The 56,621-nt window shown below is 67.9% G+C and carries 52 protein-coding genes (2 of these 52 only partly in view); 16 read left to right on the top strand and 36 right to left on the bottom strand.

What is annotated here, in order from left to right; genetic code table 11:
- On the top strand, positions 1–1,753 hold the 3' portion of the coding sequence (locus PLC66_RS01035; protein ID WP_324537009.1) for a penicillin-binding protein 1A. Its footprint begins 671 nt before the window's first position; 1,753 of the gene's 2,424 nt are visible here — the last part of the coding sequence; its start codon lies beyond the left edge, outside the window; it ends in the stop codon at positions 1,751–1,753.
- 22 nt (positions 1,754–1,775) lie between these two features.
- Here PLC66_RS01035 and cyaY read toward each other — a convergent pair whose 3' ends face one another.
- The gene (gene cyaY, locus PLC66_RS01030; protein ID WP_324537007.1) at positions 1,776–2,102 is read right to left on the bottom strand and encodes an iron donor protein CyaY; all 327 of its coding nucleotides are present in this window, start codon (positions 2,100–2,102) and stop codon (positions 1,776–1,778) included.
- Between the two features lie 57 nt (positions 2,103–2,159).
- On the opposite strand from cyaY, the gene lptM reads away from it, so the two are divergent.
- Positions 2,160–2,348, top strand: a complete 189-nt coding sequence (gene lptM / locus PLC66_RS01025; protein WP_324537005.1) for an LPS translocon maturation chaperone LptM — start codon at positions 2,160–2,162, stop codon at positions 2,346–2,348.
- A complete protein-coding gene (gene lysA, locus PLC66_RS01020) occupies positions 2,345–3,643 on the top strand; it encodes a diaminopimelate decarboxylase (RefSeq protein WP_324537003.1) in 1,299 nt (432 codons plus the stop codon). Before lptM ends, lysA begins: the two co-directional genes overlap by 4 nt.
- 48 nt (positions 3,644–3,691) lie before the next feature.
- On the opposite strand, the gene PLC66_RS01015 is transcribed toward lysA, so the two are convergent.
- On the bottom strand, positions 3,692–4,042 hold the full coding sequence (locus tag PLC66_RS01015; RefSeq protein ID WP_324537001.1) for a hypothetical protein: 351 nt from the start codon (positions 4,040–4,042) through the stop codon (positions 3,692–3,694).
- 144 nt (positions 4,043–4,186) lie between these two features.
- Here PLC66_RS01015 and dacB point away from each other — a divergent pair, with 144 nt between their 5' ends.
- The gene (gene dacB / locus PLC66_RS01010) at positions 4,187–5,641 is read left to right on the top strand and encodes a D-alanyl-D-alanine carboxypeptidase/D-alanyl-D-alanine endopeptidase (protein ID WP_324536999.1); all 1,455 of its coding nucleotides are present in this window, start codon (positions 4,187–4,189) and stop codon (positions 5,639–5,641) included.
- On the opposite strand, the gene PLC66_RS01005 is transcribed toward dacB, so the two are convergent.
- From PLC66_RS01005 to PLC66_RS00960, 10 genes are all read right to left on the bottom strand, one after another.
- Positions 5,642–6,055 (bottom strand): DUF4870 family protein, encoded by a 414-nt coding sequence (locus PLC66_RS01005; RefSeq protein WP_324536998.1) that lies wholly within the window; start codon positions 6,053–6,055, stop codon positions 5,642–5,644.
- Between the two features lie 117 nt (positions 6,056–6,172).
- Positions 6,173–7,663 carry a 4-hydroxy-3-polyprenylbenzoate decarboxylase gene (ubiD, locus tag PLC66_RS01000; RefSeq protein WP_324536996.1) on the bottom strand — a complete coding sequence of 497 codons (1,491 nt, stop codon included), beginning with the start codon at positions 7,661–7,663 and terminating at the stop codon, positions 6,173–6,175.
- A 102-nt stretch (positions 7,664–7,765) separates the two neighbouring features.
- Positions 7,766–8,590, bottom strand: coding sequence for an orotidine-5'-phosphate decarboxylase (pyrF, locus tag PLC66_RS00995; protein WP_324536994.1), 825 nt, complete (start codon positions 8,588–8,590; stop codon positions 7,766–7,768).
- Positions 8,591–8,696: 106 nt separating this feature from the next.
- The gene (gene ubiA / locus PLC66_RS00990) at positions 8,697–9,578 is read right to left on the bottom strand and encodes a 4-hydroxybenzoate octaprenyltransferase (protein WP_324536992.1); all 882 of its coding nucleotides are present in this window, start codon (positions 9,576–9,578) and stop codon (positions 8,697–8,699) included.
- A complete protein-coding gene (locus tag PLC66_RS00985; protein WP_324536990.1) occupies positions 9,575–10,144 on the bottom strand; it encodes a chorismate--pyruvate lyase family protein in 570 nt (189 codons plus the stop codon). The genes ubiA and PLC66_RS00985 overlap by 4 nt, the downstream gene beginning before the upstream one ends.
- A gap of 70 nt (positions 10,145–10,214) precedes the next feature.
- Positions 10,215–12,293: an ATP-dependent DNA helicase RecG gene (recG, locus tag PLC66_RS00980; RefSeq protein ID WP_324537085.1), complete on the bottom strand. Its 2,079-nt coding sequence runs from the start codon at positions 12,291–12,293 to the stop codon at positions 10,215–10,217.
- Positions 12,290–12,670, bottom strand: coding sequence for a RidA family protein (locus PLC66_RS00975; protein ID WP_324536989.1), 381 nt, complete (start codon positions 12,668–12,670; stop codon positions 12,290–12,292). Before PLC66_RS00975 ends, recG begins: the two co-directional genes overlap by 4 nt.
- Before the next feature lie 106 nt (positions 12,671–12,776).
- Positions 12,777–13,220, bottom strand: coding sequence for a flagellar assembly protein FliW (gene fliW, locus PLC66_RS00970; RefSeq protein ID WP_324536987.1), 444 nt, complete (start codon positions 13,218–13,220; stop codon positions 12,777–12,779).
- 63 nt (positions 13,221–13,283) lie between these two features.
- Positions 13,284–13,904, bottom strand: coding sequence for an SPOR domain-containing protein (locus PLC66_RS00965; RefSeq protein WP_324536984.1), 621 nt, complete (start codon positions 13,902–13,904; stop codon positions 13,284–13,286).
- 5 nt (positions 13,905–13,909) lie between these two features.
- The gene (locus PLC66_RS00960; RefSeq protein ID WP_324536982.1) at positions 13,910–14,503 is read right to left on the bottom strand and encodes a DUF2802 domain-containing protein; all 594 of its coding nucleotides are present in this window, start codon (positions 14,501–14,503) and stop codon (positions 13,910–13,912) included.
- 150 nt (positions 14,504–14,653) lie between these two features.
- Here PLC66_RS00960 and PLC66_RS00955 point away from each other — a divergent pair, with 150 nt between their 5' ends.
- Positions 14,654–15,436 (top strand): YdcF family protein, encoded by a 783-nt coding sequence (locus tag PLC66_RS00955; RefSeq protein ID WP_324536980.1) that lies wholly within the window; start codon positions 14,654–14,656, stop codon positions 15,434–15,436.
- A 3-nt stretch (positions 15,437–15,439) separates the two neighbouring features.
- Here the strand turns inward: PLC66_RS00955 and PLC66_RS00950 are convergent, their stop codons facing one another.
- The 17 genes from PLC66_RS00950 to PLC66_RS00870 all read right to left on the bottom strand — a co-directional run bounded on the left by PLC66_RS00950 (position 15,440) and on the right by PLC66_RS00870 (position 39,476).
- Positions 15,440–16,240 carry an enoyl-CoA hydratase/isomerase family protein gene (locus PLC66_RS00950; RefSeq protein WP_324536978.1) on the bottom strand — a complete coding sequence of 267 codons (801 nt, stop codon included), beginning with the start codon at positions 16,238–16,240 and terminating at the stop codon, positions 15,440–15,442.
- Between the two features lie 111 nt (positions 16,241–16,351).
- Positions 16,352–17,575 (bottom strand): NADH:ubiquinone reductase (Na(+)-transporting) subunit F, encoded by a 1,224-nt coding sequence (nqrF, locus tag PLC66_RS00945; protein ID WP_324536976.1) that lies wholly within the window; start codon positions 17,573–17,575, stop codon positions 16,352–16,354.
- Positions 17,576–17,590: 15 nt separating this feature from the next.
- Positions 17,591–18,199 (bottom strand): NADH:ubiquinone reductase (Na(+)-transporting) subunit E, encoded by a 609-nt coding sequence (nqrE, locus tag PLC66_RS00940; RefSeq protein WP_324536974.1) that lies wholly within the window; start codon positions 18,197–18,199, stop codon positions 17,591–17,593.
- On the bottom strand, positions 18,199–18,864 hold the full coding sequence (locus tag PLC66_RS00935; protein ID WP_324536972.1) for an NADH:ubiquinone reductase (Na(+)-transporting) subunit D: 666 nt from the start codon (positions 18,862–18,864) through the stop codon (positions 18,199–18,201). The genes nqrE and PLC66_RS00935 overlap by 1 nt, the downstream gene beginning before the upstream one ends.
- A 2-nt stretch (positions 18,865–18,866) precedes the next feature.
- Positions 18,867–19,655, bottom strand: coding sequence for a Na(+)-translocating NADH-quinone reductase subunit C (locus PLC66_RS00930; RefSeq protein WP_324536970.1), 789 nt, complete (start codon positions 19,653–19,655; stop codon positions 18,867–18,869).
- Positions 19,645–20,859 carry an NADH:ubiquinone reductase (Na(+)-transporting) subunit B gene (locus tag PLC66_RS00925; protein ID WP_324536968.1) on the bottom strand — a complete coding sequence of 405 codons (1,215 nt, stop codon included), beginning with the start codon at positions 20,857–20,859 and terminating at the stop codon, positions 19,645–19,647. Before PLC66_RS00925 ends, PLC66_RS00930 begins: the two co-directional genes overlap by 11 nt.
- Positions 20,860–20,861: 2 nt before the next feature.
- Positions 20,862–22,214, bottom strand: coding sequence for a Na(+)-translocating NADH-quinone reductase subunit A (locus PLC66_RS00920; RefSeq protein WP_324536966.1), 1,353 nt, complete (start codon positions 22,212–22,214; stop codon positions 20,862–20,864).
- 206 nt (positions 22,215–22,420) lie between these two features.
- Positions 22,421–23,620: an acetyl-CoA C-acyltransferase gene (locus PLC66_RS00915; RefSeq protein WP_324536964.1), complete on the bottom strand. Its 1,200-nt coding sequence runs from the start codon at positions 23,618–23,620 to the stop codon at positions 22,421–22,423.
- Between the two features lie 39 nt (positions 23,621–23,659).
- Positions 23,660–26,062, bottom strand: a complete 2,403-nt coding sequence (locus tag PLC66_RS00910; protein ID WP_324536962.1) for a 3-hydroxyacyl-CoA dehydrogenase/enoyl-CoA hydratase family protein — start codon at positions 26,060–26,062, stop codon at positions 23,660–23,662.
- A 32-nt stretch (positions 26,063–26,094) separates the two neighbouring features.
- Entirely contained in the window at positions 26,095–28,077 is a 1,983-nt protein-coding gene (locus PLC66_RS00905; RefSeq protein ID WP_324536960.1) for a 3-hydroxyacyl-CoA dehydrogenase NAD-binding domain-containing protein, read from the bottom strand.
- A complete protein-coding gene (locus PLC66_RS00900; protein WP_324536958.1) occupies positions 28,077–29,357 on the bottom strand; it encodes an acetyl-CoA C-acetyltransferase in 1,281 nt (426 codons plus the stop codon). Before PLC66_RS00900 ends, PLC66_RS00905 begins: the two co-directional genes overlap by 1 nt.
- Positions 29,354–31,840: an acyl-CoA dehydrogenase gene (locus PLC66_RS00895; RefSeq protein WP_324536956.1), complete on the bottom strand. Its 2,487-nt coding sequence runs from the start codon at positions 31,838–31,840 to the stop codon at positions 29,354–29,356. The genes PLC66_RS00900 and PLC66_RS00895 overlap by 4 nt, the downstream gene beginning before the upstream one ends.
- Before the next feature lie 78 nt (positions 31,841–31,918).
- Positions 31,919–32,632, bottom strand: coding sequence for a TetR/AcrR family transcriptional regulator (locus PLC66_RS00890; protein ID WP_324536954.1), 714 nt, complete (start codon positions 32,630–32,632; stop codon positions 31,919–31,921).
- Between the two features lie 91 nt (positions 32,633–32,723).
- Positions 32,724–35,063, bottom strand: a complete 2,340-nt coding sequence (locus tag PLC66_RS00885; RefSeq protein WP_324537083.1) for an efflux RND transporter permease subunit — start codon at positions 35,061–35,063, stop codon at positions 32,724–32,726.
- Entirely contained in the window at positions 35,063–36,037 is a 975-nt protein-coding gene (locus tag PLC66_RS00880) for a WD40/YVTN/BNR-like repeat-containing protein (RefSeq protein WP_324536952.1), read from the bottom strand. Before PLC66_RS00880 ends, PLC66_RS00885 begins: the two co-directional genes overlap by 1 nt.
- A gap of 16 nt (positions 36,038–36,053) precedes the next feature.
- Positions 36,054–37,385, bottom strand: coding sequence for a DUF1329 domain-containing protein (locus tag PLC66_RS00875; RefSeq protein ID WP_324536950.1), 1,332 nt, complete (start codon positions 37,383–37,385; stop codon positions 36,054–36,056).
- A gap of 30 nt (positions 37,386–37,415) precedes the next feature.
- Complete coding sequence (locus PLC66_RS00870; protein WP_324536948.1) at positions 37,416–39,476, bottom strand: DUF1302 domain-containing protein; 2,061 nt, start codon at positions 39,474–39,476, stop codon at positions 37,416–37,418.
- Between the two features lie 309 nt (positions 39,477–39,785).
- On the opposite strand from PLC66_RS00870, the gene PLC66_RS00865 reads away from it, so the two are divergent.
- Positions 39,786–41,591, top strand: coding sequence for an ABCB family ABC transporter ATP-binding protein/permease (locus PLC66_RS00865; RefSeq protein ID WP_324536946.1), 1,806 nt, complete (start codon positions 39,786–39,788; stop codon positions 41,589–41,591).
- Positions 41,592–41,698: 107 nt separating this feature from the next.
- Positions 41,699–42,709 carry an asparaginase gene (locus PLC66_RS00860; protein WP_324536945.1) on the top strand — a complete coding sequence of 337 codons (1,011 nt, stop codon included), beginning with the start codon at positions 41,699–41,701 and terminating at the stop codon, positions 42,707–42,709.
- A gap of 10 nt (positions 42,710–42,719) precedes the next feature.
- On the opposite strand, the gene cysB is transcribed toward PLC66_RS00860, so the two are convergent.
- A complete protein-coding gene (gene cysB / locus PLC66_RS00855) occupies positions 42,720–43,661 on the bottom strand; it encodes an HTH-type transcriptional regulator CysB (protein ID WP_324536943.1) in 942 nt (313 codons plus the stop codon).
- Between the two features lie 116 nt (positions 43,662–43,777).
- On the opposite strand from cysB, the gene PLC66_RS00850 reads away from it, so the two are divergent.
- From PLC66_RS00850 to PLC66_RS00810, 9 genes are all read left to right on the top strand, one after another.
- Positions 43,778–45,466, top strand: coding sequence for a nitrite/sulfite reductase (locus PLC66_RS00850; RefSeq protein WP_324536941.1), 1,689 nt, complete (start codon positions 43,778–43,780; stop codon positions 45,464–45,466).
- Entirely contained in the window at positions 45,459–46,019 is a 561-nt protein-coding gene (locus tag PLC66_RS00845) for a DUF934 domain-containing protein (RefSeq protein WP_324536940.1), read from the top strand. The genes PLC66_RS00850 and PLC66_RS00845 overlap by 8 nt, the downstream gene beginning before the upstream one ends.
- Complete coding sequence (locus tag PLC66_RS00840) at positions 46,019–46,789, top strand: phosphoadenylyl-sulfate reductase (protein ID WP_324536938.1); 771 nt, start codon at positions 46,019–46,021, stop codon at positions 46,787–46,789. Before PLC66_RS00845 ends, PLC66_RS00840 begins: the two co-directional genes overlap by 1 nt.
- 4 nt (positions 46,790–46,793) lie before the next feature.
- A complete protein-coding gene (locus PLC66_RS00835; RefSeq protein WP_324536936.1) occupies positions 46,794–46,946 on the top strand; it encodes a hypothetical protein in 153 nt (50 codons plus the stop codon).
- Positions 46,947–46,953: 7 nt separating this feature from the next.
- A complete protein-coding gene (cysD, locus tag PLC66_RS00830; RefSeq protein ID WP_324536934.1) occupies positions 46,954–47,868 on the top strand; it encodes a sulfate adenylyltransferase subunit CysD in 915 nt (304 codons plus the stop codon).
- Positions 47,869–47,906: 38 nt separating this feature from the next.
- On the top strand, positions 47,907–49,187 hold the full coding sequence (gene cysN / locus PLC66_RS00825; protein WP_324536932.1) for a sulfate adenylyltransferase subunit CysN: 1,281 nt from the start codon (positions 47,907–47,909) through the stop codon (positions 49,185–49,187).
- 90 nt (positions 49,188–49,277) lie between these two features.
- Positions 49,278–49,685, top strand: a complete 408-nt coding sequence (locus PLC66_RS00820) for an RNA-binding S4 domain-containing protein (RefSeq protein WP_324536930.1) — start codon at positions 49,278–49,280, stop codon at positions 49,683–49,685.
- Between the two features lie 146 nt (positions 49,686–49,831).
- Positions 49,832–51,376, top strand: a complete 1,545-nt coding sequence (locus tag PLC66_RS00815) for an NfeD family protein (protein WP_503012161.1) — start codon at positions 49,832–49,834, stop codon at positions 51,374–51,376.
- Positions 51,376–52,140: a slipin family protein gene (locus PLC66_RS00810; RefSeq protein WP_324536926.1), complete on the top strand. Its 765-nt coding sequence runs from the start codon at positions 51,376–51,378 to the stop codon at positions 52,138–52,140. The genes PLC66_RS00815 and PLC66_RS00810 overlap by 1 nt, the downstream gene beginning before the upstream one ends.
- A 23-nt stretch (positions 52,141–52,163) precedes the next feature.
- Here the strand turns inward: PLC66_RS00810 and PLC66_RS00805 are convergent, their stop codons facing one another.
- The 6 genes in view from PLC66_RS00805 to PLC66_RS00780 are tightly spaced (at most 4 nt apart) and all read right to left on the bottom strand, a layout consistent with a single transcriptional unit that may run on beyond the window.
- Positions 52,164–52,628 carry a type II secretion system protein gene (locus PLC66_RS00805; RefSeq protein WP_324536924.1) on the bottom strand — a complete coding sequence of 155 codons (465 nt, stop codon included), beginning with the start codon at positions 52,626–52,628 and terminating at the stop codon, positions 52,164–52,166.
- Between the two features lie 4 nt (positions 52,629–52,632).
- Positions 52,633–53,025, bottom strand: coding sequence for a type II secretion system protein (locus PLC66_RS00800; RefSeq protein ID WP_324536921.1), 393 nt, complete (start codon positions 53,023–53,025; stop codon positions 52,633–52,635).
- A gap of 4 nt (positions 53,026–53,029) precedes the next feature.
- Entirely contained in the window at positions 53,030–53,506 is a 477-nt protein-coding gene (locus PLC66_RS00795) for a prepilin-type N-terminal cleavage/methylation domain-containing protein (RefSeq protein ID WP_324536919.1), read from the bottom strand.
- Positions 53,503–55,743 carry a secretin GspD/PilQ domain-containing protein gene (locus PLC66_RS00790; RefSeq protein WP_324536917.1) on the bottom strand — a complete coding sequence of 747 codons (2,241 nt, stop codon included), beginning with the start codon at positions 55,741–55,743 and terminating at the stop codon, positions 53,503–53,505. Before PLC66_RS00790 ends, PLC66_RS00795 begins: the two co-directional genes overlap by 4 nt.
- A gap of 4 nt (positions 55,744–55,747) precedes the next feature.
- Positions 55,748–56,263, bottom strand: a complete 516-nt coding sequence (locus PLC66_RS00785) for a hypothetical protein (RefSeq protein ID WP_324536915.1) — start codon at positions 56,261–56,263, stop codon at positions 55,748–55,750.
- Positions 56,260–56,621 carry the 3' portion of a hypothetical protein gene (locus PLC66_RS00780; RefSeq protein ID WP_324536913.1) on the bottom strand. 193 nt of this gene lie beyond the right edge of the window, so 362 of the gene's 555 nt are visible here — the last part of the coding sequence; the start codon falls outside the window, past its right edge; it ends in the stop codon at positions 56,260–56,262. The genes PLC66_RS00785 and PLC66_RS00780 overlap by 4 nt, the downstream gene beginning before the upstream one ends.

Raw genomic sequence — 56,621 nt, 5'->3', positions numbered from 1 at the left:
CGTGCTGCGCCGCATGCTCGAGGTCGGCTACATCGACAGCGCCCAGTACGAGGACGCGCTCGCCTTCGCCACGCCCAAACAGAGCCAGCGCGACATGGCCGCCGCGCGCAAGCCGCAGGACATCTTCGTGCCCGGCGACTATGTCGCCGAGATGGCGCGCCAGATCGCGGTCGAACAGTTCGGCGAACAGGCCTACGAACTGGGCATCCGCATCGTCACCACGGTCACGCGCAAGGACCAGGAGGCCGCCTATGCCGCACTGCGCCGCGGCGTGCTCGATTACGACCGGCGCCACGGCTATCGCGGCCCGGAAGCCTTCGTCGACCTTCCGGCGGGCGAGGTGGATGCCGAGCGCCTCGACGAACTGCTGGGCGACACCAGCGATCATGGCGACCTGCTCGCCGCGCTGGTGCTCAAGGCCACGCCGAAGCAGGTCGTCGTCTATCGTCGCGGCCAGGAAATCACCATCGCCGGCAAGGGCCTGAGCTTCGTCGCGCCGATGCTGGCCGACAAGGCGCCGCAAAGCAGGCGCATTCGCCCCGGCGCCATCGTGCGCCTGCGCGAGACGGCCAAGGACGGCTGGGAAATCGCCCAGTTGCCGGAGGTTCAGTCCGCGCTGGTGTCGATCGACTCGCACACCGGCGCGGTGCGCGCGCTGGTCGGCGGTTTCGACTTCAACCGCAACAAGTTCAATCACGTCACCCAGGCGGTACGCCAGCCGGGCTCGAGCTTCAAGCCCTTCATCTTCTCCGCTGCGCTCGATCGCAATTTCGGCCCCGGCAACGTGATGACCGACGAGCCGCTCTACTACCCGGCCGGCGTGACCGGCAGCAAGGCCTGGGAGCCGAAGAATTACGACGGCCGCTACGCCGGCCCGATGACCCTGCGCGAGGCGCTGGCGCGATCGCGGAACATGATCGCAATCCGGCTGCTCGAGGAGATCACGCCGGAATATGCACGCGACTACATCACCCGCTTCGGCTTCGACGCGGCGCGCAACCCCGCCTACCTGACGATGGCGCTCGGTGCCGGTGCCGCCACGCCCTGGGAGATGGCGGCCGGCTATGCAGTGTTCGCCAACGGCGGCTATCGCATCGAGCCGTACATCGTGAAGGAGATCTACGACGGCGCGGGCCGCCTGATCGCGCGCACCGACCCGCCGGTCGCGGGCCAGAGCGCCCCGCGCGTCATCGATGCACGCAACGCCTGGCTGATGGATTCGATGATGCGTGACGTGGTCCAGAGCGGCACCGCAACGCGGGCTCGCAGCCTCAAGCGCAACGACCTCGCCGGCAAGACCGGCACCACCAACGACTACCTGGACGCCTGGTTCTGCGGCTACCACCCCGACCTCGTGGCCGTGGCCTGGGTGGGTCACAGCCAGCCGCGCAACCTGGGCCGCGGCGAAACGGGCGGCGCTGCAGCACTGCCGATCTGGATCAACTACATGGCCAGCGCCCTCGAGGGCGTACCCGAGACGCAGCTGCCGCGCCCGGGCGGATTGACCCTGGTGGACAACGGCCTGCGCAGCCGCCAGGACTACCACTACGCCGAGTACGAGCCGCCCGCGCCGCCACCTGCGCCCGACTGGCTGCAACAGATGTTCGCCGCGGACAGCTTCCCCGCGATGGAAGCGCCCAGCGAGGCGATTCCGCCCGGCCCGGCACCTGCCGCGCGCCTTCCGCCGATGCCTGCCCCCGCGCAGGCGCCGGCCCCGGTCGAAGACCGCATTCCGGTGCCGATCCGGCGCTGAGGCGCGGCCACACTCGCAGCGCTCAGGCCGGCGGCGCCAACCTCACCGGCTCGCCGGCCTGCTCGCTGCACAGCGCGGCCAGCATTGCCCACAGTTCCGCGCCATCGCGGGCACTGATCCAGCGCCCTTCCTGTGGCCGAAAATGGAAGCCGCCCGATTTGGCGGCCACCCAGATCTCGCGTGCGGCGGTATGGCGGTTGAGGATCATCTTGCTGCCGTTGTCGAACTCGAGCTCGAGCACACCACCGGGCTTGGGCTCGATATCGATGTCCACGCCGCAGTCCTCGAGCGCCGTCTCGATACGGGCCAGTTCGGCCTCGGCAAGCGCGTTGAAAGCAGACTCTTCCATATTGTTCCCTTCTGTTAGCATTCCCGTTTTTCGCGAATGACGGCAACGCAAGCCCCGATGCGAACCACGACCCGAATCACGCTCACTGCCCTGGCGCTCAGCTGCTCGCTGCTTTCGGCCTGCGGCATCAAGGGCCCGCTGTATCTTCCCGCGCCCGGCACCACGGCACCGCCGCCGGCGGGCGCTGATCATAGCAAACCCGTCATCCCGCCGGACCTGCTCTCCAACACCCCGCCGATCGAATGAACGCCTCTACCCCCGCCCGCCCCCCGCTTTCCCAGGATGCCCACTGGCCGGTCCCGACCCTGCACGCACGCGAAGGCGCGCTGTGGCTCGAGGACGTCGCGCTCGCCGACATCGCCAGCCGATTCGGCACACCGACTTATGTTTACTCGCGGGCGGCGCTCGAGGCGGCCTTCAAGGCCTGGCAACAGGCTCTGACCGGGCGCCGGGCGCTGGTCTGCTACGCGGTGAAGGCCAACTCGAACCTGGGCATCCTGTCGGTCTTTGCCCGCCTGGGTGCGGGCTTCGACATCGTCTCCGGCGGCGAACTGGCGCGCGTCCTGGCCGCCGGCGGGCGCGCCGACCAGGTGGTGTTCTCGGGGGTGGGCAAGTCGCGTGCAGAGATGCGCCAGGCGCTCGACGCCGGCATCCGCTGCTTCAATGTCGAATCGGCGGCCGAACTCGAACGCCTCAATGCCGTCGCCGGCGAAGGCGGTCGCAAGGCGCCGATCGCCCTGCGCGTCAATCCGGACGTGGACCCGAAGACGCACCCCTATATTTCCACCGGCCTGAAGGGCAACAAGTTCGGCGTGGCCTTTGCCGATGCCCTGGCGCTCTATCGGCAAGCAGCAGCCCTGCCCAACCTGCGCATCACCGGCATCGCCTGCCACATCGGCTCCCAACTGCTCGACCCCGCACCGATGGCGGAAGCCGCACAGAAGGTGCTCGGGCTCGTCGACCTCCTCGCGGCCGAAGGCATCGCCCTCGAACACATCGACCTCGGCGGCGGCCTCGGCATCCGCTACCGCGACGAGACGCCGCCTGCGGTGGCCGATTATCTTGCCCCGCTGCTGAAGGTCTTCGCCGGTCGCCACGAGGAGCTCTGCTTTGAGCCTGGTCGCTCACTGGTCGGCAATGCCGGCCTGTTGCTGACCCGCGTCGAGTACCTGAAGCCGGGCGAAACGAAGAACTTCGCCATCGTCGACGCCGCGATGAACGACCTCGCCCGCCCCGCCCTGTACGACGCGTGGCACGACGTGGTGGCGGTCACGCCCCATGACGGCGAGGAGGAGGTCTATGAAGTCGTCGGCCCGATCTGCGAGAGCGGCGACTTCCTCGCCCATGGGCGCAGCCTGAAGGTGTGCGAGGGCGATCTGCTCGCCATCCTGTCGGCCGGCGCCTACGGCATGACGATGAGCTCGAACTACAACACCCGTCCGCGCGCGGCCGAAGTCATCGTCGATCGCGACCAGATCCACCCGGTGCGTGAGCGCGAGACCGTTGCCGAACTGTTCGCTTCGGAGCACACCCTGCCCTGAAGCCGGCAAGCGCCGGGCGCACAAGCCCCGGCGCGGCGCCATGCTGCCTCACGCCTCTTCGGGCACGCGCGCGTAGCCGGCGTCGTAAGCCTCGTAGAGCGCACGCCCGAAGGCCTTCCAGGCCGGCCCGCCATGCGTGTGCAGACCGGTCTCGGCGCTCTGGCGCATGTTGATCAGCATCAGTTCGGACAGCGCGAACAGTTCTCCAGTGAGCTTTTCCTGGCGGATCGGGCTGCGCAACAGCTTCATCATGCAGCCGGACGTGCAGCTCAGCGCCTGCTGTGCGAGCTCGCGCAGACGCGCCCCATCCTGCCAGTCGAGCCCGATGGCGATGCCTCGTTTGACGATCTCGCGCTCGAGCTCGTCCGCCGTGCGCGCGTAATGCCCAAATCCGCTCATAATCCCTGTCCTTCGCGGTGCCGCGCTGGCAACAGCATGCACACCAGATGCTGCATTGCATGAATTCCTTTGCGGAACGCCTTCTATGCTAATCCAGTCCGAGCCGGACTTGTCTGCAATTCACGCGTTTTCGTGACCCTTATCATGACTATTAGACTCACTTTTGCGCGCATAAGCCGCAGCCTGATGCTCGCCGGCGCGCTTATCGCATCGCAACATTCCGGCGCAAGCGAGGGGCTGCCGCCGGCACTGCAACTGGCCCTCGACACGGCGCGCATCCCGACCGAGGCGGTGTCGGTGTGGGTGCAAGCGGTCGATGCCGTGCAGCCGACGCTGGCGCTCAATGCCGACCGGCCGATGAACCCGGCCTCGGTGATGAAGCTCGTCACCGCCTTTGCCGCCCTCGAGCGCCTCGGCCCGGCGCACAGCTGGCGCACCCAGGTGGCGGCAAGCGGCATGCTGCAACACGGCGTCCTGCACGGCGACCTCTACCTGGTCGGCGGCGCGGATCCCGTACTCGGCTACGACCGCATGTGGAAGCTGCTGCGCCGCCTGCGCGCGCTTGGCATCGAGCGCATCGAAGGCGACATCGTGCTCGACGCCTCCGCGCTGCAGCTGCCGCCGCACGACCCCGACGCCTTCGACGGCCGCGGCCTGCGCCCCTACAACAGCGGGCCGCACGGCCTGCTGATGCACTACAACACCCTGCTGCTGGGCCTCTATCCGGGAAAGGCGGCCAACGAACCGGTCACGCTGGCCGCCGAACCGCCACTCGCCGGCGTCGTCATCGATAACCGCATCCTGACCTCGAATGCGCCCTGCGGCACCTGGTACAGCGACCTGCAGGCCAGCATCGAGGGCGGTCGGCGACTGGTGCTGAGCGGCAGCCTGCCCGCCGCCTGCGGCCCGCGCACCTGGAGTGCGGCCCCCCTGCCACCGGCCGAATTCGGCATCGCGCTCGTCGCCGGGCTATGGAGCGAGGTCGGTGGCCGGCTGAGCGGCGCGGTACGCGAAGGCCGGCTACCAGCGAGCGGCACCGAGATCCTGTTCGGCGATGATTCGCCGCCGCTGGCCGATGTCGTGCGCGACATGAACAAGTGGTCGAGCAACGTCATCGCGCGCCAGTTGCTCGCCACGCTCGGCGCGCTCAGCCCTGCGCGAACCCAGGACACGCCCCACATGGTCGCCGGCGGCGCGCGCGTGGCCGCGGAGCAGCTCGCGGCAGCGGGCATCGACACCCAGGGGCTGGTGATCGACAACGGCTCCGGCCTGTCGCGCATCGAGCGCATCCGCGCCGACAGCCTCGGCCAGTTGCTGCTCGCCGTCTGGCGCCGCCCGTGGATGCCCGAGTACCTTGCCGCCCTGCCGGTGGCCGGCCTTGACGGCACGGCGCGGCGTCGGCTGGCGGACAGCCCGGCCACCGGCCAGGCGCACATCAAGACCGGCACGCTCAATGGCGTACGCGCGATCGGCGGCTACCTGCTCGACCGCCATGGCCGCCGCCATGCAGTGGTGATGATGGTCAATCACCCCGAGGCGCACAACAGCGCCGCGGCGCAGGACGCCTTGCTCGAGTGGGTGTGGGCCGGCGCGCAGTGATCAGTCCATCGGCAGCGTGCGCCGCTGCGTCAGCACCCACCAGCCGCGCACCACGCGGTACAGGATCCACAGCCCGGCGATCAGGATGAGGAGCAGCGCGAAGGGGACGCCGATCACGGTCAGCATCAGCAGCACCGCCACCGCCACCCACATCACCGCGAACCAGAAGGTGCGGATCTGCCAGCGGAAATGGCTCTCGAGCCAGGTGCCACGCACCGCGGCCTGGTTCCAGTAGTTGATGATCACCGCCGCGATCGACGGCAGGCTGGCGATGAAGCTGAAGATGATGAAGGCCGTGCCGGCCAACGCCGAGAACACCGCGAAGGCGTGCAGGGCGTAGACCAGATGGGTCACGGTGACCATGTTCTCGGACGGCTGGCCGGCGGCCAGCGGGGCCGGATAGGGACTGTTCATCGAGGCTCCTCGGGGCGCAGGGCAAGGCGCCCGCGCCGGGTTGGTGGACGAGGCCCGGACCATGCCGCGAATCCGCGGCCGGCGCAACAACAAGACGTAAGCTGGCCGAGTTGCCGCCTACAGTCCGAGCTCGCTCCACATCGCATCCACCTTCGCCTTCACCGCCGCGTCCATCACGATCGGCGTCCCCCACTCGCGGCTGGTCTCGCCCGGCCACTTGTTGGTCGCATCCAGCCCCATCTTGCTGCCCAGGCCGGCGACCGGGCTGGCGAAATCGAGATAGTCGATCGGCGTGTTGTCGACCAGGGTGGTGTCGCGGCTGGCGTCCATGCGCGTGGTGAGCGCCCAGATCACTTCCTTCCAGTCGCGGATGTTCACATCGTCATCGACCACGATGATGAACTTGGTGTACATGAACTGGCGCAGGAAGCTCCAGATGCCAAACATCACGCGCTTGGCGTGGCCGGGGTACTGCTTCCTGATGCTGACCACCGCCAGCCGGTAGGAGCAGCCCTCGGGCGGCAGGTAGAAATCGACGATCTCGGTGAACTGCTTCTGCAGCAGCGGCACGAAGACTTCGTTCAAGGCCACGCCCAGCATCGCCGGCTCGTCGGGCGGCTTGCCGGTATAGGTGCTGTGGTAGATCGGATCGCGGCGCATGGTGACGCGCTCGATGGTGAACACCGGGAAGTCGGAGACCTCGTTGTAATAGCCGGTGTGGTCACCGTAGGGCCCTTCCGGCGCCATGTCATCGGGGTGGATCACGCCTTCGAGCACGATCTCGCTCGAAGCCGGCACCTGCAGCTCGTTGCCGAGACACTTCACCAGCTCGGTCTTGGCGCCACGCAACAGGCCGGCGAACTGGTATTCCGAGATCGTGTCCGGCACCGGCGTCACCGCACCGAGGATGGTCGCCGGGTCGCAGCCCAGCACCACCGAGACCGGGAAAGGCTCGCCCGGATGCGCGCGCTGGTGCTCGAGAAAATCCAGCGCCCCGCCGCGGTGCGCCAACCAGCGCATGATCACGCGGTTGCGGCCGATCACCTGCTGGCGATAGATGCCCAGGTTCTGGCGCTTCTTGTGCGGCCCGCGCGTCACCACCAGGCCCCAGGTGATCAGCGGCGCGGCGTCGCCCGGCCAGCAGTGCTGGATCGGCAGCTTCGCCAGATCCACCTCGTCGCCCTGCCACACCAGCTGCTGGCAGGGCGCGGAACGCACTTCCCTGGGCGCCATGTTGAGCACCTGCTTCAGCACCGGCAGCTTTTCCCAGGCGTCCTTGAGGCCCTTGGGCGGTTCGGGCTCCTTGAGGTAGGCGAGCAGCTTGCCGACTTCCCTCAGGGGCGTGCTCCAGTTGCCGTCGGCGACGTCCTCGCCCATGCCCATCGCGACCCGCTGCGGGGTACCGAACAGGTTGGCGAGCACCGGGATGGATTGCGGCACGCCCCTGGTCACCGGCTTCTCGAACAGCAGGGCGGGCCCGCCCGCGCGCAACACGCGGTCGGCGATCTCGGTCATTTCGAGATGGGTGTCGACGGGGACGGTGATGCGCTTCAATTCGCCGCGCGCCTCGAGCTGGGTGATGAAGTCGCGCAGGTCGTCGTATTTCATTCAGGCGTCTCGTGGTGGATGCGTGTCATGGGCGGGCGGGGCATGGGCAAGCATTGACGCGCCCGCCGGCGCGAAGTTGCAGTCGCCTGGGAATGGGCATGCTCAACGCTGGGCGTTGATCGCATCGCGCGTCTCAAGCGCCACCCTTCGCGCAGCCTCGGCGAAATCCTCGCCGCGGCTGGCGTAGAGGATGGCGCGCGAGGAATTGATCATCAGCCCCGCCCCCTGCGCCGTGCGCCCCGCCGCCAGCGTCGCGGCGATATCGCCGCCCTGGGCGCCGATGCCGGGCACCAGCAGCGGCATGTCGCCGGTGAGTTCGCGCACGCGCGCGATCTCGGCGGGGAAGGTGGCGCCGACCACCAGGCCGCAGTTGCCGCTGGCGTTCCAGTCCTCGGCGACGGTGCGCGCGACGTGTTCGTAGAGCTTCATGCGGCCCCTGGGCGTGTCGACGTCGAGGAACTGCAGGTCCGAGCCGCCCGGGTTGGAGGTGCGGCAGAGCAGGATCACGCCCTTGTCGGGCCAGGCCAGATAGGGATCGACCGAGTCGCGCCCCATGTAGGGATTGACCGTGATCGCGTCGGCCTTGAAGCGCTCGAAGGCCTCGATGGCGTACTGCTCGGCGGTGCTGCCGATGTCGCCGCGCTTGGCGTCGAGGATCACCGGGGTGTCGGGATGCGCCGCGTGGATGTGCGCGATCACCGCCTCGAGCTGGTCCTCGGCGCGGTGGGCCGCGAAGTAGGCGATCTGCGGCTTGAAGCAGCACACGAGCTCGGCGGTGGCATCGACGATGGCCTTGCAGAACGCGAAGATGGCGTCGGGCCTGCCCTGCAGGTGGGCAGGGAAACGGGCGGGATCGGGGTCGAGGCCGACGCAGAGCAGGCTGTTGCGCTGTTGCCAGGCGGCCTCGAGGGCGGTCATGAAGTGCATGGGCGAAATCCCTGAATGAACGATTCTTGAAAGGCGGCCGCGGGGGGCGGCAGCGGGCACACGCACCGACGGCAATCGGCCCGGCGGCCGAACCTGCCCGGCCCGCTCAGCCCGCGCGCAGCAGCTGGTCGACGAAGACGCCGGCAAACACGACCGCGCCCAGCCAGTTGTTGTGACGGAAAGCCTTGAAGCAGTCTGCGCGCTCGCGGGCGCGAATCAGCGTGAAGTGATAGCCGGCGATGCCCGCGGCGGCGGCAAGGCCGAAGTAGTAGGCCGGCCCTGCCCCAGTCAGCGCCCCCACCACGGCGAGCAGGCCGATCGCGGCCGCATAGCACAGCATGATGGCGGCGACGTCGAAGCGGCCGAAGGTGATCGCCGAGGTCTTGATGCCGATCTTGAGGTCGTCCGGGCGGTCGACCATCGCGTACTCGGTGTCGTAGGCCACCGCCCAGAACACATTGGCGAGCAGCATCAGCCAGGCGACGCCCGGCACCTCGCCCGTGACCGCGGCGAAGCCCATCGGAATGCCGAAGCCGAAGGCGATGCCGAGGTAGGCCTGCGGGATGGCGAAGAAGCGCTTGGTGAAGGGGTAGCTGGCGGCGAGGAACAGCGCCGGCACCGAAAGCCAGATCACCAGCGGCTCGAGGGGAAGGATCAGCACGAAGGACAGCAGCGACAGGCCGGCGGCCAGCAACAGGGCCTCGCGCGGGCTCACGGACTTCGTCGCCAGCGGGCGATGCTTCGTGCGTTCGACGTGGCCGTCGAAGTCGCGATCGGCGTAGTCGTTGATCACACAGCCGGCCGAGCGCATCAGGAAGGTGCCGAGCACGAAGATCACCAGGATGTGCAGCGGGGGCCAGCCCCCGGCCGCCAGCCACAGCGCCCACAGCGTGGGCCACAGCAGCAGCAGGGTGCCGATCGGCTTGTCGATGCGCATCAGGCGCACGTAGTGGGGCAGCTTGTCGGCGAAAGGCATGGAATGGGTCATCGGGGCAGGTCGTAGATTGCGGGAAGGAAGAATTCGCTCACCATCAGCGCACGGCCGTGCAGCCGGAACAGCGAGCGTCGGCCCCACAGGTCGTGGCCGAGGGCGGATTCGGGGGCGCAGGTGGCTAGCACCGAACGCGCCCGATGATAGCGCGCATCGCGCCGATCGAGCCGGGTGCAGGTGAGCGCCGAGCGGGCGATGGCGGGGTCGGCGAACAGGGCCGCGCCCAGCGGGCGGGCGCCGAGTCCGCGGAACAGGTTCCAGGCACCGCGTACATTGCGCCGGGGCAGCAGAGAGCGCGCAAACACGACAGGGCGTCCATCGGCAAACAGCAGCACCTCGCGCACCCACACCCGCTCGCCCGGGCGCAGGCTGAGCACGGCCGCCTCGTCACGCAGGGCCTGGTCCAGGCTCTGGAACAGCACGCGCACCGCAAACTGCCCGCAGCGCGCGGTGATGCGCGCGGTGAGCGAGGCCGGATCGGTGAGCCAGGGCTGCAGCGCCGGCGGCACGGTGGCGCGCGGCGGGGTGGGGTGCCAGGTTTCGTGGTGGAGTCGGGTACGCATGGGCGGGAGGACGAATTGAGGCCGGCATTCTACCAACCCCTGGGCCGGGGGCCGCGCTGACGACCGCACTTCAGGCCTGCAGCAGCCCTTCGCGACCGCCCAGCCAGCGCCGCATCAGCGCGTCGGCCGCGGCGGGCTGATGCGCCAGCAGGTCTTCGGCCAGTTCGCGCGCGGGCGCGATCAGGTCGACGTCCGCCTCGAGACTTGCATAGCGCAGCAGGGGCACGCCGCTCTGGCGCGCGCCCACGAACTCGCCCGGGCCGCGGATGCGCAGGTCGGCACGCGCGATCTCGAAGCCGTCGGTGTTCTCGTAGATCACCTTCAGGCGCTCGCGACCGGTCTGCGACAGGGGCTGGGCGTAGATCAGGATGCACACCGACTCGGCCGTACCCCGCCCGACCCGGCCGCGCAACTGGTGCAGCTGGGCGAGACCGAAGCGCTCTGCGTGCTCGATCACCATCAGGCTGGCATTGGGCACATCCACCCCGACCTCGATCACCGTGGTGGCCACCAGCACGTCGAGTTCCCCGGCGGCGAAGGCGGACATCGTGGCCGACTTGGCGTCGTTCCTGAGCCGGCCGTGCACCAGTCCGACGCGCAATTCGGGCAGTGCGGCGACCAGGGTGTCGAAGGTGTCCTGCGCGGTCTGCAGTTGCAGCGCCTCCGACTCCTCGATCAGCGGGCACACCCAGTAGGCCTGGCGCCCGGCGAGACAGGCGTCGCGCACGCGGCCAACCACCTCGCCGCGACGGGCGTCGGACACCAGGCGGGTGCGAATCGGCGTGCGCCCGGGCGGGAGTTCGTCGAGCACCGATACGTCGAGATCTGCGTAGTGCGTCATCGCCAGCGTGCGCGGGATCGGCGTGGCGGACATCATCAGCATGTGCGGGCGCAGCCCGTCGGCGCCCTTCTCGCGCAGCGCAAGGCGTTGGCGCACGCCGAAGCGATGCTGCTCGTCGACCACCGCGAGCGCCAGTCGCGGCAGCGTCACCGGGTCCTCGATCAGCGCATGCGTGCCGACGGCGAGCAGCACCTCGCCATCGTGCAGGCGGGCGAGCTCGGCCGCGCGTTCGCGCTTGCGCCGCCCGCCCGACAGCCAGGCCACCTCGACGCCGAGCGGCGCCAGCCAGGCCGACAGTTTGCGATGGTGCTGCTCGGCCAGGATCTCGGTCGGCGCCATCATCGCCGCCTGCCAGCCATTCTCGGCCGCCTGCAGCATCGCCAGCGCCGCCACCAGGGTTTTGCCGCTGCCGACATCACCCTGCAACAGGCGCTGCATCGGATGTGGCGCGGCCAGATCGGCGGCGATCTCCGCCGTGGCCCGCTGCTGCGCAGCGGTGGGCCGGAAAGGCAGCGCATCCAGCAAGGCACGGGTCAGTGCCCCGCGTGCGCGCAGCGGCATGGCGGCGCGGGCGCGGCGTGCGAGGTAGGCGCGGCGCAAGGAGAGCTGCTGCACCAGCAGCTCCTCGAACTTGATCCGCCGCCAGGCCGGATGCTCGCGTTGCTCGAGCGCCCAGGGGTCGGCATCGGGCGTCGGCCGGTGGAGCGCCTGCAAGGCCTCGGCAAATCCGGGCAGGCCGAGGCGGGCGAGCCAGGCCGGCGGCAGCAGCTCGTCCATCGGCTCGGTGTCGAGCGCGCGCTCGATCAGCTTGCGCAAGGTCGCCTGACCGACGCCGGCCGTGGTCGGATAGACCGGCGTCAGGGCTGTGGGCAGCCCCTCGCCCGGCGCCACCACGCGCACGCGCGGATGGACCATCTCGTCGCCGAAGAAGCCGCCACGCACCTCACCGAACAGGCGCACGCGGCGGCCCACGGCGAGCTGCGTCTGCTGCGAAGGGTAGAAGTTGAGCCAGCGCGCGACCAGGATGCCAGCGCCGTCGCTGACCCGCGCCACCAGCTGCCGGCGCGGGCGCAACACGACCTCGCAGGCGAGTACCTCGCCCTCGATCTGGGCCGGGAAACCCGGTCGCACGGAGGCGATCGGGGTCAGCCGCGTCTCGTCCTCATAGCGCAGCGGCAGATGCACCAGCAGGTCGCGCGGACCATGCAGATCGAGCTTCGCCAGCCGTCCCGCGAGCTGGCTGCCGACGCCGCTCCAGCCGCGGGTGGACTGCCCCGCCGCCACTCGGGTCTGTACGCAAACGCTCAGTCGAGCACCAGCACCAGATCGGCCTCGACCAGCGCGCCGCGCGGTAGCTCGCGCACGCCGACGGTCGCACGCGCGGGATAGGGCTCGGCGAAGTGACGCTTCATGACGTCGTTGACGACGCCGAAATTGCTCAGATCGGTCATGTAGATCGTGATCTTGACCACATCGTTGAAGCTGCCCCCGGCGGCGGCGGCGACGGCCTTGAGATTGTCGAAGACCTGCAGGGCCTGGGCCTCGACCCCCTCGGCCATCTCCATGGTGGTGGGATGGAGCCCGATCTGTCCGGACAGGAAGACCTGGTTGCCGACCTTGACGGCCTGCGAATAGGGGCCGATGGCGGCGGGGGCATTGGGCGTTGAAATGATCTGGCGGGCCATGGACGGACTCTCCGGAGTTGGTGGAGGCGGCATTGTAACCGCCCGCGCCTGCAGCGACGGCCGCGCGGGGCAGGCGCCTCGGCGACCGCCCACGGCAATCGGTGACTCAGGTCTGCGCGCGCAGGGTGATCTCGCAGCCGAGGCGGTTGATCACCTTCTGCAGACCGCGCCGCGCACCGGCATTGATCACCAGCGGCGCCATGAAGTTGGCGCGCAGCCCGGTGGACGCCGGGCTCGTCTCCTCGCCCGTTTCCTTGCGCACGATGACGGCTACGGCAGCGTCCTGAGCCGACTCCAGCTGCAGCAGCGCAACCTCGTCGTCGCTGAGGATGAACTCGAAGTTGATGCCGAGCTGCTCGGGCCCCGTCACCGAGAAGGCGACGTCGGGCTCATCCAGGCTCTGCAGCAGGAGGACGTCGGGCTCGCGCCCTTCCTCGTGCACCAGCGCAAAGCGGCGGCAGTGCTCGAAGCCGGGCAAGCCGGCAGGAAAGTCGATGATCTTGTCGTCGGCGATGTCGGCATTGCCGAACACGGGGCTCTTGATCTGCATGGTCCACTCCTGGTTGGGTGATCGTGACGAAAACTCGAGCTCTGCGGTGCTGCAGGCGCGCCTCTAGCGCTTGGTCCGTGGTGGCAGCAGGATGCCCGCGGGTTCGCCGCTGCGCCGAAGGGCTGCCTGGGCCTGCTCGGCGGCGCGACGGTCCGGAAAGGGGCCCAGCACCACGCGACTCTGAATGCGCGCCTCGAATCCTGCCGCCGACAGCCGCTCGTACAGCACGAGCGCATTGGCGGCGTCGCCAAAGACGCCGAGCTGGAGCTGGAAGCCGTCGCCCGCCGGGCTCAGGGCATCGGCAGGCAGCAGCACGCCCGACGGGACCGGGGCGACCGCGCGGGGGGCGCCCTCCCCATTGCCGGCGGCTTGTGGCGTGCTCGCGGCGTCCGTCTCCTGAACCGGTTCTGACGAGGGGGTGCCATCGGTCACGGACGCATCATCTGCGTCAGCCGCGGCCGATGGCGTCGCCGCCGACGTGTGCACCTGCAATTGCACCGGATCGGGCACGAGGCCGGTGCCGATATCCGCGGTCGGCGCCGGTGCCTCCGCAGTGCGCGCGGGGGCCTGCTCATCCATGATGAGCGCAAGCACCGTGAGCACCATCGCGCCGCACAAGGCCAGGCCCGCCCGCAACAACGCCGCCCGGCGCGCCGCGCCGGCCTCGCCGCGCAGCGCGGGCACGGCCCTCACCCGTGCCTCCCGCCTGCGCTGGCGATGGACAGCACGAGCTCGGCCTCGGCCTGGGTGATGCCGCAACGGGTAGCGATCATCTCCGCATTCAGCCCCTGGCGGGCGAGCACGAGCGCTTCGCTGTACTCCGGCGAGATGCCGGGCTCAGGCGCCGCGCCGTCGAGGCGGGCGCGCAAGGCGTCGATGTCGGCCAGCAGGTTGGCGATCTCCTCCTGCTGGCGGTCGACGACTTGCTGCAGGCTGCCCAGCTCGCGCTGCAGGCGCTGGTTGTCCAGCCTGAGCTGAAAACTCGCGGCGACCGACTGGGCCGCAGCGTCCGAAGCGGCAGGCGCCTCGACGGGGGCGAGGTCGCGACGCAGCATGGGTGAATAGTCGCCATCATCGTCCTCGGCCTGCTCGAGGTCGATTGCTGCGGCCGGCCCGGCGGCGTCAGAAGCGCGCGCCGCGGCGCGCCCTCCGCCCGCAGCGCCTGCGGCCAGGGGCTTCACGCTCGCCTCGCCGCGTGGCGCCCGGCTGCGCAGCGCAGCGAGAAACTGCCACCCCGCGTAGGCCGCGAGCAGCAGCACGAGCAGCCACAGTGCCTCACGCATGGCCGACGGCCACCCCTGGTCCGACAGCCGCGCCGGAACCCCGCCGCCAGCGCGGAACGAGACAAAGGAGATGCTGTGTTCGGGACATGAAGGGCGGCGCGGGGATAATGCACGGATAATACTGCCGCCCCTCCCCACCGACAAACCACGATGGACCTCTCGCTCGCCGCCGCCCTGTTCTGGCTCAAGAAGTTCGTTGCCGTGCTGGTGCTGCCGCCCGTCCTTCCCCTGCTGCCGATCGTCACCGGCCTGCTCGTGATCAGGCGTGCCCGCCGCCTCGGCATCGGCCTGGCGTGGACCGGCGTGGTCCTGCACGTGCTGCTGATCAGCCCCTTCAGCGTGAGCTGGCTGGTGCGCCAGGTCGAGTATGCGCAAGCGCTCGACGCAAGCGCAGCGCGTACCGCACAGGCGATCGTCGTGCTGGGGGCGGGCCGACGCTCGCATGCACCCGAATTCGACGGCGAGACGGTCAATCGCCTCGCCCTCGAGCGCCTGCGCTACGGCGCCAGGCTCGCCCGCGAGCATGGCCTGCCGCTGCTGGTCAGCGGCGGCGCACCGCGTGGCGACACACCCGAGGCATGGCTGATGCAGCGCGTGCTGCAGCAGGACTATGGCTTGTCGGCGCGCTGGGTGGAATCGGCGTCGCGCGACACGCGCGAGAACGCGCGCTTCTCCGCGGTGCAGCTGCAGGCTGCAGGGGTCGAGCGTGTCCTGCTCGTCACCCACGCCATGCACATGAAGCGGGCGCGCAGCGAATTCGAGGCCGCCGGGCTCGTAGTCGTCCCGGCCCCCACCGCCTGGCTGGGCGGCGGCGAGGCCGAGGCCGGCGATGACCAGGCGCTGTCCCTCCTGCCGAGCCAGAACACCGCCTACGCGGGCTGGTTCGCGCTGCACGAACTGCTCGGGCAGCTGGCCTACCGCTGGTCGCGTTGAGGCTCAGCGCTTGCCAAAGACAGCCTTGCGCTTGTCGAGGAAGGCGCTCACGCCCTCGGCGAAGTCCGCTCCCGCGGCGCAGCGCGCAAAGGCCTCGGCCTCACCCTGGAGTTGGGTCTCGATCGGCGCGTCATGCGATTCGGCAAGCAGGCGCTTGATCTCGCCATAGGTGTGGCGCGGCCCCGCCAGCAGCCGCGACACCATGCGGCTGACTTCGGCATCGAGCTCTGCCGCCGGCACGACGCGATTGACCAGACCCAGCCGCTGCGCCTCGGCCGCGTCGAAGCGATCGGCCAGCAGCAGCAACTCGGCTGCCTTGCGCCGACCGACGATGCGCGGCAGAAAGTAGGAGGCACCACCATCCCCGGACAGGCCGATCGCCGCATAGGCCGTGGTGAAGATGGCGTCCTCGGCCGCCAGCACAAGGTCGCAGCCGGCCATCAGCGACAGCCCGAAGCCGGCGCAGGCACCCTGAACGCTGGCCAAGACGGGCTGGGGCAAGCCCTGCAGCAGCTGCACGGTCGGGTTGATGTCGCGTTCGATCATGGCGCGAAAACCGGCCAGGCGAGCAGCGGGCGACAGGTGCAGCTGACGGGCGAAGTCCTTCAGGTCGCCGCCGGCCATGAAGTGCGCGCCCGCGCCCTTGATCACGAGCACGCCGAAATCCTGGCGCCCGGTCAGCCCGCGCGCGGCGGCGTGGAGATCCTCCATCATCTCCTCGGACAAGGCGTTGAGCGCATCGGGGCGGTTGAGGACGAGGGTGGCCACACCCTCGCGGACGTCGACAAGAACGGTTCCGGCCATTTCGGCCTCCTTCAATGAAAATGCCCGTCCCCATCGGGACGACGGGCGACGGGCATGCCTGGATCCTGCACCGGCCACGGCCTGGGCCGGCACCGATACGTCGCGGCTGGATCAGCCGCCGAAGTCGTCGAGCATGATGTTCTCGCGCTCGACGCCGAGGTCCAGCAGCATCTTGATCACGGCGGCGTTCATCATCGGGGGGCCGCACATGTAGAACTCGCAATCCTCGGGGGCTGGATGGTCCTTGAGGTAGTTCTCGTACAGCACGTTGTGGATGAAGCCGGTGTAGCCCGTCCAGTTGTCTTCGGGCAGCGGGTCGGACAGCGCCAGGTGCCACTTGAAGTTGGGATTCTCTTCCTGCAGCTTGTCGAACTCCTCGACGTAGAAGGCCTCTCGCATCGAGCGCGCGCCATACCAGAAGCTGATCTTGCGCTTGCTGTGCAGGCGCTTCAACTGGTCGAAGATGTGCGAGCGCATCGGTGCCATGCCGGCACCGCCGCCGATGAAGACCATTTCGTGATCGGTGTCGCGCGCGAAGAATTCGCCGAAGGGGCCGTACACGGTGACCTTGTCGCCCTCCTTGAGGTTGAACACCCAGGACGACATCTTTCCCGGCGGGATGTCGTCACGACCCGGCGGGGGCGAGGCGACCCGGATATTGAACTTCACCACGCCGTGCTCTTCAGGGTAGTTCGCCATCGAGTAGGCGCGAATCACGGTCTCATCAACCTTGGACACGAAGCGCCACATGTTGAACTTGTCCCAGTCGCCGCGATACTCGTCCTGGATGTCGAAGTCCTTGTAATTGACCACGTGCGGCGGGCACTCGAGCTGCACGTAACCGCCGGCGCGGAAATCGACGTTCTCGCCCTCGGGCAGGCGCAGCGTGAGCTCCTTGATGAAGGTGGCGACGTTGGGGTTGGACTCCACCGTGCATTCCCACTTCTTCACGCCGAAGACCTCTTCCGGCACCTCGACCTTCATGTCCTGCTTGACCGGGGTCTGGCAGGACAGGCGCCAGCCTTCCTTGGCGTCGCGCTTCGTGAAGTGCGACTCCTCGGTGGCCAGCATTGAGCCACCGCCCTCCTTGACCACGCACTTGCACTGCGCGCAGGTGCCGCCGCCGCCGCAGGCCGACGGCAGGAAAAGACCGCTCTCGGCCAGCGTCTGCAACAGCTTGCCGCCAGCCGGCACGGTGATCTTCTTCTCGCCGTTGATGTCGATGGTGACGTCGCCGCTGGCGACGAGCTTGGAGCGGGCAAACAGGATGACCACCGCCAGCAGCAGCACTGTGGCGGTGAACATGCCGATGCCCAAAACGATTTCAGGATTCATCTTTTCATTGCCTCCTTACAGCTGCACACCGGAGAAGGACATGAAGCCCAGGGACATCAGACCGATGGTGATGAAGGTGATGCCCAGGCCCTGCAGGCCGTCCGGCACGTCGCTGTACTTCAGTTTCTCGCGGATGGCCGCCAGCAGGGCGATCGCCAGGCCCCAGGAGAAGCCGGAGCCCAGGCCATAGACCACCGATTCGCTGAAGGTGTAGTCGCGCTCGACCATGAACAGCACGCCGCCCATGATCGCGCAGTTCACCGTGATCAGCGGCAGGAACACGCCCAGCGCGTTGTAGAGGGCGGGCACGAACTTGTCGAGCAGCATCTCCAGGATCTGCACCGTCGCCGCAATGATGCCGATGAAGGACAGCAGGCCGATGAAGGACAGGTCCACATCGGGCAGCCCGGCCCAGGCCAGCGCACCGTCGGCGAGGAAGGTGTGATAGACGAGGTTGTTGAGCGGCACGGTGATGGTCTGCACCACCACCACGGCGATACCCAGACCGATCGCGGTCTCGACCTTCTTGGAAATGGCGATGAAGGTGCACATGCCGAGGAAGAAGGCCAGCGCCATGTTCTCGATGAACACGGCGCGGACGAAGAGGCTCAGATAGTGCTCCATCAGAAGGCCTCCTTGCGCACCTGGGGTGCCATCTTGAACTGGTTCTCCTCAACCTGACCCCTCTTCCATTCACGCAGGCCCCAGATCAGGAAGCCGATCAGGAAGAAGGCCGACGGCGGCAGCAACAGCAGGCCGTTGGGCTGGTACCAGCCGCCCTCGGTCACCGGCTGCAGGATGGTGACACCGAACAGCTTGCCGGCACCGAACAGCTCGCGCACGAAACCGACCGCGATCAGCACCACGCTGTAGCCCAGTCCATTACCGATACCGTCGAGGAAGGACAGCAGCGGCGGGTTCTGCATCGCAAAGCCCTCGGCACGGCCCATCACGATGCAGTTGGTGATGATGAGGCCGACGAACACCGACAGCTGCTTGGACAGGCTGTAGGCGAAGGCCTTCAGCGTCTGGTCCACCACGATCACCAGCGAGGCGATGATCACGACCTGCACGATCATGCGGATCGAACTCGGTATCTGCGCCCGTATCAACGACACGAACAGGCTCGAGAAGCCGGTCACCAGGGTGAGCGCGATCGACATCACCAGCGCGGTGTTGAGGTTGGTCGTCACCGCCAGCGCCGAACAGATGCCGAGGATCTGCAGCGCGATCGGGTTGTTGTTGAACAGCGGGTTGAGCAGGACTTCCTTCGGAGTGAGCTTGGACATGATCACGCCTCCTTCGAGCGCAGCTTGGCAAGGAAGGGGCCGAAGCCCTGCTCGCCCAGCCAGAACTTCAGCAGATTATCGACGCCGTTGCTGGTGAGCGTGGCGCCGGCCAGGGCATCGACCTGATGGATGGCCGCCGAGCTCTGCGGGTCCACGCCACCCTTGACGATCTGCACCGCGACCTCGCCCTGATCGTTGAACAGTTGCTTGCCCTCCCACTGCCGGCGCCAGCGCGGGTTGTCGACCTCGCCGCCGAGGCCGGGGGTTTCGGCGTGCTCATGAAAACCGAGGCCGACCACGGTGTTGAGGTCGCCCTTGAGCGCCATGAAGCCGTGCAGGGTCGACCACAGACCGTAGCCGCGGATCGGCAGGATCAGGGTCTCGATGCGGCCTTGCTCATCCTCGATCATGTACACCGTGGTGTAGCGCTCGCGCCGCTTGATCGAGGCGATGTCCTCGTCCTTGGTCAGGCGCACCGACTGCTGCGGGTCCTTGGCCGCCTTGAGCGGATCGAAGGTCGCGGCGTCGAAGTCGTCGGCGAACTCGCCGCTCTCGAGATTGACCAGCCGCGCCTTGATGGTGTCGCCGAACAGCGCGCGCACCTGCGCCGCAGGCAGCTCGCGGCCGCCCATGCCGGCGATGGCCGCGATGCTGCGCTGCTTGTCGAGCAGGCGGTTCTGGGTCTGCAGCGGCTTCAACGAAACCGCCGCCCCGGCCACGAAGACGGAGCTGACGAGGCTGACCGCCAGCGCCACCGTCAGGGTGCGGGATATGGATTCCTTATTGGACATCGCGCGCGAGCCTCCGCTTGATGTTGGCCGCCACCACGAAGTGGTCGATCAGCGGCGCGAAAAGGTTGCCGAACAGGATGGCCAGCATGATGCCTTCGGGGAAGGCCGGATTCACCACGCGGATCAGCACGGTCATGACGCCGATCAGCGCGCCGAAGATCCACTTGCCGGTGTCGGTCATCGAGGCCGAGACCGGGTCGGTGGCCATGAAGATCATGCCGAAGGTGAAGCCGCCCATCACCAGGTGCCAGTACCAGGGCATGGCGAACATCGGGTTGGTGTCGGAGCCGATGGCATTGAACAGCAGGCTCATCGCCACCATGCCGAGGAAAACGCCGAGGACGATCCGCCACGATGCAATCTTCATGACTAGCAGCACTGCGCCGCCGATCAGGATGGCCAGCGTGCTGGTCTCGCCGATCGAGCCGTGCACCGTGCCGAGGAAGGCATCCCACCAGGTGATGCCGCCCGCCATGATGGCCTCCAGACCGCCCGAGGCGCCGAAGGACAGCATGGTCGCGCCGGTGTAGCCGTCGACCGCGGTCCACACCGCGTCACCCGACATCTGCGCCGGATAGGCGAAATACAGGAAGGCACGGCCAGTCAGCGCCGGGTTGAGGAAGTTCTTGCCGGTACCGCCAAAGACCTCCTTGCCAACGACGATGCCGAAGCTGATGCCGAGCGCGACTTGCCACAGCGGCATGTCGGGCGGACAGATCAGCGCGAACAGCACCGAGCTGACGAAGAAGCCCTCATTGACCTCGTGCTTGCGGATGGCGGCGAACAGCACCTCCCAGAAGCCCCCGACAATGAAGGTCGTCAGGTAGATCGGCAGGAAGTAGGCCGCGCCATGCAGGAAGTTGGCCCACAGGCTGGCGGGATCGAAACCGGCGATCCCGCCCAGCAGCGCGAAGCGCCAGCCTTCCTGGGCCGCCATCAGCTCGGCATTGGACGCGAGAATGGTGTTGGCCTGGTAGCCAACGTTCCACATGCCGAAGAACATCGCCGGGAAGGTGCACAGCCACACCGTGATCATCATGCGCTTGAGGTCGAGACCGTCGCGCACGTGGGCGGTGGTGCGGGTGACACTGCCGGGCTTGAACAGGCCGGTGTCGATGGCTTCGTACAGAGCGTAGAACTTCTCGTACTTGCCACCCTTTTCAAAGTGATGCTCGATGCTGTCGAGCCAGGAGCGCAGACCCATTCTCAACCCTCCTTCTCGATGCGTGTGAGGTTATCCCGCAGGATGGGACCGTATTCGTACTTGCCCGCGCACACGTAGGTGCACAGCGCCAGGTCTTCTTCGTCGAGCTCGAGCGCGCCGAGCTTCTGCGCGGTATCGGTATCGCCGACGATCAGTGCCCGCAGCAGCTGCGTGGGCAACACGTCGAGCGGCATCACCTCTTCGTAGTTGCCGATCGGCACCATGGCGCGCGGACTGCCGTTGGTCGTGGTGGTGAAATCGAACAGCTTGCCCGGCGACAGCTTCGAGATGTAGAGGTTCATCACGGAATGTTTCTCCACGCCGGCGCGCAGGTAATGCAGCATCTCGCGCTCGGTGCCTTCCTCGAGGCAGGACGCCTGCAGGTGGTAGCGACCGAGGTAGGCACAGGCGCCGCGCGAGGTGCGACCACCGAACACGGAACCCGAGATCACGCGTACCTTCTTGCCCACCTTGATCTCGCCCGCGGTCAGCTCGTCCAGGCTGGCCCCCAGACGCGCACGCACCAGACGGGGCTTGGCGACCATCGGCCCGCCGAGCGCGACCACGCGCTCGGTCCACAGTCGCCCGCTGGCAAACAGCTTGCCGATCGCGATCACGTCCTGGTAGTTCAGGTACCACACGCTCTTGTGCGCGCCGACCGGATCGACAAAGTGGATGTGCGTGCCGGCAAGCCCTGCCGGATGCGGACCCGCGAAGGTCTCGGCGCTGACGTTGCCCTGCTCGACACCCGGCATCTGCGTGCCCTCGCCATGACAGACGACGACACGACCCATGCGCGCGAGCACCTTGAGGCCGCGCGCGAAGTCGTCCTTGTGCTCGGCAATGACCACGGTCGGATCGGCTGCCAGCGGATGGGTATCGATGGCCGTCACGAAGATCGAGCGGGGCTTGCTGTCGATCGCCGGCACCTTGCTGTAGGGGCGCGTGCGCAATGCCGTCCATAGGCCGGACTCGATCAGGTTCTCGCGCACCTTGGCGTCGTCCAGGGTGTCGATCTGAGCATCGCTGTAACGGGCGAAATCGACTGCGCTGTCGGCCGCATCCTCGCCCTCGAGATCGATCACCACCGACTGCAGCACGCGCTGCTCGCCACGATGGATCGCACTGACCGTGCCGGCACCCGGTGCGGTAAACACCACGCCGGGGGTCTTCTTGTCGGAAAAAAGGACCTGCCCCAGCTTCACCCGATCACCGACCTGCACCGCCATGGTCGGCTTCATGCCGTGGTAGTCGAAGCCGATGACGGCCACGCTGCGCACGGGACGACCGTCCTCGATGCGCTGCGCGGGTGCGCCGGTGATGGGCAGGTCCAGACCGCGTTTGATTCTTATCATGCGCCTCTCGCCCAAAGACTCGTGGGAATGGACGAGACCGCCGTCTGGCCGTCACGGGACCCCTCTGCCCCGCGACGTCGGGTCGGTCCCGCGTCTACAAACACGCGGATTATAAAAGATTGTTACCTGCCGATCACGCCGAACCAGCAACAACCCGGTCCCGATCCGTAGTTTCCACAACGCGGGCCGACCACCGCAGGATCGCGTCAGACGCGTTCAAACACCGCCGCCGCACCCATCCCGGTGCCGATGCACATGCTGATCATCCCAAAGCGCAGCGAAGGATCGCGCCGCATCGCCGACACCAGCGTCGCCGTGCGGATCGCCCCGGTCGCGCCGAGCGGATGGCCCAGCGCGATCGCGCCACCAAACGGGTTCACCCTCGCCGGATCCAGGTCGAGCTGGCGCATCACCGCCAGGGCCTGGGCCGCGAAGGCCTCGTTGAGCTCGGTCCAGCCGATGTCAGCGAGCGGTGTGCCGGCCAGCTTCAGGGCGCGCGGAATCGCCTCGATCGGGCCGATGCCCATCACCTGCGGGGGCACCCCGGCCACCGCATAGCTGGCGAAACGGGCGATCGGCTGCAGGTCGTAGCGCTTGACTGCGGTCTCGCTCATCAGCAGCACGGCGGCCGCGCCGTCCGACATCTGCGAGCTGTTGCCGGCGGTGACCGAACCGCGCGCGGCAAACACCGGCTTGAGCTTCGCCAGCCTGTCGATTGCAGCGTCCGCGCGCGGCCCCTCGTCCTGCTCGACGCTGTGCTCGGCGATGCGCACCGTGCCGTCCGCGCCCGGTGCGTAGGACTTCACTGCGTAGGGCAGGGTCTCGTCGCGGAAGTGGCCTGCCGCGATCGCCGCGCAGGCACGGCGATGCGACTCCACCGCAAAAGCGTCCTGATCCTCGCGGCTCACGCCCCACTGCTGCGCAACCTTCTCGGCCGTCAGTCCCATGCCGTAGGCGATGGCGAGGTTCTCTGCGCGGGCGAAGATCTGCGGGTTGAGGCTGACCTTGTTGCCCATGATCTGCGGCATCGCACTCATGCTCTCGGTGCCGGCCGCAATCATCACGTCGGCCTCGCCGAGCCGGATGCGGTTGGCGGCATCGGCCACCGCCTGCAGGCCCGAGGCGCAGAAGCGGTTGATGGTGATGCCCGGCACCGCATCCGGCAGGCCGGCGAGCAGCAGGCCGATGCGGGCGACGTTCATGCCCTGCTCCGCCTCGGGCATGGCGCAGCCGGTGATGACGTCGCCGATCTCGTTGCCATCGAGATTGGGCACCTTCGCCACGACCTCGCGCAGCACCGTCGCCAGCATGTCGTCCGGGCGCACGTGGCGGAAGGCGCCGTTGCGCCTGGCCACCGGGGTGCGGAGCGCGGCAACGATGTAGGCGTCCTGAATCTGTTTGCTCATGGTTCTCGTCCTCGATCCGTTGCCATCACGGGATGGCGATCAATTGCGCAGGGGCTTGCCGGTTTCGAGCATGTGCGCAATGCGCTGCTGGGTCTTGTCGGTCTTCAGCAGCTCGACGAACTGGGCGCGCTCGACGTCCAGGATCCACTGCTCGCTCACCCGGCTGTTGGTATCGACCTCGCCACCACACAGCGCGGTCGCCGCGGCTTTCGCCACGCGGTAGTCGTGCGCCGAGATGAAGCCGCCCTCGGCCATGTTCAGCAGCAGCATCTCGCAGGTCGCGATGCCGTTGCGCCCGGCCACGCTGACCTGCGGATTGAAGAGCGGCGGCCGCCAGGCCGACTCGGCCATCGCCCGCGCGCGGCTGATCGCGGCGTGAAGGATCTCGTGGGCATTGAACACGACGTCGTCGCCCGCCCGCCCAAAACCGAGCTGCACCGCTTCCAGCGCGCTCTTGGCGACGGTCGCCATGGCGATCGTCTGGAAGGCGGTCTGGACGTAAGGGAAGACATCCCCACCTGCCGCCCGCTGGGCCAGCGCATGGGCCTGCAGGGCGAACTCCTTGCTGCCGCCGCCGGCCGGAATCAGCCCCACCCCCGCCTCCACCAGGCCGACATAGCTCTCGAGCGCGAACACGCGGTGCGCCGCATGCATCGCGAACTCGCAGCCACCGCCCAGCGCCATGCCCTGCACGGCCGCCACCACCGGCACCTGCGCGTGCTTGATCGCCATTGCGGTGTGCTGGAACCTCGCCACCATGCGCTCGAGCAGGTCGAACTGCCCGGCGCGGCAGGCCTCGCTCACCTGCTGCAGGTTGGCGCCGACGGCAAACGGTGCCGCGTGCCAGATCACCAGGCCATCGAGCTCGGCCTCGGCACGCGCGATGGCTTCGAGCATGCCGTCCATGACCTCGTCGCCGATCGCGTGCATCTTCGAGAGGATCGACACGATACCGATGCGCGCATCCTGGTCGGCTCGCCGCCACAGGCGCACGCCGGCGTTCTCCCACAAGGTCTCGCCGCGATCGTCCGGCGCCTCGCCGAGGACACGGTCAGGGTAGAGCTGACGCTGATACACCGGCAGCGAGGCACGACGCTTCAAGCTGTTCTCGGCGGCACTATAGGAGCCCGCCGGGGCGTGCACGCCCTCGCGCTCGAACACCCAGGCCGGCAAGGGCGCGGCCGCCATCGCGCGGCCATGGTCGATGTCCTCGCGAATCATCGCCGCAACCTCCTTCCAGCCCGCGGCCTGCCAGGTCTCGAACGGCCCCTGCGCCCAGCCGAAGCCCCAGCGCATGGCCAGGTCGATGTCGCGGGCGTTATCGGCGATGTCGCCCAGATGCACGGCGCAGTAGTGGAAGACGTCGCGGAAGATGGACCATAGGAACTGCGCCTGCGGGTGGGGGTGGGCGGCAAGCTGGGCGAACTTCTCCGCCGGGTTCTTCAGCTTGAGGATGTCCTCGACATCGGGGAAGACCTCGCCGCCGCTGTCGCGGTAGTCCTGCAGGTGCAGGTCGAGCACCTGGATCTGCCTGCCCTGCTTGCGGTAGATGCCGCAATTCGTCTTCTGTCCGAGCGCACCCTTGGCGACGAGTGCCTGCAGCCAGGCGGGCGTGATGAAATGCGCCGCCCACGGGTCGCGCTGATCGCCACTCGCGCCTTCGCCGAGGGTGGCCTGCATGGAGCCGAGCACATGCACCAGGGTGTCGAGGCCGACCACGTCGGCGGTGCGGAATGTTGCACTCTTCGGTCGGCCGATGCGCGGGCCGGTCAGCAGATCGACCTCGTCGAAGGTCAGCCCGAGACGTTGCGTGTGGTGCAGCACGGCGAGGATGGAAAACACGCCGACGCGGTTGGCAACGAAGCTCGGCGTATCCCTGGCGCGCACGATGCTCTTGCCGAGGCGGCTGACGAGCCAGGCTTCAAGGCCGTCGAGCACGCCGGCATCCGTGTCCGCAGTCGGGATCAGTTCGACCAGGGGCATGTAGCGCGGCGGGTTGAAGAAGTGAATGCCGCAGAAGCGCGCCCGGCCCTCCACCGGCATGCCGGCCGACAGCGCCGTGATCGACAGGCCGGAGGTATTGGTCGCAAACACCGCGTCGGGCTTGAGGTGGGGCGCGACCTTCGCATACAGGTCGAGCTTCCACTCCATCTTTTCGGCGATCGCCTCGATGACGAGGTCGCATTCGGCGAGCCGACCGAGGTCGCTGTCGTAGTTGGCGGCCTCGACGTACTGGGCACGGTCCTTGGCCGCAAAGGGGGCGGGATCGAGCTTCTTCATGCCGGCCAGCGCCCCGGCGGCGATCGCGCTGGCCTCGCCTTCCTTCGCCGGCAGGTCGAACAGGATCACCGGCACGTCGGCATTGGCGCAGTGCGCGGCAATCTGCGCCCCCATCACGCCGGCGCCAAGCACGGCGACCTTGCGAATGATCAGTTTGTTCACGTCTCCCTCCTCATCGGACATTCAGGGTGCATTCAGGATCGCGCGGCGGCGTAGTGCAGCGGGCCGCCGGTGTGCGGCGCAAAGCCGGTGCCGAAGATCACGCCTGCATCGGCAAGCTCGGCATCGGCCACCACGCCCGCGTCCACACAGCGTTGCACCGCAGCCAGCAGCGGGGCGATGACGCGATCGGCGAGACCGGCAGGGACGGGCGCGGGCGCATTGCCTTCGGCTCCCCCCTTGCCCTCGCCTTTCACCGCCTTGCCATCGACCCAGCGGTAGTAGCCCTCGCCGCTCTTGCGCCCGAGCTTGCCTTCGCCAACCAGCTTCAGCAAGCGCGCCGGCGGCTCGGCACCCGCGCCGGCGAGCCCCTTGCCGGCGGCCACCGCAATGTCCAGGCCCACGGTATCGACCAGTTCGATCGGCCCCATCGGCATGCCGAAGGCTGTCAGCGCCGCATCGACCGTCGCGGGTGCAATGCCCTCCTCCACGCAGCGCAGCGCCTCGAGCATGTAGGGCCCGAGCACCGCGTTGACCAGGAAGCCGGGCGCGCTCTTCACCGGCAGCGGCAGCTTGTCGATGCTGCGCACGAAGCCGGTGGCGCGACGCAGGACATCGGGGGCCGTCGCCTCCCCCTGTACCACCTCGACCAGCGGCAGTTGCGGTACCGGATTGAAGAAATGGATCCCGACCAGTCGCGCAGGGGCCTTCAGCGCGGTCGCGATGTCCTCCAGCCGCAGGCTGGAGGTATTGGTGGCGAGCACCGCGTCCGGACGGGCGCCGCGCTCGAGCGCGGCGAACAGGCTGCGCTTGGCTTCAAGGTTCTCGAAGATCGCCTCGATGATCAGGTCGGCGCGCGCCACGCCGTGGCCCTCGGGATCCGGGATCAGGCGATCGAGCGCGAAGCGCAGCTGGCGCGCATCGCCCTTGTGACGGCGCTCGAACAGCTTCGCGGCACGCTGGATCGCGGGCGCGATACGCTCGACCGACTGGTCCTGCAGCGTCACCATCAGGCCGCGCAGCGCGCACACCGCGGCGATGTCGCCGCCCATGACGCCGGCGCCGACCACATGCACATGTCGCGGGGCGAAATCACTGTCCTTGCCGAAGGCTTTCAGGCGCTCCTGCAGGAAGAACACGCGTACCAGGTTACGCGCGGTCGGCGACGCGACGATCGCCTCGAGCGAGGCCGGCTCACCCGCAGGCACGGCCAGCGCATTGCCGCCATGGCGCTCCCAGATGTCGATGATGGCGAAAGGCGCCGGGTAGTTCGCCCGGCTCACCTTGGCCGCCGTCTGCTTGCGCGCCCTGTCGGCGACCAGCTTGCGCAGCGGGCCGTTGAGCGCGAAACGCAGCGCCCGCTGCGGCAGCGACAGCGTGCGCCCCGGCTTGTCGGACAGCGCCAGGATGCGCGCCGCCGGCTCCATCACCCGCGGCGGAACACAGTCGTCGGCCAGGCCGAGACGCTTCGCTTTCTTCGCGTCCACGCTCTTGCCGGTCAGCATCAGGTCGAGCGCCGCCGCCGGGCCGATCGTCTGCGGCAGGCGCAGCATGCCGCCCCAGGCCGGCACGATGCCCAGCATGACCTCTGGCAGGGCCAGGCGCGTACCCGGCTCGTCGACCACCAGGCGATAGCGGCAGGCGAGCGCGAGCTCCAGCCCGCCCCCCATGCAGTGACCGCGGATCAGCGCCAGGGTCGGGTAGCGCACGGCAGCAAGGCGGTTGAACAGCGTCCAGCCGTGCTCGACCAGCGCGCGTGCGGCCGCGGGCGACGCGAGACGGGAAAAGGCCTCGATGTCGGCGCCGGCGATGAAACCGGCAGGCTTGGCGGAGGCGATCACCAGCGCACGGGGAGACGAGGCATCGAGCGCATCAAGCACCGAGGACAGTTCGTCCATCACCTCGGTCGACAGCACGTTGGTGCTGGCCCCGGCCTTGTCAAGGTCGAGCCAGGCCAGCCCGTCGTCCTCGCGGCGCAGATGCCAGTGCTGCCAGATCGGTTGCACATTCACGCTCATCACACCGTCTCCACCAGCATTGCCCCGCCCTGCCCGCCGCCGATGCAGATCGACGCCATCCCACGCCCACCGCCCGTGCGGCGCAGCACATGGAGCAGGTGCAGCACGATGCGTGCACCGCTCGCGCCCACCGGATGGCCGATCGCCACCGCGCCGCCATCCACGTTCAGGCGCGCGGCATCGGGGGCACCCGGTGCCGCCGTGCCGAAGTGCTCGCTGCAGTAGGCATCATCGGCCAGCGCACGCAGGCAGGCGATGACCTGGGCGGCGAACGCTTCGTTGAGCTCCCAGGCGTCGAGCTCGTTCGGCGCGAGGCCATGGCGTTGCAGGATGGGTAGCGCCGCATGCACCGGCCCGAGCCCCATCTGCTCGGGAGCCAGGCCCGCCCACTGGCTGTCGACGATGCGACCGAGCGGCGTCAGGCCGAGTCGCTCGACGGCGTCCTCCGACGCCAGCACCAGCCACGCCGCGCCGTCGGTGATCTGCGAGCTGTTGCCGGGCGTGACGCGGCCATACTTCTTGTCGAAGAAGGGCTTGAGCTTGCCCAGGTTCTCCACCGAGGAGTCGCGCCGCACACCGTCGTCCGCGGCGTGCACCGCGCCGTCGCGGTCGATCAAGGGGACAATCTCGTCGCGGTAATGTCCCGCATCCTGGCCGGCGACCACGCGGCGGTGGCTGTCGACGGCATAAGCATCCATTTCCGCCCGCGTGATGCCGAACTTCCACGCCAGGTTCTCGGCCGTCTGACCCATCAACTGGCCGACGATGGGGTCGGTCAGCCCCTTCATGATGCCGATCACCGGCGCGAGGTCGCCCAGGCGCAGGGATCTCAGCGTGGCAAGCTTCTGCACCGGCGTCTTCGCTGCATACCATCCCGCCAGCCAGCGCACCATCCGGTCGGAAAACAGCAGCGGCGCGTGCGACAGCGCATCGACGCCGCCGGCCAGCACCAGATCGCTGCGCCCGCACTGGATGTTGGCGATCGCGGAATCGAGCGCCTGCATGCCCGAGGCGCAGTTGCGCATCACCGTCCAGCCGGGCACGGCATTGCCACAGCCCATGCGCAGCGCGACCACGCGGCCGATATTCACCTCGTCCGCCGAGGGGCTGGCGCAGCCCAGGATGACCTCGTCGAGCCGGTCAGGCGCAAAGGGCTGACGCAGCAACAGGGCGCGCCCGGCAGCGGTGGCGAGGTCCGAGGCGGTGAACGGCCCCGGCGCGTTGCGCGCCTTCAGGAAGGGCGTGCGCGCGCCATCGACGACATAGACGCGCAGGCTCATGCCGCGACTCTCAGCGCGGGGGCCGAATCGGGCGCCTCGTCGAGCGCTGCCTTGAGACCGAAGTCGTAGGGAAAGTCATCCACCCGGATCACCTTGTCGCGCAGGGTGTTGCGGCGCTCGACGAGGCGATACTCCTCCTCGCTGATCACGCCCGCGGCGCGCGCGCGGCGCCAGACTTCGTCGACGTCGCCACCGGTCATCAGCCCGGGCTGCAAGCGACCACTGCGCTGCGCCTCCTTTAGCTTGGCCTCGATCGGCTCGGCCGCGACGGTGGCGATCAGCGCCGCTTCGAGCGCGCCGACCGGCTCGTCTACCGTGTCGGGCAGGTAGACGTCGGCAGTCAGCCGGTCACGCGTGGGCGAGGGCTCGATCAGCAAGGCGGCGACCTGGTGGCCGAGCGTGTCGGAGGGCACAACATAGGGCCGACCGAGCGGGAACACCACCAGCCGGCGCAACAGGAAAGCGGCAAGCTTGTTCGGGAAGTTGGCGATCACCCCCTCGAAGGCGAGCTGGATGCGGAACATGCAGTCCCAGATCGCCCAGTGCATCAAGGGCGCATCCGCCGCCTGGCGGCCTTCCGCCTCGTAGCGCTTCAAGGTCGCGGTGGCCAGGTACATCAGCGACAGGATGTCGCCCAGACGGGCGGAGAGCTTCTCCTTGCGCTTGAGCGCGCCACCCAGCGTGCCCATGGAGATGTCGGCTATGAAGGCAAAGGCGGCCGAGAAGCGCGTCAGCTGCTGGTAGTAGCGCCGCGTCTCGGGCGCCACACCCTCGGGCACCTTGACGAAGTGCGAGCCGGTGAGTCCCATCACCACCGCGCGCGCCGCGTTCGACACGGTGAAGCCGACATGTCCCCACAAGGCCTTGTCGAAAGCCTCGAGGTCGCCCTGCTGTGCCGAGTGCATCTCGTCGAGGACGTAGGGATGGCAGCGGATCGCGCCCTGGCCGAAGAGGATCAGGCTGCGGGTGAGGATGTTCGCGCCCTCGACCGTGATGCCGACCGGAATCTGCTGGTAGGCGCGACCGAGGAAGTTCTGCGGCCCGAGGCAGATGCCCTTGCCGCCGATCACGTCCATGCCATCGTTGACCACCTGGCGGGTACGCTCGGTGACGTGGTACTTGACGATGGCCGACACCACCGAGGGTTTCTCGCCGAGATCGATTGCACCGGCAGTCATGACGCGCGCGGCGTCGCACAGATAGGTGTTGGCGCCGATGCGGGTGAGCGCCTCCTCCACGCCTTCGAAGCGGCCGATCGCGGTCTTGAACTGGTAACGCACGCGGGCATAGGCGCCGACGCTGCGTGCGGTGAGCTTCTGCATGCCGGTGTTGGAGCCGGGCAGCGAGATCGCGCGCCCGGCGGCCAGGCACTCCATCAGCATGCGCCAGCCCTGGCCCGCCATCTTGGGGCCGCCGATGATGAACGCCAGCGGCATGAAGACGTCCTTGCCACGCACCGGTCCGTTCATCCACACCGCATTGAGCGGGAAGTGGCGGTTGCCGATCTCCACCCCGGGGTGATCATGCGGCACCAGCGCACAGGTGATGCCGAAGTCCTCGGTTTCGCCGAGCAGGTGGTCGGGGTCGTACAGGCGGAAGGCGAGACCGAACACCGTGCACACGGGCGCCAGCGTGATGTAGCGCTTGTCGAAGGAGACGCGCATGCCGAGCACTTCCTCGCCATCCCATATGCCCCTGCACACGACCCCGGCATCGGGAATGGAGGCGGCGTCCGATCCCGCCCAGGGGCTCGTCAGGGCAAAGGCGGGAATCTCGCGCCCGCTTGCCAGGCCGGGCAGGTAGTGCTGCTTCTGCTCGGGCGTGCCGTAGTGCAGCAGCAGCTCGGCCGGACCCAGCGAGTTCGGCACCATGACCGTGACCGCCGGCGCCGACGAGCGCGTCGACAGCTTGGTGATGACTTGCGAATGCGCATAGGCGGAGAAGCCCTTGCCGCCATACTCGCGAGGAATGATCATGCCGAGAAAGCCCTTGTCCTTGATGAACTGCCACACCTCGGCGGGCATGTCCTGCTTCTGGGTGCACGCCCAGTCGTTGGTGAGGCGGCATAGCTCCTCGGTCTCGTTGTCGAGGAAGGCCTGCTCCTCGGGGCTCAGCTTCGGCCACGGGTAGGAACGGAAGCGCTGCCAGTCCGGGCTGCCACCGAAAAGCTCGCCCTCCCACCACACGGTACCGGCTTCCAGCGCATCCTTCTCGGTCTGCGACATGCTTGGCAGTGCGCGCCGAAAAGCCTTGAAGATCGGCCCCGTCACCCACTTGTGGCGCAGCGACTCGGCCATGAACACGCCGAAGAAGGCGGACAGCAGCGCCATCGCCAGCAAGGTCCAGCCCACCGCCCAATCCGCCGCCCACCCGATCGCGGCAAGCCATGCGAGGCCCGCCCATAGCCAGGCAAAAAGAGGCGCTCGCCCGTAGGCGAGCGCACCTGCCAAGGGAGGGAGGGAAAGCAGCAAGAACCAGCTCATGTCTGTCTCCAGATCGTCGTCATTCCTGGGCGCCGCGCCTTGCTCAGGCACGGCATTGCATTGATCGATGCGACAGGCTCAGGTCGCATCCGGGGTCCTCGCCGTGCGCGAGGGTCGGGGCGCGGCGTTCACAAAATCGGGCAAGGGCGCGCGCAAGCCGCCGAGCAGGAAGGAAATCAGCCGCGGCAGCATGCGCGCGGGGTCCTCATCGTCGAAATGCCCGGCGAACAACTGCAGCGCATCCGTGCCCGCGATTGCATAGGACGTGGCGCCCATCATGAAATGGAAGCGCCACAGGATTTCCTCGCGCGGCACGCCGGGCAAGGATTCGTACAGCGCCTGCAGGAAGCGCTGGAGGGTTTCGGCGTACTCCTCGGCGAGGAACTTGCGCACAAAGGCGTTGGGTTCGGTATAGGTTCGTCCGAGCAACTGCATGAAGGTTCGGCCGCCACCGGCGGTGTCGGCCACCATCTCCAGCGAGGGGGTGAAAAAGGCCTCCAGCACCTGGCTCGGCTTGAGCCCAGCGCCCTGACCGCGCGCCTGAGCCTCGGCACGATCCAGCGCCGCGATGCGGGCCTGGTTCAGCTCGCCCAGCCGACGCTTGAAGACCTCGTGAATCAGGCTGTCCTTGGTGCCGAAGTGGTAGTTCACCGCCGCCAGGTTGACGCCCGCCGCAGCGGTGATCATGCGCATCGAGGTGCCATCCAGCCCATGCTGGACGAACAGCGCCTCGGCGGCGTCGAGGATGCGGCTACGCGTTTCGGGGCCAGGCTTGCCGGAGTGGGTGCTCATTGATGTCTCCTGAACGAGCTGGAGCTCATTCAAACGTTCGTTTGAATTCTATGCCTAGCGTTCGCGCTGTCAAGAAATTTGATGCCCGGATTCAAGCTTTCTTGGACGTTCGCTCAGGTCGCGTCCGCAGCAGCAAGGCCGCGAGCGAGGGCAGCAGCAACAGGGCACCCAACATGTTGATGATGAACATGAAGGCCATCAGCAGCCCCATGTCGGCCTGAAACTTCAGCGCCGAGAAGGTCCAGGTGCCGACACCCACCGCCATCGTGGTGGCGGTGAACATCACCGCCGTGCCGCGCTGGCTCAAGGCCTGAAAGAAGGCATCAGGCAGCGTGTCGCCATGGCGGAAGCGATGCGCCATCCGTTCATAGAAATAGATGCCGTAATCGACACCAATCCCGACCGCGATCGCGACCACCGGCAGGGTCGAGACCTTGAGCCCGATGCCCAGCACCGCCATCAGGGCATTGCAGAACACCGCCGCGATCATCAGCGGCAGGATGATGCACAGGGTCGCCCGCCAGGAGCGGAACTCGAGGAAGAACAACAGGCTGATGGCGCCGAACACCAGCAGCAGGATGGTGACGGAGGCCGCATCGACCGCCTCGTTGGTCGCCGCCATGACACCCACGTTGCCGGAGGCGAGCAGGAAATCGAGCCGCTCGCTGCGGTTGGCCTCGCGGAAGGCCTTCACCTCGCGAATGACGTGCGCGATGGTCGCGCCCTCGTGGTCGCGGGTGAAGATCAGCACCTGCATCGCGCTGCAGTCCGTATTGAGCAGGCCGGTGCTGGTGTCGACCGGCGTCACCGACTGCGCCAGCACGGTCGGGTTGCGCGACAGCACGCGCCACTTCGGATTGCCCTCGTTCCAGCCGGCGTTGATCGTCTTCGCCACGCCGGGCAGGCCGACCACGCTCTGCACCCCCTGCACGCCACGCATCGTCGTCTCGAAGCGGTCGATGGTGTCCATGATCTCGAAGTCGGTACAGGCACCATCGACACCCGTCGACTGCACGATCACCGACAGCACATCCACCCCGATCGAGAACGAATCGACGATTGCCGCCGCATCCTGGTTGTAGCGCGAATCCTCGTGCAGTTCCGGGATGCCGTGACCGAGGTCGCCGGTACGCAGGTCGCGCGCCTTCCAGGTCGCCGCCCCCAGCAGCAGGGCGGTGATGAGCAGCACCACGGTGGCGCGGCGCGGTTCGGCCAGGGTGCGCAGGCGATCCCACAGCCAGTGGTCCTTGGTCTCCGCGCCGATGGTGCGCTGCATCTCGCGGCCACCCAGGCGCGTCCATGACAGCAGCAGCGGCAGCAGAAGCATGTTGGTGATGAGGATCAGGCCGACGCCGAGGCCGGCCGTCAGTGCCAGCTCGCGCACCATGTCGATCTCGATGCGAATGATGACCAGGAAGCCCACGACGGTCGTCGTCAGCGCCATCGAACCGGGCAGGAACAGGCGCTGAAAGGCATTCTGGGCGCCCGCCAGCGGCCCCGCGCCGGCCATGATCTCGAGCCGCCAGGCATGCGTCATCTGTACCGCATGGCTGACGCCGATGGCGAAGATGAGGAAGGGAACGAGGATGGACATGGGGTCGATGCCGAAGCCGATCAGCGGCAGCAGTCCCATCAGCCATACCACGGGCACCATGGCGCAGAGCAGGGTCAGTGCGGCCAGCCTGACCGAGCCGGAATACAGAAACAGCAGCACCGCGGTGATGCCGAAAGCGACGAGGAAGAACAGCAGCACACCGCGCGCGCCATCGGTGATGTCGCCCACCGCCTTGGCAAAACCGATTACATGCACATCCAGGCCCTCGCCCGCATGGCGTGCACGCAGGTCCTCGAGCTGGCGGGCCACCGCGAGGTAGTCGAGGCGCGCGCCAGTGTTCGGGTCGATCTCGAGCAGTTCGGCGCTGATCATCGCCGCGCGATGGTCGTTCGACACCAGGCGCCCAACGCGGCCGGACTTGAGCACGTTCTCGCGCACCGTCTCGAGGTCTTCGGCCGTGCCTTCGAAGTCGGCCGGGATGACGTTGCCGCCGGCAAAGCCGGCCTCGACCACCTCGATGAAACGCACATTGGGGGTGAACAGCGAGGTCACCGTGGCGCGATCCACGCCCGGGATGAAGAAGACCTCGTCGGTGGCCGCCTTCAGGCTGCGCATGAAGTCGGGATTGTAGATGTCCCCCTCGTGCTGGCGCAGCGCCACCAGCACGCGGTTGGCCCCGCCGAAGGTATTGCGATAGGCCATGAAGGTCTGCATGTACGGGTGCTCGAGCGGGATCATCTTCTCGAAGCCGGCATCCACCTGCAGGCGGCTCGCGGAGGCGCCCAGCAGCACGGTGAGCACGACGAACAGCCCCAGCCAGAAGCGCCGTCGCCGGAACAGCAGCAGGCCAAGGAACTCGACGAGCGACTTCAGCATCACGAACGCCCTCCGTCCACGCGCGGCAATGGCAGGCGATCGGCGCCCTCCTCACCCACCAGCACCACTTCGTCCGCCCCTGCCTCGGCCAGCGCCGCGCGGGTGCGGCGATCCACCCGCTCCACGCGCACGAAGCTGCGCCCCTCATCCTCGCTCACCAGCACCACGCCGTTCTGCCCCACCAATACCACGCGGCCGTCGCCCAGCACCCGCCCTCCGAACAGCGAACCCTGCACCTCGGTCGCCACTTCCTGCCAGGTCTCACCGCCGTCGTCCGATCGAAACACGTGGCCGCGCATGCCATAGACGAGCACCGCGCCGCGAGGCAGCGCGAGCGCACCGAAATACGAGCCCGAATAGGGCGACGCGAGCGCCTGCCAGGTCGCACCCCCATCCTGCGAGCGCAACAGCGTGCCGGCCTCGCCGGCGATCACGAAGACGTCCTCGTCCACGCGGACGATCGCATTCAGGTGTAGCGCCTCCTCATTTGCTTCGAGCTCGCGCCGCTCCCAGCTCGCGCCGCCATCGACGGTGAGTTCGAAGCGGCCATAGGCGCCGACGGCGAAGCCGCGCCCACCTTCGTCCAGCCACACGCCCAGCAGCGGCTCCTCGGCCTCGGCGTCGCGCTGGACCTCCGACCACGACTCGCCGCCGTCGTCGCTGCGCAGGATCAGCGCGTCGTGGCCGACCGCCACCACACGCTGAGCATCGACGAAGCGCACCGCCGTCAAGGTCGTCGTGCTCGGGGTCTGTGCCGCACGCCACGCCGTGCCGCGATCGTCGGAGACGAAGATATGGCCGCGCTCGCCCACGGCGATCAGGCGGCCGTCCTCACGCGCCGCAACATCAAGCATCTGCAGGTGGCCGATGCGGACCTGTGTCAGCGGCATCGGCGGATCGCTGCGCGGCGAAAATGCAAACGCCACCGCGGCAAGCACGAAGCCGACGAAGAGGACTCCAATCACTCGGTGCATGGCCACCCCCTCAGGATCAGCGCGTACCCACCCCACGCAGGCCGGCCGGCGTGAAGTCCGCCGGGCGCGCCTCGATCACGTTGTAGACCCGCGGTTCATCATTACGCAGCCCCATGGCGATGTAGCGACCCGACTGCAGGTCGTGGTGCACCTCGAGGTTGGGATAGACCATCGGGATGTCGTACCAGTTGATGGTGTGCAGCTCCGACACACGCCAAAGCTGATCGCGGGCGTCGTACTTGTCCACCGCCAGAATCGACCACGAATCCTCGTCCAGGTAGAAGGTGCGGCGCTTGTAGCTGTGGCTGGTGCCGTCCTTCAACGTCGAATCGACGACCCACACGCGATGCAGCTCGTAACGCGCCAGATCGGGATTGACGTGCCCCGGCTTCAGCACATCCGCCATCGACACCGTGTTTCCGACCAGCTTGTAGGCGTTGTACGGGACAAAGATCTCCTTCTTGCCCACCAAGGTCCAGTCGTAGCGGTCGATCGCACCGTTGTACATGTCGAAGTCGTCGTTGGTGCGCAGGCCATCGGCGGCCGTGCCCGGATTGTCGTAGGCGACGTTGGGCGCCAGGCGCACGCGACGCTGGCCCGGGTTGTAGGTCCAGGCCTGGCGCCGGTCGAGGAACTCATGCACCAGCAGGATCTGCCCGGCCAGGCGCGCGGGCGCGGTCACCGTCTGCAGGAAGTTGAACAGCTTGCCAGCCTCGATCTGATCGGGCCGCTTGTTGAGGCTGCCGTAGTGGAAGTCGTACTGGTATTCGAAACGCACCGGCGTGTAGGTGCCCTGGCGCGTCACCGCGGCCTGGCTCCAGTTCATCGCGTAAGACTCGCCGCGATAGCGCGCGAGGTGGTTCCAGATCGCCTCGGCCCCATTCTGCGGGATCGGGAAGGGAATGCCGCCGGTCGTGCCCTCGATCGTGCGCCCGCCGTCGACCAGCTTTGCGCGGCTGGCGTTGGCGATGGTCTGCTCGTAATGCGCCTGCGGGAAGGCCGCACTGCGGCGCGTCGGATAGACATTCATCTTCCAGCTTGGATAGGTCTTGAGCAGCGCGACCTGCCCCGGGGTGAGGCGGTCGGCATACTGCTCGGCGTTCGACCCATCGATGGAGAACAGCACCGCATCGGCCGCGAAGGGGTCCGCGTAGTGCCCGCCCGGCTGATGCCCGGCCGGCGCCGAACTCAGGCCGCCGTCCCAGGCCGGGACCGTGCCTGCCGCATTGCCGGCGCGCTCCGCCCCCATGGGCGTGAGCGCCTGTCCCAGACGCGATGCATCGGCCATGGCCGGCGCCGCCAGTGCCACTGCGAGCGCCGCTCCGAGAATCGTGAAAGTCTTGCGCATGTCGTAGGTCTCCGGATCCGATGTGGTTACTCAGAACGAGTAGCTGACGCTGATAGACAGGAAATCGCGGTCATAGAGGGGGTTGGTGTGACTGGCGTAGGTTTGCGCCTGACCAGCCGTATTGGCAACGGGATCCGTGCCACCGATCTTCTTGCCTCCAAAGAAGGTGCTGTAGGCGATATCGGCCTGCCAGTTCTGACGGTAGTTCATCCCCAAACCAAGCGTGACCGCCTTGGCTCCTTCGTTAAAGGTCGGACTGCGCCCACTGACGTCGTGAGAAAAAGCAATGCGCGGCGAAACGTTCACGCCGGCAAAGAGATTCGGGTAGTCAAAGCGCGCTAGCAGTCGATAGCCCCAGGAGTTTTCAGACATGAAACAGTTGGAGTCGGTCGAGCCAAAAGAAGCGCTAAGCGATGAACCAGGCTGAGGCAGATGGCAGCCAGCCGCAGCAAACTTCACCCCCGAGGGCAATTGCAGGTGCGTGTAACCAAGTTCGCCAACGAGCACCATTTGCTCCGCACCAAGTACCTGACTGACGGCCTTAGTTCCGGTCATCTGCACTTGGTGCATCTTCACCCGGCGATACCCAGCAATCTCGTCGCCGTAGCTCACTGCATTAAGGTCTGCTGGCGTCGTCCCCGTGATCTGGTTAGGAATACCTAACGCCGCACCGAGCAGTTCAGCAGATGGAAGCTGCAAGGGCTGGTTGTGCCGGTAGGAATACTCACCCTGCAGGGCGATGCCGGCCGGGCCTTCCGTATTGAAACTCAGGCCAAACAGTTTGATGTTCTTCGGGTAATCGACGAAGTACGTGCCGCGACCACCCGAGGCGAGCGACGTTCCGCAAGCCGCGTTGGTCGCATTTAAAGCTGAGAGCTGAGTCGCGGCACCAATTGCTGCCAAAGGATTCCCTGGGCTCAATACGTTCGCAAGACCGAGAATGTTGGCCTGGGTATGAAGGAAACCAAAAGTCGGAATATCAAGCACATTGCAGCCCGGAATCGCAGGGGCAACGGGGATCCCTGCCGCGCCGAGCACTGGTGCGCCTCCGACAGGAAGCGGCCCGGCAATTGACCCAGGAGCGGTGATCCCCCCCCGATAACCCGAAACGAACGGAGTACGGCTGTGGTAATTCACGTGATAGAAGCCAATTTCGGTGTGATTGAGTTGCGGCAAGAATGCCCGCAGCGCGAGCCCATATTCCTCGCCATTACCGGGCTCACGATCACGCGATCTGGGCGCAACCAACGCACCAGCCGGGTCGGCAGGGAATAACCCCGAAGGTGGCGCGCCAAGCGCGACATTTCCGTCGTTCCGGCGACCAAACCCGGTATAGGCATTGCTGCCCCCCGCCGACACGAAATCGTTCGTGCTGAAGAAGGTGCCCGCCGGCTCGATCTTGGTCTTCTCCCACTCCGCCATCCACACCAGTTCCGCGCTGACGTTGTCGGTCAGCTCCTGCGAAGCCCACAGCATGCCGATCGGCGTCAGACCCTCGCGCAGTTCCGAGCCGGGGATGCGCAGGCGGCTCACATTCACCGGGTTCAGAATGTTGATGCCGTTCTGGATGAAGGTGCTCTCGCCCCAGCTCACGACCTGGCGGCCGGCACGCAGGTTCAGCGTTCGGCCACCCAGCTCGAAGCGACCACGCACATAGGCATCCAGGATCTCGGCATCGCGCCCCAGCTCGCTGCGGGCGGCATTGCTCATGCCGCTCTTGTTCATGAAGGCGTGGTCGTAGAAGTAGGAGGCGCGGAAGAAGGCGCCATAGTTGCGATAGTTGAGCTCCAGATCGTGGGTCGCCTTGAAGGCCAGCGACACCATGTCGCCCTTGTCGTACTTGAGGTTGCCGTCGTCGGAGTTCGGGTCGCGCGAGGTCCCGCCGTTGGCGATGCTGATCAGCGAGGACTCGCGGTCCTGCATCCGCCACAATCCGCCCACCGACAAGGTGGTATCGAAGCTGCCGGTCAACTCGCCGCTGGCACTGCTGAATTCGAAGGCCTGCACGGTCGCAGGCGCAATGAAGGCAAGCAGGACAGCGGACGCCAGGATGGCGCGGCGCGGCTCGGCTCGGTGTTTGATCCGATTCATTGGACTCCTCCTTGGTGACGGCTCCGCGCTCCTTGGCGGGCGGGGGTTTCTTTATTGATGCGGGCTAATGCGCGGATTGATTCTTCTAATTCAAACGTTTGTTTGAATACTACAAAGTCCTGCTACCAAGTCAAGCCGGTGTCCGTGCTTTTCCTCACGGAACCCGGCACCAATTTGACGCGGGCCCACGCTGCCAACAGAATCCGCTGCCTGCATGCCGTTGTCCGGCCCGGGGCCGGCGTATTGCCGCGCTCTTCCCGCGCGCGTCGATGCCGAGCCGGACACCCTCTCGCCCAACTGGACCCCTTCATGAGACGCGCCCCTGCTGCCGCCCTGCCCGGCCCCGAGCCCACCGAACGCCGCGACTGGCAGACGCTGAAGAGCCTCATCCCCTTCATCTGGGCTTACAAGGGCCGAGTCATCTTCGCGCTCGCCTGCCTGGTCGCCGCGAAGGGGGCCAACGTCTCGGTGCCGCTGGTGTTCAAGCATGTGATCGACGACCTGACGATCACGCCCGAGCAGGCCTTCCTCATCGTGCCGGCCACGCTGCTGCTCGCCTACGGCGTGCTGCGCTTCTCGACCTCTCTGTTTACCGAGCTGCGCGAGGTGGTGTTCGCGCGGGTGACGCAGCAGGCGGTGCGCGAGATCTCGCTGCGCGTGTTCCGCCATCTTCACGCGCTGTCGCTGCGCTTTCATCTGGAGCGCCAGACCGGCGGACTGACACGCGACATCGAACGCGGCACGCGCTCGATCGGTTCGTTGATCAGCTACACGCTGTACTCCATCCTGCCGACGCTGATCGAGATCGGCATGGTGATCGCGATCCTGCTGGTGCAGTATGACGCGGTGTTCGCGCTGATCACGCTGACGGCGCTGGTCCTGTACGTGGGCTTCACGGTCAAGGTCACCAACTGGCGCACCGCGCTACGGCGCCAGGCCAACGAGCTCGACTCGGCCGCCAATGCACGTGCGATCGACAGCCTGATCAACTTCGAGACGGTCAAGTACTTCAACAATGAGGAGTTCGAGGCCCGGCGCTACGACGAGCAGTTGAGCAAGTGGATCAAGGCGCAGATCACCAACCAGTACTCGCTGTCGGCGCTCAACGTCGGTCAGGCGGCGATCATCGCGGTCGCCGTCACGGCAATGATGTGGCAGGCGGCGATCCGGGTAGCCAGCGGCGAGATGACGATCGGCGACATCGTGCTGGTGAATGCCTTCATGATCCAGCTCTACATCCCGCTCAACTTCCTCGGCGTGCTGTATCGCGAGATCCGCCAGTCGCTGACCGACATCGAGCGCATGTTCGGCCTCATGCACCAGCATCGCGAGATCGCCGACGCGCCCGACGCGCGCAGCCTGGCCAGCGGGCCGGCGAGCGTGCGCTTCGAGAACGTCAGCTTCGCCTATGACGCCAAGCGCCCGATCCTGTTCGACGTCGATTTCGACATCCGGGCCGGCCGCACGGTGGCGATCGTCGGCCAGTCCGGCTCGGGCAAGTCGACACTCGCGCGCCTGCTGTACCGCTTCTACGACGTGCAGGGCGGCGCGATCCGCATCAACGGCGAGGACATCCGCCAGCTGACCCAGGACAGCCTGCGCGCGGCGATCGGCATCGTGCCGCAGGACACGGTGCTGTTCAACGACACCCTGTTCTACAACATCCAGTACGGCCGGCCCGCGGCCTCGCGCCAGGAGGTCGAAGCCGCCGCGCGCGCAGCGCAGCTCGAGGACTTCATCGGCCAGCTGCCGGAAGGCTACGAGACTCGCGTCGGCGAGCGCGGCCTCAAGCTCTCCGGCGGTGAGAAGCAGCGCGTCGCCATCGCGCGTGCGCTGCTGAAGAACCCCGCCATCCTGATCTTCGACGAAGCCACCTCAGCCCTCGACTCCAAGACGGAGAAGGCAATCCAGGCGCAGATCATGCGTGCCGCCGAGGGGCGTACCGCGCTCGTGATCGCCCACCGCCTGTCGACGATCATGGACGCCGACGAGATCATCGTGCTCGACAAGGGGCGCATCGTGGAGCGCGGCCGTCACACCCCGCTGCTGGCCGCCGGCGGCGCCTATGCGCAGATGTGGCTGCTGCAGCAGCAGGAGGAAGCGGCGCAGGATTGAGTGCAGCGGTCCTGCACGGACTTGAGACACCGACGATCCATTAGAATCTGCGCTCGTCTCATCGTCATCCCCCCTCCACCACCGCGCCCGCTCGCACCGAGGCTGTCTTGACCACCGCCCTGAGCCCCCGCAAACCCCGCATCGTCCTGCTCGCCACGGGCGGCACGATCGCCGGCACCGCCAGCTCCGCAACCGACACGCGCGGCTACACCGCGGGCCAGCTCGGCGCCGAAGCCCTGGTGGCGGCGGTGCCGCAGCTCGCCCGTCTGGCCGAGCTGACCTTCGAGCAGCTGTTCAATATCGACAGCAAGGACATGACGCCGCAGCACTGGCTGCTGCTGTCGCGCCGCGTGCAGATGCTGGCCGCGCATCCGGCGGTGGACGGGATCGTCATCTCGCATGGCACCGACACGCTCGAGGAGACCGCCTACTTCCTGCAGATCACGGTGAATGCGAGCAAGCCGATCGTGATGACCGCGGCGATGCGCCCGGCGACGGCCTTGTCGGCTGACGGGCCGCTCAACCTCTACCAGGCGGTCGAGCTCGCCTGCCGCCCGGCGGCCGCGCGCGCTGGCGTGCTCGCGGTGCTGGGCGACCGCATCCTGCCGGCGGCGAGCCTCGCCAAGCGCCACCCGACCGCGGTCGACGCCTTCAGCACGCCCGACGCACTCAGCGTACTGGCCAGTGACGCGGCCCTGCAGGCGCTCACCCCCTACCGCTACAGCCGCATCAGCCTGCCTGCCGAGCTCGTCACCCTGCCCCCGGTCGAGCTGCTGACGGTCGGCGCCGGGAGCTCGCCCGCGCTGGCTTCTGCGGTGGCCCGCGCCCTCGCACGCGCCAGTCTGCTCACCGGTGGCGCCGGCCTGGTACTGGCGCTGCCCGGCAACGCCAGCCTGCCCGAGAGCTGGCTGCCGGCGCTGCACGAGCTACCGCATGCCGTCCCGGTGGTGCTCGCCAGCCGCTGCGGCGGCGGCGTCAGCGCGCACCATACGGACAGGCCGGGCAACTGGCTCAACGCCGGTGCGCTCGATCCGCTCAAGGCCCGCGTGCGCCTGATCGCCGGCCTGGGCGCCGGCCTGCGCGGCGCGCGCCTGCGTCGCTGGTTCGAGCGCGGCTGAAGGCCCCGCCCTACAGCCCCGGGTCGGACCCCCCGCCCGCAACCGCCGCCTCCACCATGCGCCGCGTCAGGTGCGGCGCGAAGCCCTCGATGAAGGCATACACATAGGCGCGCAGCCAGGCGCGCTTGCGCAAGCCGATCCGCGTCGTGCTCGACTCGAACAGGTGTGAGGCGTCCACCATGCCCAGCCTGCGATCCTCCTCGGCGTCGTAGGCCATGCGCGCCAGGATGCCGATACCCAGGTCGAGCTCGACGTACTTCTTGATCACGTCCGAGTCGATCGCCGACAGCACCACATTGGGCTTCAGGCCCCGCCCGATGAAGGCTTTGTTGATGTGGCTGCGGCCGGTGAAGGCATCGTCGTAGGTGATGATCGGATAACGCGCGATGGCCTCGAGCGTGAGCGGCGACTCGCGCAGGATCGGGTGACGCGGCGTCGCCACCACGCAGCGGTTCCACTGGTAGCAAGGCAGCATCACCAGCTCGTCGTAGTCGGCGATCGCCTCGGTGGCGATGGCGATATCGGCCGTGCCGTCGAGCACCATCTCGCACACCTGGCGCGGATTGCCCTGGTGCAGCGACAGCTTGACCTGCGGGTAGCGCAGCATGAAGTCGCGCACCACGCGGGGCAGCACGTAGCGCGCCTGGGTGTGGGTGGTGGCGATCGACAGGCTGCCGCTCGCCTCGTTGGCGAACTCCTCGCCCACCTGCTGCAGGTTGGCGAGGTCGTGCAGCACGCGCTCGGCGATCTCCAGCACCGCCCGCCCCGGCTCGGTGATATCCACCAGGCGTTTGCCATGACGTACGAAGATCTCGATGCCGAGCTCGGACTCGAGCAGGCGGATCTGCTTGGACACGCCCGGCTGCGAGGTGAATAGCGCATCGGCCGCCTCGGACACATTGAGCCCGCGCCGAGCCACCTCCTGGATGTAGCGCAGTTGCTGGATGTTCATGGCGGCCATCCTATATAACCAAATCTTCTTGAATACTAACTCAAAATGTCTTTTTGAAACTAAACCTCGGCGATACGATGCAGCGCACAACGACGCCCCCAAAAAGAGAGCCAGCCATGTACCAGTACGACGAATACGACCAGCGCATCGTGGATGAGCGTGTCGCCCAGTTCGCCGATCAGACCCGCCGCTACCTGGCCGGGGAGCTCAGCGAGGACGAATTCCGCCCGCTGCGCCTGCAGAACGGCCTCTACATCCAGCGCCACGCGCCGATGCTGCGCATCGCCGTGCCCTACGGCAACCTCAATTCGAAGCAGCTGCGCACCCTGGGTCACATCGCCCGCCGCTACGACCGCGGCTACGGCCACATCACCACGCGGCAGAACATCCAGTTCAACTGGCCGCGCCTGGAGGACGTGCCCGAGATCCTCGGCCTGCTCGCCGGCGTGCAGATGCATGCCATCCAGACTTCGGGCAACTGCATCCGCAACGTCACCTCCGACCCCTTTGCCGGCGTCGCCGCCGACGAGATCGTGGACCCGCGCCCGTGGTGCGAGATCCTGCGCCAGTGGAGCACCTTCCACCCCGAGTTCGCCTTCCTGCCGCGCAAGTTCAAGATCGCCGTCAATGGGGCGAAGGAAGACCGTGCGGTGATCCAGGTGCACGACATCGGCCTCGACGTCGTGCATAACGCCGCCGGCGAACTGGGCTTCCGCGTGCTGGTGGGCGGCGGCTTGGGCCGCACCCCGATCATCGGCGAGGAGGTCGCCGCCTTCGTGCCCTGGCAGCAGATCCTCAACTACTGCGAAGCCGTGCTGCGCGTCTACAACTTGCACGGCCGCCGCGACAACGCCTACAAGGCGCGCATCAAGATCCTGGTGAAGGCGCTCGGCGTGGCCGAGTTCGCGCGCCAGGTCGAGGAAGAGTTCGCCCGCCTCAAGGATGGCCCGTCCACGCTGACGCAGGCCGAGATCGACCGCGTCGCCGGCCGCTTCAACGATCCGGTGCTGGGCGCGCTGGAACAGGACGCCGGCTACCGCGCCCGCCTCGCCGAAGACAAGGGCTTCGCCGCTTGGGCGCGCCGCAGCGTGCGCGCCCACCGCGTGCCGGGTTATGCAAGCGTGGTGCTGTCGCTCAAACCCTACGGCGTGGCGCCGGGCGACCTCACCGCCGACCAGTTCGAAGCCGTCGCCGATCTGGCCGAGCGCTACGCCTTCGGCGAGGTGCGCAGCACCCACGAGCAGAACATCGTGCTCGCCAGCGTGCGCGAAGCCGACCTGCATCAGCTGTGGCAGGACGCCCGCGCGATCGGCCTGGCGACGCCCAACATCGGCCTTCTGACCGACATCATCTCCTGCCCCGGCGGCGACTTCTGCGCGCTCGCCAACGCCAAGTCGATCCCGATCGCCAATGCCATCCAGGACCGCTTCGACAACCTCGACCACCTGTTCGACATCGGCGAGCTCGAGATCAACATCTCGGGCTGCATGAACGCCTGCGGCCACCACCACGTCGGCCACATCGGCATCCTCGGCGTCGATAAGAACGGTGCCGAGTGGTACCAGGTGACGATCGGCGGCGAGCAGGGCAACCAGGCCGCACTGGGCAAGGTGATCGGCCCCTCCTTCGCCGCGGCCGAGATGCCTGACGTGATCAGCTCCCTGATCAACAACTACATCGACAACCGCCACGACGACGAGCGCTTCATCGACACCGTGCGCCGCATCGGGGTGGAACCCTTCAAGACCCGCGTGTATGCCGAACGCAGTGCGCGCCAGCAAGCCGGAGAGACCGCCCATGTCTGACATCATCAAGAACGGCCGCGTCCACGCCGACGAATGGACGGTGCTGCGCCTGGCCGAGGGCGCCAACGTGGATGAGGCCGCCACCGTCGCCCTCCCCCCGGGCCGCGTCATCGTGCCGCTGGCCGTGTGGCAGGCGCGCCGCGAGGAACTGCTGGCGAAGGCCGAAGCCGGCGTGCTCGGCGTCTGGCTGGCCGGCAACGAGGACCCCGCCGCCCTCGCCGAGGACCTGCTGCGCCTGCAACTGGTCGCGGTCGACTTCCCCAAGTTCGCCGACGGCCGCGGCTACTCGATCGCCACCTTGTTGCGCACCCGCCACGGCTACACCGGCGAGCTGCGCGCGATCGGCGACGTGCTGCGCGACCAGTTCTTCTTCCTGCTGCGCTGCGGCTTCTCGGTCCTGCAGCCGCGCGAGGGCAAGTACACGCCGGCCCAGCTCGAAGCGGCGCTCGCCAGCCTGCGTGATTTCTCCGAGCCCTACCAGGGCGCGGTCGACCGCCCGGAACCGCTGTTCCGCCGCCAGCCGCGCAACCCGCTTAACAAGGAGGCCGCCTGATGAACGCCAGCGTCTCCCTGCTGCGTCCGGGCGCCGGCAACCCGGCGACCCACCCGCAACTCACCGACGCCCTGCGCGCCAGGGTCGGCGCCAAGGCGGCGGCGGCTCAGGCGCTGCTGCGCGAGGCCGTGGCCGAGTTCGGCAGCCAGGGCGAACTTGCCTTCGCCAACAGCTTCGGCGCCGAGGACATGGTGCTCACCGACCTCATCCTCGCCAACGCCCTGCCGATCGAGGTCTTCTCGCTCGACACCGGTCGCCTGCCGGCCGAGACCTACACCCTGATCGGCGAAGTCGAGCGCCGCTACGCCACCAAGCTCAAGATCTACTTCCCGGACGCGACGGCGGTCGAGACCTTGGTGCGCAGCCACGGCATCAACGCCTTCTACGACTCGGTCGAGCTGCGCAAGGCCTGCTGCGGTGTGCGCAAGATGGAGCCGCTGCGCCGCGCGCTCGCGGGCAAGAAGGCCTGGATCACCGGCCTGCGCGCCGCCCAGTCGATCACCCGCGCCGGTCTGCCGCTGCGCGAGTTCGATTCCGCCAACGGCCTGCAGAAGCTCAACCCCTTGTCGGACTGGACGGAGGCCGAGGTCTGGGCCTATATCCGGATCAACGAGGTCCCGTACAACGCGCTGCATGACCAGTTCTACCCCAGCATCGGCTGCGCGCCCTGCACGCGCGCGATCGCCGTCGGCGAGGACGTGCGCGCCGGCCGCTGGTGGTGGGAGAACCCGGAATCCAAGGAATGCGGCCTGCACGTCAAGGAGGGCTGACACGATGAACGGCAAGCACCCTGCCCAGGCTGCGCACGGCACCGCCGTCGGCGCCCACCGCCGCAGCCTGCAACACCGCCTCGAAGCGCTGCGCGCCGGCCTGAAGGCCGCGCTGCGCGCCTTCCGCCCCCATCCGAACAAGCATCCGCAACGGTAATCACAACATGTCGACGCTGACCAAACAGACCCTGTCCCACCTCGACTGGCTCGAGGCCGAAGCCATCCACATCCTGCGCGAAGTCGCCGGCCAGTGCGCCAATCCGGTGCTGCTGTTCTCCGGCGGCAAGGACTCGATCTGCCTGCTGCGCCTGGCCGAGAAGGCCTTCCGCCCGGGCCGCTTCCCCTTCCCGCTGATGCACATCGACACCGGCCACAACTACAGGGAAGTGACGGATTTCCGCGACAAGCGCGCTTCTGAGCTGGGCGAGCGCCTGATCGTGCGCTCGGTGGAGGATTCGATGGCACGCGGCACCGTGGTGCTCAAGCACCCGGGCGAGTCGCGCAACAAGCACCAGTCGGTGACCCTGCTGGAGGCGATCGAGGAGTTTTCGTTCGATGCCTGCATCGGCGGCGCGCGGCGTGACGAGGAGAAGGCACGCGCCAAGGAGCGCATCATGAGCTTCCGCGACGAGTTCGGTCAGTGGGACCCGAAGAACCAGCGCCCCGAACTGTGGAACCTGTACAACGCACGCAGCCACAAGGGCGAGAACATCCGGGCGTTCCCGATCAGCAACTGGACCGAGCTCGACGTGTGGCAGTACATCCAGCGCGAGCAGCTCGAGCTGCCGTCGATCTACTTTGCGCACACCCGTCCGGTGGTGCGCAAGAGCGGGCTGCTGCAGCCGGTGACCGAGCTGACCCCGGCCCGGGACGGCGACGTGGTCGAGGACGTGCTGGTGCGCTTCCGCACCGTGGGCGACATCACCTGCACGGCGCCGGTGGAATCCGATGCGGACACGGTGGAGAAGATCCTCGCCGAGACGGCGACGACGACGATCACCGAGCGCGGCGCGACGCGAATGGACGACCAGACCTCCGAAGCGTCGATGGAGCAGCGTAAGAAGGAAGGCTATTTCTGACCCGCGCCCGAACAGAGAGAATTGAAGGAATCATGACCATGTCCGCCCTTGAACACCTGCCCGAGATCGACAACGGCCTGCTGCGCTTCCTCACCTGCGGCAGCGTCGACGACGGCAAGAGCACCCTGATCGGCCGCCTGCTGTTCGACACCAAGACCATCCTCGCCGACACCCTCAACGCCATCGAGAAGACCTCGGCCAAGCGCGGCATGAGCGCGGTCGACCTGTCGCTGCTGACCGACGGTCTGCAGGCCGAGCGCGAGCAGGGCATCACCATCGACGTCGCCTACCGCTACTTCTCCACCGGCCGGCGCAAGTACATCATCGCCGACGCCCCCGGCCACGAGCAGTACACCCGCAACATGGTGACCGCCGCCTCCACCGCCAACCTCGCCATCATCCTCATCGATGCGCGCAAGGGCGTGCTCACCCAGACCCGCCGCCACTCCTACCTCGCCAGCCTGGTCGGCATCCCCCACCTGGTCGTCGCGGTCAACAAGATGGACCTGGTCGACTACGACCAGGCGGTATTCGAGCGCATCAAGGCCGACTACCTCGCCTTCGCCGGCAAGCTCGGCATCGCGGACGTGCGCTTCATCCCGATCTCGGCGCTGGAAGGCGACATGATCGTGGACCGCGGCGAGCGCCTTGGCTGGTACCAGGGCCCAACGCTCCTCGACATCCTCGAGAACGCCCCTGCCGCCCACACCGAGCAGGCCGAAGACTTCCGCTTCCCGGTGCAGTTCGTGTGCCGCCCGCAGGACTCCGCCAACCCCGAGCTGCACGACTATCGCGGCTTCATGGGCCGGGTCGAATCGGGCGAGATCGCCGTGGGCGATGCAGTCACCGTGCTGCCCTCGGGCGCCAGCAGCCGCATCAAGCGCATCGAGCTCGGCGGCGAGAGCCTGGCGCGCGCCATCCACGAGCAGTCGGTGAGCCTGCTGCTGGAAGACGAGATCGACATCTCGCGCGGCGACCTCATCGTCAAGTCGAGCGAGGCGCCCGAGCCGGTCAAGCAGATCGACGCCACCGTGTGCTGGCTGTCCGAGACGCCTTTGAGCCCGGCGCGCACCTACCTCGTGCGCCACACCACGCGCGAGGTGAAGGCCAAGCTCGCGAAGATCGACTACCGGCTGGATGTGAACACGCTCGAGCATGAAGCCACCGCCGGCCTGGCGATGAACGACATCGCCCGCGTCACGCTCAAGCTCGCGCAGCCGATCGTCGCCGACCGCTACAAGGACAACCGCGCCACCGGCGCCTTCATCATCATCGACGAGAGCACCAACAACACGGTGGGCGCCGGCATGATCGGCTGACCGGCCCGCTGGACGGCGCGTTTTGCACGCGCGCGCGGCGCTCCCGATAATGTCGGCAGCGCCGTTTCCTTTTCTCCACTTCTTCCACCCATGCCCGCCCCCGACGCCCTGTCCGCCGACGCCGTCCGCACCCGCCTCGACAAGTGGCTGTGGGCCGCGCGCTTCTTCAAGCATCGTACCGGCGCCACCGAGGCGGTCGATGGCGGCAAGGTCAAGCTCAACGGCTTGGCGGTGAAGCCGGCCCGCGAGGTGAAGGTCGGCGACCGGCTCGACATCACCATCGGCGAGGACACGCGCACCGTGATCGTGCGCGCCATCGCCGACAAGCGCGGCTCGGCCACGGTGGCGCAGACGCTGTACGAGGAGACCGCCGAGAGCATCGAGGCGCGCGAGCGAGCGCGAGAGCTGCGCAAGTTCGCCGCCACGCCCGGCGCCGATCTGCATGGCCGCCCGACCAAGCGCGACCGGCGCAGGATGGATCGCTTCGGCGGTTACTGAAGCCGCGACCCGACCTCTTCCGACGAGGCGCGCAGACGCATGCGCCGGGCCGAGTTTGTTGGCGCGAACTTGTCCGCGCCATCTACACTCGGACTGACAGGGCCGGCAGCAGGGTTCGGCGGCGCAGGACGACGACGGAGGCGAGGATGACGACAAGCGCATTCAGGCTCATGCGAAGGTTCTTCAGCCTGGTGCTGATCGTCCTTGCCCTGTCGATGACGCTGGCAGGCGCGTTGACGGCGCAGTCGGCAGGCGGCGCACTGGTGCTGCGCGTCGAGGGCGCCATCGGCCCGGCGAGCGCGGACTACATCCGCAAGGGCCTGGCACACGCAGCCGACGCCGGGGCGCAACTGGTGGTCATCGAGCTCGACACCCCGGGCGGGCTCGACACCTCGATGCGCGCCATCATCAAGGACATCCTCGCCTCACCCGTGCCGGTGGCGACCTTCGTCGCGCCCGAAGGGGCGCGCGCCGCAAGCGCCGGCACCTACATCCTGTACGCCAGCCACATTGCCGCGATGGCGCCGGCGACCAACCTGGGCGCCGCCACGCCGGTGGCGATCGGCATCGGCGGCCCCCAGCCGGGACGGACCTCACCGCGCGAGGAGCCGCCGGCCGGGCAGGCCGGCGCGGATGATCAGGAGGGCGCAGAGGCGAAGCACGCCAAGGAGGCGTCCGGGTCAGAGGACGGCAGTGGCACCGACCCGCGCCCGACCACCCCGCCCGCAGCCGCGGGCTCCCGACCGCAGACCGCCACACCCGCCGACGCCATGGCGGCCAAGTCGATGTCCGACGCCACCGCCTACATCCGCAGCCTGGCGCAGTTGCGCGGGCGCGACGTCGACTTCGCCGAGCGCGCGGTGCGCGAAGCCGCCAGCCTGTCGGCCGAGGAGGCACTGGCCGCGGGCGTGATCGACGTCATCGCCTTCGACACCGCCGAGCTGCTGAAAAAGCTCGACGGCCGCGAGGTCGCGGTGCTCGATGGCAAGCGCACCCTGGCCACCGCCGGCCTCGCCATCGAGCGCATCGAGCCCGACTGGCGCAACCGCGTGCTGGCGGCGCTCGCCAACCCGCAGGTGGCGCTGATCCTGATGATGATCGGCATGTACGGACTGTTCTTCGAATTCACCTCGCCCGGCTTCGGCGTGCCCGGCGTGGCGGGCGCGATCTCGCTGCTGATCGCGCTTTATGCCTTCCAGCTGCTGCCGGTGAACTGGGCCGGCGTACTGCTGCTGGCGGTGGGCGCGGCGCTGATGCTGGCCGAGGCCTTCCTGCCCAGCTTCGGCGTGCTGGGCGTCGGCGGCATCATCGCCTTCGTGGTCGGCGGCTTGTTCCTGATGGATGCGGACGTGCCCGGCTTCGGCATCCCGCTCGCGCTCATCGTCGGCATGGCGCTGGCGAGCGCGGCCATCATCATCGCCATCGGCACCTTCGCCGCACGCAGCTATCGCCGGCCGGTGGTCAGCGGCAGCGAGGAGATGCTCGGCGCGCTGGGCACCGTCAGCGCTGCCGCCGAAGGCGGCGGCTGGTGGATTCATGTGCACGGCGAGACCTGGCGCGCGCGCAGCCCGCAGCCGCTCGAGCCGGGCAGCCGCGTCCGCGTCCAGGGCATCGACGGCCTCACCCTCGAGGTCGTCCCGGCCGAGAGCCCAACCGATTCATCCCACATCTACCCGGGGAGTACATCGTGATGATCGACCTTCAATTCGGCTTTGCGCCGCTGGTCCTGCTGCTGATCTTCCTCATCATTGCCGCGCTGAAGATCCTGCGCGAGTACGAGCGCGGCGTCATCTTCATGCTCGGCCGCTTCTGGCGGGTGAAAGGTCCCGGCCTGGTGATCGTGATCCCCGGCCTGCAACAGATGGTGAAGGTGGACCTGCGCGTGGTGACCATGGACGTACCCTCGCAGGACGTCATCTCCAAGGACAACGTGTCGGTCAAGGTCAACGCGGTGGTGTACTTCCGCGTCGTCGACCCGCAGAGGGCCATCATCCAGGTCGAGGACTACTTCAATGCCACCAGCCAGCTCGCGCAGACGACGTTGCGCGCGGTGCTCGGCAAGCACGAGCTCGACGAGATGCTGTCCGAGCGCGAGAAGCTCAATACCGACGTGCAGCAGATCCTCGACGCCCAGACCGACGCCTGGGGCATCAAGGTCGCCAACGTCGAGATCAAGCATGTGGACCTCAACGAGACCATGGTGCGCGCCATCGCCCGCCAGGCCGAGGCCGAGCGCGAGCGGCGCGCCAAGGTGATCCACGCCGAAGGCGAGAAGCAGGCCGCCGAGACCCTGCTCGAGGCCGCCCAGATGCTGTCGCGCGACCCGGCAGCGATGCAGCTGCGCTACCTGCAGACGCTGACCCAGGTGGCGGGCGACAAGAGCTCGACGCTGGTGTTTCCGGTGCCGGTGGATCTGCTGGGCAAGCTGATGGGGTCGGGCTCAGGCAAGCCCTGAGCCCTGATGCGCGCGGCAGCGACTCAATCCACCACCGGCCTGAACACCCACTCCGCATAGCCCGCCGCGCTCGCCGCGACGTCGCCCAGCTCGGGCGGAAAGCCGTCGCGACGGATCGGCGCCCGGGTCGACAGGCTATGCACGCCGAGGATGGCGTTGCCGTCGCGCTCGACGCCCCACTCGGTGGTGCCGGTCATCGGGTCGCGATACACCTTGCGCAGATGGCGGCGCGGCGTGGGCCAGCGCTTGTCCTCGACGAGCTGGGCGAGTTCGGTGGGCCGCGAAGGCGTGCCGACCGGGGTCTCGCGCGCGTAGCTGGCGAGCGCACGGGCCATCTCGACGCCGATGGCGATCAGCTCCGCCTCGCGCTCGCGCTGCGCGGCCTGCTGCCAGACCACGCCGGTGCGGGCGACGAACAGCCCCATGGCGGCAACGATGAACAGCACCAGCAGATAGGTGTAGCCATGCTGGCCGGCGCGCAGGCGCATCGTGCTACCACTCGGCAAAGGGACGGCCGTCGCGGCCGCTGCCGCGCGCGCCGCTGCGCACGTCCCACACCCCGCTGTCGGCGGGATCCGGCGGCGGCACCAGCTCCCAGGTCTCGGCCGACTCGGTCATCGGGTCGACCGGCAGCTTGCGCAGGTAACGCTTGTCGACCAGTTCGTCGAGCGTGGCGGGGTACTTGCCGGTGTCGGCGCGAAACTTGTCGATCGCGTCACGCATGACCTCCAGCGACTGCGCCAGCGCCTTCTCGCGCGCGCTGTCGACCTGGCCGAAGTAGCGCGGCGCGGCGATGCTGAGCAGGGTGGCGATGATCGCCATCACCACCAGCAGCTCGATCAGGGTGAAGCCGCCGCGCAAAGCCGGCGGCAGGAGGCGGGTCATGCGCTCACCATTCCTTGTAGGGCACGCCGTTGAGCCCGGTGCGCTCGGACAGCGAATAGATGTCGAACACGTCCTGACCCTCGCGCGGCGCATCGGGCGGGCTGGCGTAGCTGCGCCGGCCCCAGCTGCGCTCGGGCTCGACGCTGGGGTCGGTGTGCATCGGGTCGCGCGGCAGGCGGCGCAGGAAGTAGATGCGCCGGCCCTCCTCGTCCTTGACGTCGGGCACGCCCTCAACCAGCACGCGCAGATTGGGCGGATAGCCCGAGGCGCCGGTCTTCTGCTCGACGCGGCCTTCGTCATAGGCGGCCTTGTAGGCGTCTAGCGCATTGCGCACCTGGCGCAGCGCCGTGCGCAGCTCCGACTCCTTGCTGCGCTGCGCAGCCAGTTCGGCCAGCGGCATCACGCCGGCAGCGAGCACGCCGATGATGGCCAGGGTGACCACCAGCTCGATCAGCGTGAAGCCGCGCGCGCGCCGCGTCATGGGGCAAGGATGTTGACCGCGGCCGCGCCGGCGGCCGGAGCCGGCACCTGGCGCCCGCCGAGGTCGAAGATCAGACCATTGATGCGCACGTTGGCCGCGCCGGTGGCCCCTTCCTTGACCTTGAAGCCGATTGGCACCGTCGCCGGCAGGTTGCCTGCGGGCAGCGCGGTGGTCGCCTGGCCGTTCTCGGACGGCGCGAAGCCGACCGGCTCGAGGCGCTCTACGTCGTAGTCGAACTCGATCAGCACACCGTTGTGGCCGCCGCTGCCGTCGAGCTTGAGCGACAGCGTCAGGGCGCCGCCCGCGACGGCGCTGTCGGGCGCGGCCAGATCGACCACCACGCTGCCGGGGTCGATCTCGGCCGCGCCCGACGGCAGCAAGGGCGTCGCCGCCACGCTTGCCGCGGCAGCCGCAACCCCGGGCTGGCCGGTGCCGCTCACCAGCAGGCTCTCCGGCGCCATCGGTCCGATGCGCAGCGGCGCCGCGCCGACCAGTGCCTCGGTGCCGGCGGCGAGGTCGTCGCGGGTGAAGGCGGGGGCGACGATGTTGCGCACGATGCGCGGGGTGATCAGCAGCACGATCTCGGTGCGCGCGGCCTGGTCGCGCTCGGACGAGAACAGGCGTCCCACCACCGGCAGGTCGCCCAGGCCGGGCAGGCGCAGGTTGCTGCCGCGCTCCTCGTCGTTGATGAGTCCGGCCAGCACCTGGGTCTCACCGTGCTTCAGGCGCAGCGTGGTCGCGGCGCTGCGAGTGCCGATCTGGTAGGCGAGCGAGCCTTCGGGCCCGGGCACCTCGCGCACGATGTTGCTGACCTCGAGTGCGACCTTGATCGCGACTTCGTCATCCAGCGTGACGCTCGGCTCGACGTCGAGCTTGAGGCCGACGTCCAGATAGCTCACGGACGCCGCCACACCGACGTTGGCGGTCGACGTGGTGGTGAACACCGGCACCTTCTCGCCGATATGCACCTTGGCCTCGGCGCGGTTCTTGACCCGGATGCGCGGGTTGGCGAGCAGCGTGGTGTCGCCGTCCTCGGCGCGCAGGCGCAGCACCGCCGCCGGGTTGGAGACGAAGGGCACCAGCCCGCCGGTGTCGTTGAGGTTGATGACACCCTCGCGCAAGGGGCCGACGTTCTGGCCGTCGATCGAGCCCCAGCCGATCTGTTGCGGAAACTCGAGGCCGATCTGGCGCAGCTTGGTCCGGCTCACCTCCAGCACCTCGACCTCGAGCATCACCTCCGGCTCGGCCACGTCGAGCGCGGCGACCAGGCGCTCGGCCAGGCGCATCGCCTCGGGCGTGTCCTTCATCACCAGCAGGTTGAGCTTCTCATCGATGAACACGTCACGCGTCTTCACCACCTGCTTGATGAGATTGAGCGCCTGCTTCACGTCGGCGTTGGCGAGGTAGAAGCTGCGCGACACCAGCTCCTGGTATTCGCGCTGCTTGGCCGGCGTGGCCGGGTAGATCAGCACCGAGTTGGCGTTGAGCAGCTTGCGCTCGATCTGCTGGGTGGCGGTGAGCAGCTTGATGACCTCGTCGACCGAGGTGTCGCGCACGAAGAGGCTGACCAGGGCGTCGTCGCGCACGTCGCTGTCGAACACGAAGTTGAGCCCGGCAGCGCGCGACAAGGCCTCGAACACCACGCGCAGCGGGGCGTCGCGGAACTGCAGGTTGACCTTCTTCGCCAGCGGACCGGCCAGCGACTCGACCGGCGGCTGCAGCAGGCGACGCTCGTCGAGCTCGCGCAGCAGGCGGCGCGCGCGCGGGTTGGCAGGGGATTCGGCCAGCACGGAGCGCACCAGGCGTTCGGCATTGGCGCTGTCGCCGCGCATGTAGGCGGCTTCGGCCTCGTCCAGCCGCTGCAGGCGGCGGCGCTCGTCGATCAGCGTGTCTAGCCCGGTGCGCGCACGCGCGTTGGCGGGTTCGATGCCGAGCACCTCGCGGTACAGGCGCTCGGCCTGCTCGAACTGCCCGAAGGCGCGCGCGCGCTCGGCCTCGTTGAGCCAGCCGACCGCGAGCGCCTCGCGACGGGCCAGGTAGCGCGCGCGCAGGTCGGCGTTGCGCGGTTCGGCGACAACGGCCTCGCCAAGACGGCGTAGTTCGGCGACCGGATCCGCCTCCACTGCGGCGTCGTGCGGCATCGCCGGCAGCGGCGTGGCGCAGCCGGCGAGCAAACCGGCGGCGGCGAGCGCCACTGCGCTGAGCGCATGCAGCTTCTTCAGTCGGGATGTCTTCATCTTCTCAGTCCTGCCCGGTCTCGAGCACCTGCCGCTCCTGCATCGGCAGATAGGTGAATTCGATCTGTGTCTGCGTCACGCGCTCGACACGGTAGTGCTCGCCGATGCGCTCGCGCACGCCCACCAGATGGAGCTCTTCGCCTTCCATCAGCATCACCGTGCGGCGGCCACCGCGCTCAATGCTGCCGATGAAGGTGAACGGCAGCGGCGGTGCGCTCGGTGCCACGGCAAGCGGCACCCCCTGGTTCAGTTGCGCCTGCACGCCCGCCGCAGGCTGCAGCAGGTCGGAAGCGGACGCCGGCCAGGGCTCGCGCACGATCGCGAGCGCGCCCCCGGCCTGCGCTGCGACCTCGCCCGCGCGGTCGCGCACGGCTGCGGATGCGGGCACGGGTGTGCGCGCGGAGCGGACCACCGGCGCGGCCACCTCCGCCTCGCCGCTGTCCTCGACCTGCGCAGCCCACCACGTCGCCGCCAGCGTCGCGATCAGCGCTGCCGCCATGCCCCACTGTCGCGGCTTCATGGCGCCCCCCGGTTCACGAATACCAGTAGGCGCAGTTCCCCCTCGACGTAGCCGCTGCGCGCATCCGCGCGTCGCAGCGCGATCGCCTCCAGCGCCACATGCGGTGCGGTGGCGATGAGCTCGGACAGCCAGCCGTAGAGCGCACCGTATTCGGCGCGCACCGGCAGGCTCAGTGCGATCCGTAGCAGCGGCGCGCCCGCCTCCTCGCTGACACGGTAGTCGCTGCGGTCAACATCGATGCCATGGGTCTCGGCCTGCACCTGAAGCGCGGCAAGCAGGGCAGGCAGCTCGCTGCGGGTCGGGAAGCCCTGGTAGAAGGCCTGCAGGGTATGGCGGTCGATGCCGGTCGGGGCCGCAC

Origin of the sequence: Thauera sp. (assembly GCF_035444905.1) — a bacterium.
Taxonomy (GTDB): Bacteria; Pseudomonadota; Gammaproteobacteria; order Burkholderiales; family Rhodocyclaceae; genus Thauera.
This window is presented reverse-complemented; position numbering and strand designations above follow the sequence as displayed.

Excerpts from the sequence above, each read along its gene's own strand:
- cyaY (WP_324537007.1), bottom strand. The coding sequence starts at position 2,102 with ATGGAAGAGTCTGCTTTCAACGCGCTTGCCGAGGCCGAACTGGCCCGT.
- lptM (WP_324537005.1), top strand. The coding sequence starts at position 2,160 with ATGCGAACCACGACCCGAATCACGCTCACTGCCCTGGCGCTCAGCTGC.
- lysA (WP_324537003.1), top strand. The coding sequence starts at position 2,345 with ATGAACGCCTCTACCCCCGCCCGCCCCCCGCTTTCCCAGGATGCCCAC.
- PLC66_RS01015 (WP_324537001.1), bottom strand. The coding sequence starts at position 4,042 with ATGAGCGGATTTGGGCATTACGCGCGCACGGCGGACGAGCTCGAGCGC.
- dacB (WP_324536999.1), top strand. The coding sequence starts at position 4,187 with ATGACTATTAGACTCACTTTTGCGCGCATAAGCCGCAGCCTGATGCTC.
- PLC66_RS01005 (WP_324536998.1), bottom strand. The coding sequence starts at position 6,055 with ATGAACAGTCCCTATCCGGCCCCGCTGGCCGCCGGCCAGCCGTCCGAG.
- ubiD (WP_324536996.1), bottom strand. The coding sequence starts at position 7,663 with ATGAAATACGACGACCTGCGCGACTTCATCACCCAGCTCGAGGCGCGC.
- pyrF (WP_324536994.1), bottom strand. The coding sequence starts at position 8,590 with ATGCACTTCATGACCGCCCTCGAGGCCGCCTGGCAACAGCGCAACAGC.
- ubiA (WP_324536992.1), bottom strand. The coding sequence starts at position 9,578 with ATGACCCATTCCATGCCTTTCGCCGACAAGCTGCCCCACTACGTGCGC.
- PLC66_RS00985 (WP_324536990.1), bottom strand. The coding sequence starts at position 10,144 with ATGCGTACCCGACTCCACCACGAAACCTGGCACCCCACCCCGCCGCGC.
- PLC66_RS00975 (WP_324536989.1), bottom strand. The coding sequence starts at position 12,670 with ATGGCCCGCCAGATCATTTCAACGCCCAATGCCCCCGCCGCCATCGGC.
- fliW (WP_324536987.1), bottom strand. The coding sequence starts at position 13,220 with ATGCAGATCAAGAGCCCCGTGTTCGGCAATGCCGACATCGCCGACGAC.
- PLC66_RS00960 (WP_324536982.1), bottom strand. The coding sequence starts at position 14,503 with ATGCGTGAGGCACTGTGGCTGCTCGTGCTGCTGCTCGCGGCCTACGCG.
- PLC66_RS00955 (WP_324536980.1), top strand. The coding sequence starts at position 14,654 with ATGGACCTCTCGCTCGCCGCCGCCCTGTTCTGGCTCAAGAAGTTCGTT.
- PLC66_RS00950 (WP_324536978.1), bottom strand. The coding sequence starts at position 16,240 with ATGGCCGGAACCGTTCTTGTCGACGTCCGCGAGGGTGTGGCCACCCTC.
- nqrF (WP_324536976.1), bottom strand. The coding sequence starts at position 17,575 with ATGAATCCTGAAATCGTTTTGGGCATCGGCATGTTCACCGCCACAGTG.
- nqrE (WP_324536974.1), bottom strand. The coding sequence starts at position 18,199 with ATGGAGCACTATCTGAGCCTCTTCGTCCGCGCCGTGTTCATCGAGAAC.
- PLC66_RS00935 (WP_324536972.1), bottom strand. The coding sequence starts at position 18,864 with ATGTCCAAGCTCACTCCGAAGGAAGTCCTGCTCAACCCGCTGTTCAAC.
- PLC66_RS00930 (WP_324536970.1), bottom strand. The coding sequence starts at position 19,655 with ATGTCCAATAAGGAATCCATATCCCGCACCCTGACGGTGGCGCTGGCG.
- PLC66_RS00925 (WP_324536968.1), bottom strand. The coding sequence starts at position 20,859 with ATGGGTCTGCGCTCCTGGCTCGACAGCATCGAGCATCACTTTGAAAAG.
- PLC66_RS00920 (WP_324536966.1), bottom strand. The coding sequence starts at position 22,214 with ATGATAAGAATCAAACGCGGTCTGGACCTGCCCATCACCGGCGCACCC.
- PLC66_RS00915 (WP_324536964.1), bottom strand. The coding sequence starts at position 23,620 with ATGAGCAAACAGATTCAGGACGCCTACATCGTTGCCGCGCTCCGCACC.
- PLC66_RS00905 (WP_324536960.1), bottom strand. The coding sequence starts at position 28,077 with ATGAGCGTGAATGTGCAACCGATCTGGCAGCACTGGCATCTGCGCCGC.
- PLC66_RS00900 (WP_324536958.1), bottom strand. The coding sequence starts at position 29,357 with ATGAGCCTGCGCGTCTATGTCGTCGATGGCGCGCGCACGCCCTTCCTG.
- PLC66_RS00895 (WP_324536956.1), bottom strand. The coding sequence starts at position 31,840 with ATGAGCTGGTTCTTGCTGCTTTCCCTCCCTCCCTTGGCAGGTGCGCTC.
- PLC66_RS00890 (WP_324536954.1), bottom strand. The coding sequence starts at position 32,632 with ATGAGCACCCACTCCGGCAAGCCTGGCCCCGAAACGCGTAGCCGCATC.
- PLC66_RS00885 (WP_324537083.1), bottom strand. The coding sequence starts at position 35,063 with ATGCTGAAGTCGCTCGTCGAGTTCCTTGGCCTGCTGCTGTTCCGGCGA.
- PLC66_RS00880 (WP_324536952.1), bottom strand. The coding sequence starts at position 36,037 with ATGCACCGAGTGATTGGAGTCCTCTTCGTCGGCTTCGTGCTTGCCGCG.
- PLC66_RS00875 (WP_324536950.1), bottom strand. The coding sequence starts at position 37,385 with ATGCGCAAGACTTTCACGATTCTCGGAGCGGCGCTCGCAGTGGCACTG.
- PLC66_RS00870 (WP_324536948.1), bottom strand. The coding sequence starts at position 39,476 with ATGAATCGGATCAAACACCGAGCCGAGCCGCGCCGCGCCATCCTGGCG.
- PLC66_RS00865 (WP_324536946.1), top strand. The coding sequence starts at position 39,786 with ATGAGACGCGCCCCTGCTGCCGCCCTGCCCGGCCCCGAGCCCACCGAA.
- cysB (WP_324536943.1), bottom strand. The coding sequence starts at position 43,661 with ATGAACATCCAGCAACTGCGCTACATCCAGGAGGTGGCTCGGCGCGGG.
- PLC66_RS00850 (WP_324536941.1), top strand. The coding sequence starts at position 43,778 with ATGTACCAGTACGACGAATACGACCAGCGCATCGTGGATGAGCGTGTC.
- PLC66_RS00845 (WP_324536940.1), top strand. The coding sequence starts at position 45,459 with ATGTCTGACATCATCAAGAACGGCCGCGTCCACGCCGACGAATGGACG.
- PLC66_RS00840 (WP_324536938.1), top strand. The coding sequence starts at position 46,019 with ATGAACGCCAGCGTCTCCCTGCTGCGTCCGGGCGCCGGCAACCCGGCG.
- PLC66_RS00835 (WP_324536936.1), top strand. The coding sequence starts at position 46,794 with ATGAACGGCAAGCACCCTGCCCAGGCTGCGCACGGCACCGCCGTCGGC.
- cysD (WP_324536934.1), top strand. The coding sequence starts at position 46,954 with ATGTCGACGCTGACCAAACAGACCCTGTCCCACCTCGACTGGCTCGAG.
- cysN (WP_324536932.1), top strand. The coding sequence starts at position 47,907 with ATGTCCGCCCTTGAACACCTGCCCGAGATCGACAACGGCCTGCTGCGC.
- PLC66_RS00820 (WP_324536930.1), top strand. The coding sequence starts at position 49,278 with ATGCCCGCCCCCGACGCCCTGTCCGCCGACGCCGTCCGCACCCGCCTC.
- PLC66_RS00815 (WP_503012161.1), top strand. The coding sequence starts at position 49,832 with ATGACGACAAGCGCATTCAGGCTCATGCGAAGGTTCTTCAGCCTGGTG.
- PLC66_RS00810 (WP_324536926.1), top strand. The coding sequence starts at position 51,376 with ATGATCGACCTTCAATTCGGCTTTGCGCCGCTGGTCCTGCTGCTGATC.
- PLC66_RS00805 (WP_324536924.1), bottom strand. The coding sequence starts at position 52,628 with ATGCGCCTGCGCGCCGGCCAGCATGGCTACACCTATCTGCTGGTGCTG.
- PLC66_RS00800 (WP_324536921.1), bottom strand. The coding sequence starts at position 53,025 with ATGACCCGCCTCCTGCCGCCGGCTTTGCGCGGCGGCTTCACCCTGATC.
- PLC66_RS00795 (WP_324536919.1), bottom strand. The coding sequence starts at position 53,506 with ATGACGCGGCGCGCGCGCGGCTTCACGCTGATCGAGCTGGTGGTCACC.
- PLC66_RS00790 (WP_324536917.1), bottom strand. The coding sequence starts at position 55,743 with ATGAAGACATCCCGACTGAAGAAGCTGCATGCGCTCAGCGCAGTGGCG.
- PLC66_RS00785 (WP_324536915.1), bottom strand. The coding sequence starts at position 56,263 with ATGAAGCCGCGACAGTGGGGCATGGCGGCAGCGCTGATCGCGACGCTG.